The 55,958-nt window shown below is 63.3% G+C and carries 52 protein-coding genes and 1 tRNA gene (1 of these 53 running past the window's edge); 29 read left to right on the top strand and 24 right to left on the bottom strand.

Going from position 1 to position 55,958, the window contains the following annotated elements; genetic code table 11:
- The 3 genes in view from NKH22_RS20425 to NKH22_RS20415 are tightly spaced (at most 24 nt apart) and all read right to left on the bottom strand, a layout consistent with a single transcriptional unit that may run on beyond the window.
- Positions 1 to 309, bottom strand: partial view of a cob(I)yrinic acid a,c-diamide adenosyltransferase gene (locus NKH22_RS20425; RefSeq protein ID WP_027050720.1) — the 5' portion only. The gene continues 273 nt to the left of window position 1, outside the view; 309 of the gene's 582 nt are visible here — the first part of the coding sequence; its start codon is at positions 307 to 309; the stop codon falls past the left edge of the window.
- Between the two features lie 19 nt (positions 310 to 328).
- Positions 329 to 520 carry a twin transmembrane helix small protein gene (locus NKH22_RS20420; RefSeq protein WP_023671673.1) on the bottom strand — a complete coding sequence of 64 codons (192 nt, stop codon included), beginning with the start codon at positions 518 to 520 and terminating at the stop codon, positions 329 to 331.
- A 24-nt stretch (positions 521 to 544) separates the two neighbouring features.
- On the bottom strand, positions 545 to 1,411 hold the full coding sequence (locus NKH22_RS20415; protein WP_084026156.1) for an SDR family oxidoreductase: 867 nt from the start codon (positions 1,409 to 1,411) through the stop codon (positions 545 to 547).
- A 60-nt stretch (positions 1,412 to 1,471) separates the two neighbouring features.
- Here NKH22_RS20415 and NKH22_RS20410 point away from each other — a divergent pair, with 60 nt between their 5' ends.
- Complete coding sequence (locus tag NKH22_RS20410; RefSeq protein ID WP_023671675.1) at positions 1,472 to 2,323, top strand: YihY/virulence factor BrkB family protein; 852 nt, start codon at positions 1,472 to 1,474, stop codon at positions 2,321 to 2,323.
- On the opposite strand, the gene NKH22_RS20405 is transcribed toward NKH22_RS20410, so the two are convergent.
- Positions 2,320 to 3,195 (bottom strand): DMT family transporter, encoded by an 876-nt coding sequence (locus NKH22_RS20405; RefSeq protein ID WP_031202754.1) that lies wholly within the window; start codon positions 3,193 to 3,195, stop codon positions 2,320 to 2,322. The two genes, NKH22_RS20410 and NKH22_RS20405, sit on opposite strands and share 4 nt — an antisense overlap.
- 219 nt (positions 3,196 to 3,414) lie before the next feature.
- Here NKH22_RS20405 and NKH22_RS20400 point away from each other — a divergent pair, with 219 nt between their 5' ends.
- Positions 3,415 to 3,702: a hypothetical protein gene (locus NKH22_RS20400; RefSeq protein WP_023701414.1), complete on the top strand. Its 288-nt coding sequence runs from the start codon at positions 3,415 to 3,417 to the stop codon at positions 3,700 to 3,702.
- Here the strand turns inward: NKH22_RS20400 and gluQRS are convergent, their stop codons facing one another.
- Complete coding sequence (gene gluQRS / locus NKH22_RS20395; RefSeq protein ID WP_352910753.1) at positions 3,703 to 4,578, bottom strand: tRNA glutamyl-Q(34) synthetase GluQRS; 876 nt, start codon at positions 4,576 to 4,578, stop codon at positions 3,703 to 3,705.
- Between the two features lie 74 nt (positions 4,579 to 4,652).
- Between gluQRS and NKH22_RS20390 the strand changes: the two genes are divergently transcribed.
- Together NKH22_RS20390 and NKH22_RS20385 are read left to right on the top strand one after the other, a co-directional pair.
- Positions 4,653 to 5,294 carry a DNA-3-methyladenine glycosylase family protein gene (locus NKH22_RS20390; RefSeq protein ID WP_023698697.1) on the top strand — a complete coding sequence of 214 codons (642 nt, stop codon included), beginning with the start codon at positions 4,653 to 4,655 and terminating at the stop codon, positions 5,292 to 5,294.
- A gap of 128 nt (positions 5,295 to 5,422) precedes the next feature.
- Entirely contained in the window at positions 5,423 to 5,980 is a 558-nt protein-coding gene (locus NKH22_RS20385; protein ID WP_008874122.1) for an HNH endonuclease, read from the top strand.
- 265 nt (positions 5,981 to 6,245) lie between these two features.
- Here the strand turns inward: NKH22_RS20385 and NKH22_RS20380 are convergent, their stop codons facing one another.
- Complete coding sequence (locus tag NKH22_RS20380) at positions 6,246 to 6,764, bottom strand: disulfide bond formation protein B (RefSeq protein WP_023731053.1); 519 nt, start codon at positions 6,762 to 6,764, stop codon at positions 6,246 to 6,248.
- A gap of 62 nt (positions 6,765 to 6,826) precedes the next feature.
- Positions 6,827 to 7,411 carry a YqaA family protein gene (locus NKH22_RS20375; protein ID WP_023815696.1) on the bottom strand — a complete coding sequence of 195 codons (585 nt, stop codon included), beginning with the start codon at positions 7,409 to 7,411 and terminating at the stop codon, positions 6,827 to 6,829.
- 206 nt (positions 7,412 to 7,617) lie between these two features.
- Here NKH22_RS20375 and NKH22_RS20370 point away from each other — a divergent pair.
- Positions 7,618 to 7,702 (top strand) — tRNA-Leu (locus NKH22_RS20370).
- Between the two features lie 188 nt (positions 7,703 to 7,890).
- Here NKH22_RS20370 and NKH22_RS20365 read toward each other — a convergent pair.
- The 4 genes from NKH22_RS20365 to NKH22_RS20350 all read right to left on the bottom strand — a co-directional run bounded on the left by NKH22_RS20365 (position 7,891) and on the right by NKH22_RS20350 (position 12,516).
- Positions 7,891 to 8,466, bottom strand: a complete 576-nt coding sequence (locus NKH22_RS20365; protein ID WP_023673757.1) for a cation efflux transmembrane domain-containing protein — start codon at positions 8,464 to 8,466, stop codon at positions 7,891 to 7,893.
- Between the two features lie 139 nt (positions 8,467 to 8,605).
- On the bottom strand, positions 8,606 to 9,757 hold the full coding sequence (locus NKH22_RS20360) for a YncE family protein (RefSeq protein WP_023673758.1): 1,152 nt from the start codon (positions 9,755 to 9,757) through the stop codon (positions 8,606 to 8,608).
- Positions 9,758 to 9,832: 75 nt separating this feature from the next.
- Complete coding sequence (locus NKH22_RS20355) at positions 9,833 to 11,113, bottom strand: GNAT family N-acetyltransferase (RefSeq protein WP_023751708.1); 1,281 nt, start codon at positions 11,111 to 11,113, stop codon at positions 9,833 to 9,835.
- Entirely contained in the window at positions 11,113 to 12,516 is a 1,404-nt protein-coding gene (locus NKH22_RS20350) for a lipopolysaccharide biosynthesis protein (RefSeq protein WP_352910749.1), read from the bottom strand. Before NKH22_RS20350 ends, NKH22_RS20355 begins: the two co-directional genes overlap by 1 nt.
- Positions 12,517 to 12,802: 286 nt before the next feature.
- Between NKH22_RS20350 and NKH22_RS20345 the strand changes: the two genes are divergently transcribed.
- The 3 genes from NKH22_RS20345 (at position 12,803) to NKH22_RS20335 (ending at position 17,388) form a co-directional block, all read left to right on the top strand.
- Positions 12,803 to 16,027 carry a type ISP restriction/modification enzyme gene (locus NKH22_RS20345; RefSeq protein WP_352910746.1) on the top strand — a complete coding sequence of 1,075 codons (3,225 nt, stop codon included), beginning with the start codon at positions 12,803 to 12,805 and terminating at the stop codon, positions 16,025 to 16,027.
- Positions 16,024 to 16,884, top strand: a complete 861-nt coding sequence (locus NKH22_RS20340) for a restriction endonuclease (protein WP_352910743.1) — start codon at positions 16,024 to 16,026, stop codon at positions 16,882 to 16,884. The genes NKH22_RS20345 and NKH22_RS20340 overlap by 4 nt, the downstream gene beginning before the upstream one ends.
- Before the next feature lie 216 nt (positions 16,885 to 17,100).
- On the top strand, positions 17,101 to 17,388 hold the full coding sequence (locus NKH22_RS20335; RefSeq protein ID WP_352910740.1) for a hypothetical protein: 288 nt from the start codon (positions 17,101 to 17,103) through the stop codon (positions 17,386 to 17,388).
- Positions 17,389 to 17,726: 338 nt separating this feature from the next.
- Here NKH22_RS20335 and NKH22_RS20330 read toward each other — a convergent pair whose 3' ends face one another.
- From NKH22_RS20330 to NKH22_RS20320, 3 genes are all read right to left on the bottom strand, one after another.
- Complete coding sequence (locus tag NKH22_RS20330; RefSeq protein ID WP_352910737.1) at positions 17,727 to 18,230, bottom strand: hypothetical protein; 504 nt, start codon at positions 18,228 to 18,230, stop codon at positions 17,727 to 17,729.
- Between the two features lie 152 nt (positions 18,231 to 18,382).
- Positions 18,383 to 18,688 (bottom strand): hypothetical protein, encoded by a 306-nt coding sequence (locus tag NKH22_RS20325; protein ID WP_352910734.1) that lies wholly within the window; start codon positions 18,686 to 18,688, stop codon positions 18,383 to 18,385.
- Positions 18,666 to 18,938, bottom strand: a complete 273-nt coding sequence (locus NKH22_RS20320) for a DUF4242 domain-containing protein (protein ID WP_023685308.1) — start codon at positions 18,936 to 18,938, stop codon at positions 18,666 to 18,668. The genes NKH22_RS20325 and NKH22_RS20320 overlap by 23 nt, the downstream gene beginning before the upstream one ends.
- Before the next feature lie 243 nt (positions 18,939 to 19,181).
- Between NKH22_RS20320 and NKH22_RS20315 the strand changes: the two genes are divergently transcribed.
- Positions 19,182 to 21,770, top strand: a complete 2,589-nt coding sequence (locus tag NKH22_RS20315; RefSeq protein ID WP_352910732.1) for a helix-turn-helix transcriptional regulator — start codon at positions 19,182 to 19,184, stop codon at positions 21,768 to 21,770.
- Between the two features lie 219 nt (positions 21,771 to 21,989).
- Here NKH22_RS20315 and secA read toward each other — a convergent pair whose 3' ends face one another.
- On the bottom strand, positions 21,990 to 24,722 hold the full coding sequence (gene secA, locus NKH22_RS20310; RefSeq protein ID WP_023694004.1) for a preprotein translocase subunit SecA: 2,733 nt from the start codon (positions 24,720 to 24,722) through the stop codon (positions 21,990 to 21,992).
- Positions 24,723 to 24,966: 244 nt separating this feature from the next.
- Between secA and NKH22_RS20305 the strand changes: the two genes are divergently transcribed.
- Positions 24,967 to 25,887: a peptidylprolyl isomerase gene (locus NKH22_RS20305; RefSeq protein WP_023686683.1), complete on the top strand. Its 921-nt coding sequence runs from the start codon at positions 24,967 to 24,969 to the stop codon at positions 25,885 to 25,887.
- 46 nt (positions 25,888 to 25,933) lie between these two features.
- Here NKH22_RS20305 and NKH22_RS20300 read toward each other — a convergent pair whose 3' ends face one another.
- Together NKH22_RS20300 and NKH22_RS20295 are read right to left on the bottom strand one after the other, a co-directional pair.
- Positions 25,934 to 26,521 carry a TetR/AcrR family transcriptional regulator gene (locus NKH22_RS20300; RefSeq protein WP_023694003.1) on the bottom strand — a complete coding sequence of 196 codons (588 nt, stop codon included), beginning with the start codon at positions 26,519 to 26,521 and terminating at the stop codon, positions 25,934 to 25,936.
- Positions 26,522 to 26,660: 139 nt separating this feature from the next.
- Positions 26,661 to 27,890 carry a caspase family protein gene (locus tag NKH22_RS20295; protein WP_023694002.1) on the bottom strand — a complete coding sequence of 410 codons (1,230 nt, stop codon included), beginning with the start codon at positions 27,888 to 27,890 and terminating at the stop codon, positions 26,661 to 26,663.
- A gap of 169 nt (positions 27,891 to 28,059) precedes the next feature.
- Here NKH22_RS20295 and argJ point away from each other — a divergent pair, with 169 nt between their 5' ends.
- The 5 genes from argJ (at position 28,060) to NKH22_RS20270 (ending at position 31,209) form a co-directional block, all read left to right on the top strand.
- A complete protein-coding gene (gene argJ / locus NKH22_RS20290) occupies positions 28,060 to 29,301 on the top strand; it encodes a bifunctional glutamate N-acetyltransferase/amino-acid acetyltransferase ArgJ (RefSeq protein WP_023694001.1) in 1,242 nt (413 codons plus the stop codon).
- A 29-nt stretch (positions 29,302 to 29,330) separates the two neighbouring features.
- A complete protein-coding gene (locus NKH22_RS20285) occupies positions 29,331 to 30,080 on the top strand; it encodes a GNAT family N-acetyltransferase (RefSeq protein ID WP_023713717.1) in 750 nt (249 codons plus the stop codon).
- A complete protein-coding gene (gene mutT / locus NKH22_RS20280) occupies positions 30,077 to 30,493 on the top strand; it encodes an 8-oxo-dGTP diphosphatase MutT (protein ID WP_023685791.1) in 417 nt (138 codons plus the stop codon). The genes NKH22_RS20285 and mutT overlap by 4 nt, the downstream gene beginning before the upstream one ends.
- Before the next feature lie 97 nt (positions 30,494 to 30,590).
- On the top strand, positions 30,591 to 30,899 hold the full coding sequence (locus NKH22_RS20275) for a hypothetical protein (RefSeq protein ID WP_023686679.1): 309 nt from the start codon (positions 30,591 to 30,593) through the stop codon (positions 30,897 to 30,899).
- Positions 30,900 to 31,026: 127 nt separating this feature from the next.
- A complete protein-coding gene (locus NKH22_RS20270; RefSeq protein ID WP_023672984.1) occupies positions 31,027 to 31,209 on the top strand; it encodes a Flp family type IVb pilin in 183 nt (60 codons plus the stop codon).
- 12 nt (positions 31,210 to 31,221) lie between these two features.
- On the opposite strand, the gene NKH22_RS20265 is transcribed toward NKH22_RS20270, so the two are convergent.
- The gene (locus NKH22_RS20265) at positions 31,222 to 32,094 is read right to left on the bottom strand and encodes a methyltransferase domain-containing protein (protein ID WP_352910730.1); all 873 of its coding nucleotides are present in this window, start codon (positions 32,092 to 32,094) and stop codon (positions 31,222 to 31,224) included.
- 72 nt (positions 32,095 to 32,166) lie between these two features.
- Between NKH22_RS20265 and NKH22_RS20260 the strand changes: the two genes are divergently transcribed.
- The 4 genes from NKH22_RS20260 to NKH22_RS20245 all read left to right on the top strand — a co-directional run bounded on the left by NKH22_RS20260 (position 32,167) and on the right by NKH22_RS20245 (position 34,631).
- Entirely contained in the window at positions 32,167 to 32,952 is a 786-nt protein-coding gene (locus tag NKH22_RS20260) for a ComF family protein (RefSeq protein WP_196814971.1), read from the top strand.
- 22 nt (positions 32,953 to 32,974) lie between these two features.
- Positions 32,975 to 33,256 carry a glutaredoxin 3 gene (grxC, locus tag NKH22_RS20255; RefSeq protein ID WP_023672982.1) on the top strand — a complete coding sequence of 94 codons (282 nt, stop codon included), beginning with the start codon at positions 32,975 to 32,977 and terminating at the stop codon, positions 33,254 to 33,256.
- A gap of 86 nt (positions 33,257 to 33,342) precedes the next feature.
- Entirely contained in the window at positions 33,343 to 34,209 is an 867-nt protein-coding gene (locus tag NKH22_RS20250; protein WP_023748462.1) for a carbon-nitrogen hydrolase family protein, read from the top strand.
- Positions 34,206 to 34,631, top strand: a complete 426-nt coding sequence (locus NKH22_RS20245) for a DUF1178 family protein (protein WP_023672980.1) — start codon at positions 34,206 to 34,208, stop codon at positions 34,629 to 34,631. Before NKH22_RS20250 ends, NKH22_RS20245 begins: the two co-directional genes overlap by 4 nt.
- Positions 34,632 to 34,635: 4 nt before the next feature.
- Here NKH22_RS20245 and NKH22_RS20240 read toward each other — a convergent pair whose 3' ends face one another.
- Entirely contained in the window at positions 34,636 to 35,121 is a 486-nt protein-coding gene (locus NKH22_RS20240; RefSeq protein WP_023672979.1) for a MarR family winged helix-turn-helix transcriptional regulator, read from the bottom strand.
- 101 nt (positions 35,122 to 35,222) lie between these two features.
- Between NKH22_RS20240 and NKH22_RS20235 the strand changes: the two genes are divergently transcribed.
- Entirely contained in the window at positions 35,223 to 36,113 is an 891-nt protein-coding gene (locus NKH22_RS20235; protein WP_023822810.1) for a DMT family transporter, read from the top strand.
- An 85-nt stretch (positions 36,114 to 36,198) separates the two neighbouring features.
- Here the strand turns inward: NKH22_RS20235 and NKH22_RS20230 are convergent, their stop codons facing one another.
- The 4 genes from NKH22_RS20230 to NKH22_RS20215 form a co-directional block, all read right to left on the bottom strand.
- Positions 36,199 to 36,531 (bottom strand): MmcQ/YjbR family DNA-binding protein, encoded by a 333-nt coding sequence (locus tag NKH22_RS20230; protein ID WP_023822811.1) that lies wholly within the window; start codon positions 36,529 to 36,531, stop codon positions 36,199 to 36,201.
- 23 nt (positions 36,532 to 36,554) lie between these two features.
- Positions 36,555 to 37,304, bottom strand: coding sequence for a bifunctional 2-polyprenyl-6-hydroxyphenol methylase/3-demethylubiquinol 3-O-methyltransferase UbiG (ubiG, locus tag NKH22_RS20225; protein ID WP_023672976.1), 750 nt, complete (start codon positions 37,302 to 37,304; stop codon positions 36,555 to 36,557).
- 85 nt (positions 37,305 to 37,389) lie between these two features.
- On the bottom strand, positions 37,390 to 37,689 hold the full coding sequence (locus tag NKH22_RS20220; protein ID WP_023822812.1) for an antibiotic biosynthesis monooxygenase family protein: 300 nt from the start codon (positions 37,687 to 37,689) through the stop codon (positions 37,390 to 37,392).
- Complete coding sequence (locus NKH22_RS20215) at positions 37,686 to 39,527, bottom strand: CHASE3 domain-containing protein (RefSeq protein WP_502900306.1); 1,842 nt, start codon at positions 39,525 to 39,527, stop codon at positions 37,686 to 37,688. The genes NKH22_RS20220 and NKH22_RS20215 overlap by 4 nt, the downstream gene beginning before the upstream one ends.
- Positions 39,528 to 39,772: 245 nt before the next feature.
- Between NKH22_RS20215 and NKH22_RS20210 the strand changes: the two genes are divergently transcribed.
- The 9 genes from NKH22_RS20210 (at position 39,773) to NKH22_RS20170 (ending at position 53,354) form a co-directional block, all read left to right on the top strand.
- Positions 39,773 to 41,026: an aspartate kinase gene (locus NKH22_RS20210; RefSeq protein WP_023672973.1), complete on the top strand. Its 1,254-nt coding sequence runs from the start codon at positions 39,773 to 39,775 to the stop codon at positions 41,024 to 41,026.
- 83 nt (positions 41,027 to 41,109) lie between these two features.
- On the top strand, positions 41,110 to 43,380 hold the full coding sequence (gene ptsP / locus NKH22_RS20205; RefSeq protein ID WP_023672972.1) for a phosphoenolpyruvate--protein phosphotransferase: 2,271 nt from the start codon (positions 41,110 to 41,112) through the stop codon (positions 43,378 to 43,380).
- Between the two features lie 8 nt (positions 43,381 to 43,388).
- The gene (gene prfA, locus NKH22_RS20200; RefSeq protein ID WP_031198877.1) at positions 43,389 to 44,468 is read left to right on the top strand and encodes a peptide chain release factor 1; all 1,080 of its coding nucleotides are present in this window, start codon (positions 43,389 to 43,391) and stop codon (positions 44,466 to 44,468) included.
- On the top strand, positions 44,461 to 45,339 hold the full coding sequence (gene prmC, locus NKH22_RS20195; protein WP_023712841.1) for a peptide chain release factor N(5)-glutamine methyltransferase: 879 nt from the start codon (positions 44,461 to 44,463) through the stop codon (positions 45,337 to 45,339). Before prfA ends, prmC begins: the two co-directional genes overlap by 8 nt.
- Before the next feature lie 304 nt (positions 45,340 to 45,643).
- Entirely contained in the window at positions 45,644 to 46,639 is a 996-nt protein-coding gene (locus NKH22_RS20190; RefSeq protein ID WP_352910727.1) for a DUF4167 domain-containing protein, read from the top strand.
- Positions 46,640 to 46,847: 208 nt separating this feature from the next.
- Positions 46,848 to 49,454: an ATP-dependent chaperone ClpB gene (clpB, locus tag NKH22_RS20185; RefSeq protein WP_352910725.1), complete on the top strand. Its 2,607-nt coding sequence runs from the start codon at positions 46,848 to 46,850 to the stop codon at positions 49,452 to 49,454.
- A gap of 71 nt (positions 49,455 to 49,525) precedes the next feature.
- On the top strand, positions 49,526 to 49,882 hold the full coding sequence (locus tag NKH22_RS20180; RefSeq protein WP_023685771.1) for an MmcQ/YjbR family DNA-binding protein: 357 nt from the start codon (positions 49,526 to 49,528) through the stop codon (positions 49,880 to 49,882).
- A 292-nt stretch (positions 49,883 to 50,174) separates the two neighbouring features.
- Entirely contained in the window at positions 50,175 to 51,692 is a 1,518-nt protein-coding gene (locus tag NKH22_RS20175; RefSeq protein ID WP_023822820.1) for a L,D-transpeptidase family protein, read from the top strand.
- A gap of 102 nt (positions 51,693 to 51,794) precedes the next feature.
- A complete protein-coding gene (locus NKH22_RS20170) occupies positions 51,795 to 53,354 on the top strand; it encodes an MFS transporter (RefSeq protein WP_023824674.1) in 1,560 nt (519 codons plus the stop codon).
- 173 nt (positions 53,355 to 53,527) lie between these two features.
- On the opposite strand, the gene NKH22_RS20165 is transcribed toward NKH22_RS20170, so the two are convergent.
- On the bottom strand, positions 53,528 to 55,498 hold the full coding sequence (locus NKH22_RS20165; RefSeq protein WP_023701439.1) for a M23 family metallopeptidase: 1,971 nt from the start codon (positions 55,496 to 55,498) through the stop codon (positions 53,528 to 53,530).
- Between the last annotated feature and the right edge of the window lie 460 nt (positions 55,499 to 55,958).

Genomic DNA, 55,958 nt, shown 5'->3' with positions numbered 1-55,958 from the left:
CTTTTCGACGCGCTCGGTCTGCGAGGCGATGATGCGCAGCGGCTCGTAGCCGAGCGGCTTGCCGTCGTCGGGCACGGCGAGATCGGCGCCGAGGTCGAACAAATCGTTCTGGATGCGGGACAGCATGGCGTCGATGGCGGGATAACTTGCCGCTGTGTGCAGGCGGGCAATGCCGATGCAGGCATTGGCTTCATCGACGGTGCCGTAGGCATCGACGCGCAGGTCGGATTTCAGCCTGCGTTCACCGGTGCCGAGGCCAGTGGTGCCGTCATCGCCCGTGCGGGTGTAGATCTTGTTGAGCTTGACCACGTCGCCTCCCGAACGGCCGTCACTTGCGGGTGAAATACACCACCAGCAGGATCAGTGCCAACGCCAGCGCCTGCAGCAGCACGCGTGCCTGCATCAGCTTGTTCGAGCTCACACCGGAGCCGCCGCGCATCATGTTGATGAGGCCGCGGACAAGCACGATCACCACGGCGACCATGACGAGGACGAGGAGGACTTTGATGACGGTTGCCATGATCTGTTCCCAGTTCTGTTGCGGTCAGGCGCGTCTGGCCAGAACGCGGTAGAGCATCGATGCCGGCAGGATGCGCTTGAGCATCACGCCGATCCTGGCCGGCACTGTTACCACATAGTGCGGGCGTGGGCGCCGCGACAGAAGTGCATGGCGCAAGGCCGCATAGACCACCTCCGGCCCCTTTTTCAGCCGCGATGAACTGCCGCCGGCCCGAAGCCGTGCCAGCTGCGAGGCATAGGCGAGGTGGTGGACGGAATTCTTGTGGTCGATGTTCTTCAGGAACCAGAACAGCCCGTTGCTGGCGATTTTCGAGGTCACTGGCCCCGGTTCGATCAGCGAGACATGGATGCCGCTGCCCCTGAGTTCCTGCTGCATGCACAGCATCAGGCCTTCGAGCGCGTGCTTGGAGGCTGAGTAGGCGCCGCGAAAAGGCACCGGCGCTAGCCCAAGGATCGAGGAACAATGAACGAGGCGGCCATGTCCCTGGCGACGCATTACCGGTACGATGCGTCGGGTGAGGTCGTGCCAGCCGAAGAAATTGGCCTCGAACTGCTCGCGCAATGCCGCAACCGGCAGGTCTTCCACGGCGCCGGGCTGTGCATGGGCGCCGTTGTTGAACAGGGCGTCGAGGCGTCCGCCTGTCCGCTCCAGCACCGATGCCGCAAGTGCTGCGATGGAATCCGGCTCACGGTAGTCGAGATAAAAGGCCTCGATGCCGTCGGCTTCAAGTGCGGCTATGTCATCCGGCTTGCGCGCCGTTGCAAACACGCGCCAGCCATCCGCCTTCAGCGCACGGGCGCAGTGGGCGCCTATCCCGGACGAGGCGCCGGTGACGATGATGGTGCGCAACTCTTTGGCAGGCGGCATCGTGGTTTGAGCAAGGGTTGCCATTTGCCACAATCCCTTCCCATATTCGCGGCGTCGAGACAATCGAAGGGAACGCGGCTCTTGATGCGGAATATCGTCGTGCTGCGCCGCGTGCTCTATGACGCGCTTGGCCATTTCAACACCGATGACGGCTGGGCCATGGCCAGCCATCTGGCGATCACTTCGCTCATGGCGCTGTTCCCGTTCCTGATCTTCGCCACCACGCTGGCGAGCTTCCTCGGCGCGCAGGCGTTCGCCGATACTGCCGTGCACCTGGTCTTCGACACCTGGCCCGAACAGATCGCGAAGCCTATCGCGCGCGAAGTGCTCAACGTGCTGACCGTGCGGCGCACCGATCTTTTGACCTACGGCGTGCTGCTGGCGGCCTATTTCGCCTCCAACGGCATCGAGGCGCTGCGCACCTCGCTCAACCGCGCCTACCGCGTCGCCGAAACGCGCGGCATCATCTACCGCCGGGTGCAGAGCATTTTCTTCGTGCTGATCGCGACGGCCGGTTTCCTGGCGATCAGCGTGCTCCTGGTCTTTGCGCCCTTGCTGGCGCGGCTGGCGGAAGCTCATTTCGAGTGGATCAAACCCTATACGGGCACGATCACGCTATGGCGTTACGTCATCGCCTCAACCGTCATCATTGGTGGCTTGTTTGCCGTCCACTATTGGCTGCCGGCGGGCAAGCGCCGCTTTGTCTCGCTGGTGCCTGGCATCATCTTCACTCTGGCTGCGTGGCTTGTCGGCTCGACGATGTTCGCGACCTACCTCGACCATTTCTCGTCCTATGTGACGACCTATGCCGGCCTCGCCTCGATCATGATCGCCGTCGTTTTCCTCTATATGCTGTCGGCGATCTTCATCCTCGGCGGCGAACTCAATGCGGCGATCAGCCGCTTTCTCGAAGCGCGCGCGCGTGTCGGCAGCTAGGTTTTGGCTGGCCGAGCCGTGGCCAGCCCGACGCCGAGCGTCGCGATTGCCATGCCGACGATCTGCACGAGGCTGAGCCGTTCGCCGAACAGCGCCCAGGCGATGACAGCGGTGACGGCCGGCACCAGGTAGAACAGCGACGCGACCTTCGACATCTCGCCGTCGCGGATCATCACCATCAGCAAGAAGATGGCGCCGATCGACAGCACCAGGACCAGCCAGGCCATGGCGAAGATCAGTTCGCCGTTGATGATCACCGTGTGGGTCTCAAGGGCCAGCGAAGCCAGGATCATCAGCGAGCCGCCGCCGATATATTGCCACATCGTCGCCGCCACCAGGTCGCCACCCGAGGCATAGCGCTTCTGCCAGATGGTCCCGGCGCTCATGCCCAGCACCGAGACCAGCGACGCCGTCAGGGTTTCGGGCGTAACGCCGCCGCCGAGAGCGCCGAGCTTCGGCCACAGCACGATGATCACTCCCACAAGGCCGACGGCAAGGCCGGCCCAATGGCGCGGCAGGATGTCCTCGCCGAGGAACCGGCCGGCAAGCACGGCGGTGATCAGCGGTTGCAGGCCGACGATCAGCGCCGAAAGCCCGGCGGGCATGCCCCTGTGGATCGCCCAGAACACGGCGCCGAGATAGATGCCATGCATGAGGATGCCGGCGACCGTGGCGTGAAGCGCTTCTGCCCTTGTGGCTCGCTTCGAGCCAAGCACGAGCATCAGCCCGGCAAGCAGCAAGGCGGCGATGACAAAGCGGGCTGCCAGAAAGGTGAAGGGCTCCGCCCAGGGCATGGCGTAGCGCGCGCCGATGAAACCTGTCGCCCATAGGACGACAAACGAGGCGGGGATGAACCGCTTGAGACTGTGCATTTTCGGGGAAGCCGTTTCCGGTGGAGAGGTCCGATTCGGTGAAGAGACAAATACGGCAATTGCTCTAATGCGGTTCAATCCGGCAAGCAAAGCGAAACAATTGGTACATAAGCTCATCCTGATGTAGGAGGTGGCCGAATTCAAAGGGCGGCGTCAGGGCAATCGACTTCTGTCGATCGATCCGGCGACATGGCGTTTTGGCTTCGACAGGGAGCGCGCATGCTGTTGCATCTGGACACAAGCTGGCTGTTGATGACGGTGGCCAGTGTGGCCGTGTTCGGCTTCTTCTTCGGTTCAGCGCTCGACGCCATCATGCAGGAGGACGGTTTTGGGTCGACCGGCAACACATTGCTGTTCACGCTCGGCTTTTTCGTCGCGGTCATGGCCGCGAACGAACATGGCATCGTCCTGAGAGATCTGAAGCTCGCGGTTGCCTGGGGACTGGGCGGCGCCTTCGCGTTTATCGGCGCGTTGGCGCTGCTCAAGGCGGGGCTGGCCCGGCTTTAGTCAGAGCCCGACCAGCCGCCTGACATCGTCCGGCGACATGCCTGCCTGCCTCAGCGCGGCAAGGCCGGTATCAGCAAAACTCTTCGACAGTTTGCGCCCATCCGGTCCGAGTATGAGACGGTGGTGGAAATACTGCGGCTGGCCGAGGCCGAGCAATTCCTGCAGCAGGCGCTGGATGCCGGTCGCGGAATAGAGGTCGCGGCCACGCACGACATGGCTGACGCCTTGCAGAGCGTCGTCGACGACGACGGCCAGGTGATAGCTGGTCGGGATGTCGCGGCGCGCCAGAATGACGTCGCCCCAGTCCTGCGGACGCGCCTCGACGCGCTGCGTCGCCGAAAGCGTCTCGTTGGTGAATTCGCGCCAGGACAAATCCGTGCCGACGCGCGCCAGCGCCGCCTTAACGTCGAGGCGCCAGGCGAAGGGCGCATTTTCGGCGATGCGGCGGTTGCGTTCGCTGATCGGCAGCGCCTTGTCGGCGCCGGGATAAAGCGGCACGCCGTCCGGGTCGCGCGGCCAGTCGCGGCCGCGCTTTTCGCTGTCGGAGATGAAGGCCCTGATCTCGCCACGGCTCATGAAGGCAGGGTAGACGAGTTCTTCGCGGACCAGCCGGTCGAGCACGGCCTGATAGTCGGTGAAATGCTCGGCCTGGCGCCGCACCGGCTGTTCCCATTCGAGACCTAACCATTCGAGGTCGCGAAAGATGCCGGCCTCGAATTCAGGCGTGCAGCGGATCGTGTCGATGTCCTCGATGCGCAGCAGCAGGCGGCCGCCGGCCGCACGCGCCAGTTGCTGGTTGAGCAGTGCCGAATAGGCATGGCCGAGATGCAGTTCGCCATTCGGGCTCGGCGCGAAGCGGAATGTCAGGAGCGTCATCTCACAAGCGGCAATCGGGTTGTGCAGCGGTTTTGCCAATTGCTACCGTGCGGCCGGTTCAGGAACAAGAAAACATGCAACGCATCGCGACACTGGACGATATTGCGCGCGGGCTGGATGCGCTTTGCGCAATCGATCCGCGCCTGGAAAAGGTGCGCGGCATGGCCGGAGAGGTGCCGCTGCGGCTGTCGGAGCCCGGCTTTCGAAGCCTGGCCTCCATTATCGTTTCGCAACAAGTATCCCGTGCGAGCGCCGATGCGATTTTCGGCCGGCTGGTGAAACTGGTCGCTCCGCTGACGCCGCAGGCGATCCTTGCCGCCGGCGAGGACATGTTTCGCGAGGCCGGGCTGTCGCGGCCGAAGCAGCGCGGTCTGATCGCGGTTGCGCAGGCCGTGGTTGACGGGCTCGACCTGCATCACCTCTGTTCGCTCGACGCCGAAGAGGCGATCGCGGCTATGATCGCGGTGCCGGGCATCGGCCCGTGGACGGCGGAAGTCTATCTCCTGTTTGCCGCCGGCCACCCCGATATTTTCCCCGCGCGCGACGTCGCGCTGCAGAGCGCGGTTGGCCACGCGCTCGGCATAGAGCCGCGTCCGCCGGAGAAAACACTGATCGCTCTGGCCGAATCATGGAGCCCGTGGCGAGGTGTCGCATCGCGGCTTTTCTGGTCCTATTATCGCGAAACCAGGGGCAGGGACGCAGCACCCCCGGCCTGAATCGGCAAAAAAGCGTTAAAATCCTGCATTTTTGCCGCTTTTGACGAGTGACAATCCGCTTCACATCCCTGTCATGTCGGGCTTACAGTATCCGCGCCGATCGGTTCTAGAACGAGGAGGTCAACAAGGTGACGGTTGCCGTATCTCCGGATGGGCTTCCTGCGCTGGTGCTGAATGCGGATTACCGTCCGCTCAGCTATTACCCCTTGTCGCTCTGGTCCTGGCAGGACGCCATCAAGGCGGTGTTCCTCGACCGGGTCAACATCGTCGCCGAATACGAGCATGCGGTGTCTTCGCCGACCTTTTCGATGAAGCTGCCCAGCGTCGTCAGCCTGAAGGCCTATGTGAAGCCGTCGAGGCACCCGGCATTCACCCGCTTCAACGTGTTCCTGCGCGACCGCTTCCAGTGCCAGTATTGCGGCACGCCCGAGGATCTGACCTTCGACCACGTCATCCCGCGCCATCGCGGCGGGGCGACGACGTGGGAGAATGTCGTGGCCGCATGTTCACCCTGCAATCTGAGGAAGGGCGGCATGATGCCGGCGCACGCCAAGATGTGGCCGCTGCAGAAGCCCTACCAGCCGACCGTGCACGACCTGCACAACAATGGCAGGCTGTTCCCGCCCAACCATCTGCATGAAAGCTGGATGGATTATCTCTACTGGGATGTGGAGTTGGAGCCGTAGGGATTGGCCCGATCGGCCTTGCCAGGGCAATCGCCGATGTCAGGTGCTGCCCCTCATCCGGCTGCCGCAACCTTCTCCCCGAATAGTGACGGGGAGAAGGGAATTGGCTGCAAATTTGCGCCCTTCTTTCAGCGTTCGGGATTGGCGATACCATTGATGACTGCGTCTTTCTCCCCGTCACTATACGGGGAGAAATGCCCGGCAGGGCAATGAGGGGCGGTGCCAACATTTAGAGACTGGCCGCATGGCGCGACCTCGCACTTGATTAGTCGCGCGCCAGCGCGCCGCGGAAGGCGATGGCGGCGAGGATGAAGCTGGCGATGGCGTTCCAGCCGGCCAGCGACAGGCCGAGGATACGAAGGGCTGCCTTGTCGCAGGATGGCGGCACGAATTTGTCGAGCGCGTCGAGCACGCCCTTGCCGCCGGTGTCGACCGGGCCGGCGCCGGCCGTGCAATCGGCCGGGCCCTGCCACCAGGCCCATTCGACGCCCGAATGATAGACGCCGAGATAGAGGCCATAGAGCATCAGCAGGCCGCCGACGGCAAGCAGGCCGCGCGTCAGCCATGCGGGCGCGCTAAGCATCGAGGCAATCACCGCCAGCAGCATCAGCGGGGCGCCGATATAATAGGGCGTGCGCTGCTCCAGGCACAGATGGCAGGGGATGTAGCCGCCTATGTGCTGGAAGGCGAGCGCGGAGCCGACCGTGGCGGCCATGGCGACGGCGAGAAACAAAGCGGTGCGCGTCCGCTGGCGTCCGGTATCGGCTGTCATCGTGGCTGTCATGTTTCGTCCGTTGAATTCGCCGTCCGCCGGCATAGTCCTGACCCACCGCCCGCCTTGGGCGGTCAGAAGGCGTATTTGACGAGGATATAGAGCAAAATCAGGGCGGCGGCGCCGGCGCCGACGATCAATCCCAAACGCTTCTCGATGAATTCCTTGATCTCCTCGCCATAGCGGCGCAGCAGCCAGGCAAGAAGCAGGAAACGAGCGCCACGCGCCAGGATGGCGGAGACGATGAAGACGAAAAGGTTGACGTGGAGGGCGCCTGCCAGAATGGTGACCACCTTGATCGGCGGCAGGTGGGCGGCACCCGATGTGACGAGCAGCACCAGCATCAGCCCGGTGCCGGCCGACTGCCACCTCTCGAACGCGTCAAGGCCGCCAAAGTGCTCCAGCATCGGCCGTGCTATCGTGTCGTAGGCATAGTAACCGATCAGCCAGCCGGCAATGCCGCCCAGCACCGACGCGACAGTAGCGGTCAGCGCGTAGCGATAGGCGCGTTCGGGCCGCGCCAACGCCATGGGCAGGTACAAGACGTCGGCAGGTATGAAAAACACCGAGCTTTCGACGAAAGCGATGAAGGCCAGCCACCATTCGGCGGATTTGCGGGCCGCCAGCGACAAGGTCCAGTCGTAAAGTCCGCGAAGCATCGGCTCTCCTGGATGCAGGTTGCCCAGACGCAACGCGCTTTGATGCGCGTCTGTCTAGAAAGATTTTCCGCGCCGCACAATGGCAGGAGCGTCATGAAACAGAAAGGCGGGCTTTTGCCGCAAGCAGGGCACGGCGGCGCATTTGGCCAGTTGACGAACAGGCCTCCGACCGTATAGTCCGCGCCCATCCAGGCCTCCTGGCCTGAGCCCCTATGGCGGAATTGGTAGACGCGCTCGACTCAAAATCGAGTTCCGCAAGGAGTGCTGGTTCGATTCCGGCTAGGGGCACCATTTTTGATCTCACGCCAGTTCGCTTCGCTCATGGGCTCCGATGGGGCGGCCTGACCGGCCGACGGGCGGTCGCCCTTGCGAACCCTCCGGGTTCGAACAGTGCCTCGAACACAGAGCCAACCGCGGCTGCTGAGGATGACAGCGATAGCGCCAATCAGCGGCGGCCGGTAGCCCCGCTCTACGTGCTCTCAGGCCGCCGCACGGTGTTCTTCACGGGCAGCTTCCCACACTTCGCGGGCCGCGTCGGCGTTCATGACCGCGATCCCCAATCCCACCGCCAAATCGGGCCACGCGGAATGCCAGAGCAAGGCCGTGACCAACCCTGCGGCAATAATGGCGATGTTGGCCAAGGCGTCGTTGCGGGCCGACAGGAAGGCCGCCTTTGTGAGGCTGCCGCCACGATGCCGGTGCGCGGCCAGCATGTAGGCGCAGGACAGGTTGACGGCGAGAGCGCCAAGTCCCGCCAAGGTCAAGGCGATGGGCTGCGGCGGCACCGGCACGTTGAACTTCTCCCAAGCCGTCCAGAGCGTTGCCAGACCCGGCATGAGAAGGATGAGCGCCAATGCCATCCCCACCCGCGCACGGGAGCGCACAGACCACCCAAGTGCGAGCAGGATAAGGAGGTTCACGGAAGCATCTTCAAGAAAGTCGATGCTGTCGGCGAACAGGGACACTGATCCAATGGCGAGCGCCACAGCGAACTCGATCCCGAAATAGGCAAGATTGAGAAGCGCGACGATGAGGACGATGCGGCGAAGGTTCATCTTCTGGCAGTATCCGAAACCAGTGTGTGGAGCTACAGCTTCGCGGTTTCCAAGGAAAGCCCCTGCTCGTTCCGGGTCCCGGCCGATGGGCGGTTGCCCTTGCGACCTTTTGCGTGCGAGCCGCGCCTCGAACACGGACTTAGCGCATATTCCCCGTATGCCCTTGCGAATACCGCCCCGGCTGTGGCCACACCGTCAGGCCGTGCGGCTCTGAGCCAACCCGAAACTTGGTCACCGCGCCTGATGTCGTGTCGATCATGTAGGCGGCACTGTCGAAGCGGCCGGACAGCCATAGTTGTTTGCCGTCGGCGCTGACGTTGCCCATGTCGGGGCTGCCGCCGCCGGGGATCGGCCATTGCGTGACGACCGCGCGGGTAGCGAAGTCGATCACGCTCACGCTGCCTGGGCCCTTTGCCTTGCCCTGCTCCATCTTGTGCGAGCCGCGGTTCGAGACGTAAAGCCGCTTGCCGTCGCGGCTGACGACGAAGCCATGGGCGCCGATGCCGGTCGGAATGAAGCCGATCTCCTTGAAACTGTCGCCATCGACGAGGAACACGCCGTCATTCATCATGTCGGCGACGTAGAAGACCTTGCCGTCGGGCGAGAGGCGGATGTCTTGCGGCATGCCCATTTTCGAAAAGTCGAGATGGCCAAGCACCTTCTGGTTCTTCAGGTCGATCTTGGCCAGTCCGCCATTGCCGTATTCGCAGGTGAAAATCGCGTAGGCGCCGTCGGCCGAGAAATCGGCGTGGTTGATGCCGGGGCAAGTGGGTGTGGGCAGGCTCGACTTCAGCGCCATGGTGTCGGGATCGCGGAAATCGAGCCGCTCCAGGGCTTCGTCGACGACGATGGCCGCGCCCGGCATGAAATACAAATTGTAGGGATCGTCCACGGCGATCTGCGGGCCGGGCTTGCCGGTCATCGGGTCGATCGGCGTCAGGCTGCCGTTCTTGCCGGTGCCATTGTTGGCGACCCAGAGCGTCTTCAGATCCCAGGACGGCACGACGTGCTGCGGTTTGCTGCCGACCGGGAACCTGTCGACTTCCTTGAGTGTCATGGTGTCGATCACCGTGACGCTGTTGGAGGAGCGGTTCGGCACATAGACGCGCGGCAGTGCACCCAGCGTGGCCGGGCTGAGATGGCCGGCGGCGGTGTGGCTGTAGATGTTGATGGACGGCGCGGGCTCGCTGCAATCCTCGGGACAGCTATCGGCCCAGGCGCGGACAGGCAGCAGCGCAAGCAGCAAAAAGGCCGCACGGGGACCGGCGTGACGCAAAAAGGTTCTGATCATCAGGATGGCTTGTCGTGAAGGCCGGCCGAAATTGCCGCCGGAGCCATAGCTGGTGTCTTGCCGTTGATCCAGTGGCTATCGCCGTCCCAGCAAACTCTTCACGCGATTGCGCAGCAGGCGGGCCATGTTGCGGGTTTCGCGGTAGAGGTGCAGCTGCGAAGCCGCCTGGCGGGCCAGCCGATCGGCATCCGGCGTCAGCCCGATCACCAGCGAGCCCATCGGCTTGCGCTCGCTCCACAGCCGGCTCATCACCGGGTGGTCGGGCACGGCGCAGGAATCCGTCATCATGATGTTGGGGTCGTCGAGATGCTGCCTGGTCACCTCGATCATCAGCAGCGTGCCCGGCGAATAGGTCGCCAGCGTCTCGTCATAGGCGGTCTTCCAGGTGTAGGCGACGCCGGCTTCGACGAAGACGACCAGGCAGGCGATCGTGCGGCCGTCCAGCGTCAGCGAATGGATGCGGCACATGTCGTGCTCGGCCAGCCGGTGCACGGCTTCGCGGGCAAAGGCGGCGCGGTAGCGGTCGATGGCCATGGCGGTGCGCTCGCGGCCCTTCCAGCCGGCCGCCTCCAGCGTCAGGAAACTTTCGATGGCGTGGCGGATTTCGTCCGGTCCCCGCGCCACGATATGTTCCAGCCTGCCGAGATCCCCCAGGCGCCGTTTCAGGCGGCGGAATTCGCGGTAGTGGTGCGCGCGCAGCGATGCTTTCAAATAGGCCTCGCCGTCGAGGGTGCTTTCGAGCACCGGCCGGTCCGCCTTGCCGGTGGTGACCATTGTCAGGCCGCGCGTCTCGGCAACGGTGGCCAGCACGCTGGCCAACGGGCCGTCGAGGCGTATGTCGGGCAGCACGAAGACCTTCGGCAGCTTCAGATGCGGCCGCGACAGCATGCCGAAGAAATCCTCGACGACGCCGATCGGGTCGTCATGGTCGACCAGCGGCGTGCCGATCGGGCCGAACGGGCTCGACCAGGTGCGCATCACCGGAACGCCGAGCGGCACGGCCGGCCGTTCGACCGAGAACGGCACCAGCAGGCGTAGCCGGTTGCGGTATTCGTCGCCGTCGCGGATCACCGCCAGCTTGACCTCGCGATCTTCCAGCCGGGGCATGGCCGGCGCCAGAAAGCGCGGGTTGAAGAAGACGTTGGGCTCGATCGTGCGGGTGCACAGATAGTCGAGTTCCTCGACCAGTTCGAAGCCGGCCGAAGCCGGATAGATCGCCAGCTTGCGCAGCGGCCGGTTGTTGGCGAGGATCTCGAGATGCGCCGGATCGGCGTCGCGCGCCAGGCCGGCAAGGCCCGACACCATTGCGCCGGCCGGGCCGCCGCTGGTTTCCTCGATCAGCGGGATGGCGGCCATCAGGCGGCTCCCTCGGCAGCGGGCACGAAGATCAGCATGACGATGCGGAGCTTGCGCCAGACGGTGAAGGACAGGGCGCTGGCCTCGAAGACCATGGCGAGGCTGGTGGCGATCGCCGCCCCCCACAGGCCAAAGAGCGGGATCAGCACCACGTTGAGGCCGATGTTGAAGGCCAGCGTCATTGCATAGACGGCGGCGCAGATGTTCTGGTTGCCGCTCATCGTCAACAGGCTTTCGCAAGGGCCGACGGCGGCGCGCGCCACGACGCCGAACACAAGCAGGAACAGCAGCGGATAGCCGGCGGTGAATTCGGGCCCGAACAGCACCAGCATCGGTTCGCCGAGCGCCAGGACCAGCAGCGCCATCAGCAGCGACGGCCAGAACGTCCATGACACGGTCTCGCGGGCGAAGGCGGCGAGCTTTTCCGGTTCGCCATGGGTGAACTGCGCATAACGCTGGGCGACGCCGGCCTTGACGGAGAAATAGACGAAATGCACCAGCGCCAGCGTTTTGACGGTGGCGAAATAGACGGCGACGTCATTGGGCTGGAGATAGGCGCCGACCATCAGCACGTCGGCGTTGGTGAGCAGGAAGAAGAAGCTCTCGACCAGGAAGATCGGCAGCGAGACGATGAACCACTCGGCGAAATGCACCTTCATCGGCCCGGCCGGGATATTCCTGCCCATGCGTGTGGTCACGCCGATGAGCTGGCCGAGCGTGGTGGCGTAGGTGGCGGCGATCGAAGCGAAGATCGCTGTCCTGGCGTCGGGCGCATAGCCCATTGCCAGCATCAGCGCCATCAGCGCCAGGATCAGCACCGGCCGCACCAGATAGGTCGGCGACAACGCAAACAACGCCCAGGAATTGGCGCGCGACTGGCCTTGCAGCAGATCGCCCATGGCGATCATCGGCAGGCAGAACAGGCCGAGGATGAAGGGCATTACATAGTAGCTCTCGATCCAGTTCGCGCACAGCCAGACGCCCAGTGCGCCAAGCCCGGCGATCGCGGTCGAGGCAATCAGCACGAACAGGCGGCTGGCGACCACGATGCCGCGCAGTTCGGCGAGCATGTTGCGTTCGCGGTATTCGGGGATGAAGCGGATCACCGAAGTGTGGAAGCCGAGGCAGGCGAGGTTGCCGACGATGACCATCGTCACCCAGACGAGGACGAAGATTCCGTATTCGAACGAGCCCATCCAGCGCGCCATCAGCACCTGGCTGATGAAGGCGATGACGGCGCTGACGATGCGGATGGCAAAGGCGATCAGCGACATGCGCCCGGCTTCGCCGCGCTCGTCGGCGGTGAACAGCACCGCATCGATCCGGCCAAGCAGCGGCCCCATGCGCAACGCCAAGCGCTGCGGCAAGAACCGCCCGGCCGTCGTCGCCGCGGAAAAGCGCACCCCGATGTCTCTCCGTTTTCCGCCTGTTTCCAAGCTTTCGATGTATCCGAAACACCTTAAGAAAGGGTGGGCAGGTGCGGGTGCGCCGAGGGGCCAAGGACGGCCGCGTGTGCAAGGTACGTCAATCGTCAAGCCGGTGGCAGAACGAAAGGCGAGCGAACGCCGGGGAAGACTGGGGAGCCGGTCGACAGCCGAGAGGCGGTGCCTATGGGATGGCGCCACCGCCTTGCGATCAACCTTTGACAACTGAAAACGTTCGGCTCTAATGCCGCTGCGCGGAGGGGACATGAGCCAGCTTTTAGTTCAGCAGTATCTCAACGAAATTGACAGACTTAGGAAGTTCTCCGGCTCGATTACCGAGGGCGTGATCTCGGAAGCGTTCAAGGATTTGCTGAAGGCGTGGTCGCGGCAGAACAATCTGCATTTCATCAGCCAGTACGAATTTCTGTCCCCGCAGAAGAACCGCATCCGTCCTGACGGCACGATCCTCCACGATTTGCGCGTGCCGCTTGGCTATTGGGAGGCCAAGGACACGGCCGATGATCTCGATGACGAAATCCGCAAGAAACTGGCGAAGGGCTACCCGCAGGACAACATCATTTTCGAGAATTCGGAAACGGCAGTTCTGATTCAGAACCGGCAGGAAGTTTTTCGCTGCTCCATGACGGACACCGAAAAACTGCTCAAGCTGGTCTCGCTGTTCTTCAAGTACGAGCGAGAGGAAATCCGCGATTTCCGCAAGGCGGTCGAACAGTTCAAGCACGATATTCCGGCGGTGCTGACTGCACTGCGCGAACGCATCGACACGGCGTATGACAAAAATCCGGATTTCCGCTCGGCGGCGGACAAATTCCTGCAGCACGCCAAGGATACGATCAACCCGTCAGTCGGCGAGGCTGATGTGCGAGAGATGCTGATCCAGCACATATTGACAGAGGAAATCTTCGCCCATGTCTTCGACAACAGCGACTTTCATCACGAAAATAACATCGCGAAAGAGCTCTATGCGCTGGAGGCAAAATTCTTCACCGGGCAGGTCAAGCGCGAGACGCTGAAGGGTCTGGAGACCTACTACGCGACGATTCGCGCCAACGCGGCTCTGATTTCCAGCCATCAGGAAAAGCAGCAGTTCCTGAAGCTGATCTACGAGAATTTCTACAAGGTCTACGACAAGAAAAAGGCCGACCGGCTGGGCGTTGTCTACACGCCAAACGAGATCGTGAAATTCATGATCGAGGGCGCCGACTGGCTGACGCAGAAACATTTTGGCAAGCAGCTTATCGATGAGCACGTCGAGATTCTCGATCCTGCGACCGGCACGGGCACCTTTATCTGCGAGTTGCTGGAGCATTTTCGCGGCCAGCCGCGAAAGTTGGCGTACAAATACAAGAACGAGCTGCACGCCAATGAGGTGGCTATCCTGCCCTATTATGTGGCGAACCTGAACATCGAGGCGACCTATGCAGCGATCTCAGGCCAGTTTGCGGAATTTCCCAACCTCTGCTTCGTGGATACGCTGGACAATGTCGCCGGGCTTGGCATCAAAGCTGGCTATCAGCACGACATGTTCGCCGGGCTTTCGGACGAGAACGTCGCCCGTGTGAAACGCCAGAATGCGCGGAAGATCTCGGTCATCATCGGCAACCCGCCCTACAACGCCAATCAGGCGAACGAGAACGACAACAATAAGAACCGCGAATATCCCCGCATCGATCAGCTTATCAAGTCGAGTTACATCCGGCTTTCGACGGCGCAGAAGACTAAGGTATACGACATGTACGCTCGGTTTTTCCGCTGGGCGTCAGACCGGATGGCCGACGACGGCGTGCTGGCGTTCATTACTAATCGCAGCTTCATCGAAAGCCGATCATTCGACGGATTTAGGCGATCGATAAGTGATGAGTTCGATTTCGCCTACATTATCGATCTGGGCGGTGATATTCGTGCGTTATCTGGGCTGGATGGGATATTCCTTAACGAGAATCATACGATATTTGGCGTCTCTGCAGCAGTGGGGATAGCTATTACGTTTCTTGTTAAGAAACACGGAAAATCCAAGCTGCCCTGCAGTATCCGTTACATCCATCCATGTGATATCCGTGCGACACGAGATGACAAGTTTGCTTTTTTGCAACTGAATCCGCTGAGCCAAATTCAATTCGAACTCATTCGCCCAGATAGCAAGGAGAATTGGATCAATTTAACAAATAATGATTGGGAAACGATGATCCCGGTAGCAAATAAAAGCACCAAAGGTGCAAAAACTAAGTCAGGCGAGAAGGCAATATTCAAAATTTATTCTTTGGGCGCCGTAACTGCGCGGGATGAGTGGGTTTACGGATTTTCCGAATCTGACGTTGAAAAGAAAATTCACGCTTTACTCCATGTCTACAACGCAGAAGTTTCCAGGTGCAAAATGGGACTGGCTGATGCAAAGCGGCCGGAAACCCTTGCCAAAGGAATGAAATGGTCGCGATCTCTTAAGAAAAGTCTCGAGAAGAGAACTCAGATTACCTATTCGAGAGGAAGTATTGTTCCTAGTTCATACCGACCATTTGTTTGTCGATTTCTATATTATGATCACAATCTCAATGAGATGCTCTATCAACTGCCTCAGATTTTTGTCGCAGGTAATCACACCCCCGCTATCGTCGCGTCAAACGGAAAGCGTACAAAGTTCGCGGTTTTAAGTACCAGTAACATTCCCAGTTATGACAAGTTTGTTCCAGATCCTGCGACAGCAATGCCCCGCTACCGCTATGCCAAGTCCGGTGAACGGGTCGACAATATCACCGACTGGGCGCTGAAGGACTTCCAGAGGGCCTATGGCAAGGATGGGCGGGTCTTGGCAGCTCGCCCCTCGGGCATAGCACGCCAGGATGAAGAAGGCGCGCACGATGGGTCCCCCTCTGTCCTGCCGGACATCTCCCCCTCAGGTGGGGAGATTGGTAAATCGCGCAAGCCGGCGCTCACCAAGGATGACATTTTCCACTACGTCTACGGCGTGTTGCATGATCCGGTGTATCGCGAGAAATATGCGCTGAATCTGAAGCGCGAGTTGCCGCGCATTCCGTTCTATCCGGACTTTTGGAAATGGTCGGAGTGGGGCAAGCGGCTGATGGAACTGCACATCGGCTACGAGACGGTCGCGCCGTGGCCGCTGGAGCGGCTGGACACGACAGATGGGAAGTCGCGGGCAGCAGGCGTTGCGCCCAAGGTGATGCTGAAGGCCGACCGCGACAGCGGCACCATCAGGCTCGACACCGAAACACAGCTCTCCGGCATTCCGAAGCAGGTCTGGGACTACCGGCTCGGCAATCGCTCCGGGCTCGACTGGATTCTTGACCAGTACAAGGAAAAGACGCCGAAAGACCCGACCATCCGCGAAAAGTTCAACACCTATCGTTTCGCCGATTACAAGGAGAAGGTGATCGACCTGCTGATGCGGGTGACCCGCGTGAGTGTCGAGACGGTAGCAATCACTGAAGCGATGAAGCAGGCGGGAAGATGAAAGCCATCGTCCCACCCTTTGCAGAGTTCTTTGTACCAGTCTTACGAGCGTTGGACGCACTCGGAGGCTCGGCTTCAATCGAAGAAATTGACGACAAGACGGCTGTGTTGATGAACATTTCCGACACAGCGCGGGCGGTGCTGGTCGGCGATGGGCCGAGGTCGAAATTCGACTATCGCTGTGCGTGGGCGCGAAGCTGGTTGAAGAATGCCGGCCTTACGAACAACAGTGAACGCGGCGTGTGGACATTGACGGCAGAGGGCCGAGCATCGCTCTCACTTGCTCCGGAAGAGATCGTGCGACTGGTGAGGCGGGCAGACGCAGCCTTGCGCAAGGCGAAGGTCGTCGTTGCCCCTGAGCGCGCGGAGGTTGAAGCGGAAGCAGCGGAAATCGCCTTGAAGGATTGGCGCGAGCAATTGCTCGACATCCTCTTGGCGCTTGACCCGGCGGCCTTCGAGCGACTGTGCCAGCGGCTCCTCCGAGAGGCTGGCTTCATCAAGGTCGAGGTCACCGGGAGGAGCGGCGACGGTGGCATCGACGGCACCGGCGTATTGCGGGTTAACCTGCTCTCGTTCCATGTGCTGTTCCAGTGCAAGCGTTGGAAGGGCTGGGTCGGAGCAGGGGTTGTGCGTGACTTTCGCGGTGCGATGGTGGGCCGAGCCGACAAGGGCCTTGTAATCACCACGGGAACATTTACCGCGGATGCTCGGCGTGAGGCTGTGCGCGATGGGGCTCCCGCAATCGACCTGATCGATGGCGACAGCCTATGCGATCTGCTCAAGGAGCAGAAGATCGGCGTGCGGGTTAAGATGGTTGAGGAAGTGATCGTGGACGAAGCTGCTTTCGCAGGATTTTAGCTGGGCAAGCCGGCGGGACAGCGCCCCCCTCTGGCCTGCCGGCCATCTCCCCCTCAGGTGGGGAGATTGGCAAACCGCGAATGCCGGCGCCACCCCGGCGACTCCGAAAAGGTCAACTGACGACAACGCCGGGAATGCGGGATAAGCCGGTCGCGGGTGGTCGCTTCAGAAAACGGGATGAGGCATAGTCCGGGTTAGGAACGAACCATAGCGTCCGTGGACATGGCAAGAAATCAACTCGATCTTTTTGGCGCCGAAGAACAGTCCGAACTGTTAGATGAGGATGCGCCGACTGTTTATCATGGCGATCCAGACCGGGTTCGCGCGCGGTTGCATAAGCTTATCGCCGAGGCGCGAAGCGCGGAAACACTGCCTTGGGATCAGGACAGTGTCCGGCTCTACCGCAAGATCGTGCCCCAGATGGTGCTCTGGCTGCCGGAAGAAGAAGCCGCGCAGCTGAAGTTCGAGTTCGAGGCCGAAATGGTGCGGCTGAAGGCGGCGTAGAAACGGATACGCCAGCCTTGGGCCGGGGTGGCGTCGTTAAGCAAACAGCGGTGAATCACCCAGGAAAACAAAAAATCCGCCTCGGCGCCGGGTCGTCGGCGCAAATCAGCACCATGGACAAAAATGTAGCATACCTGCCGTCACCGTGTCAAGAAAATATTCCTATCGTTCCGTCAGCCATCGGCTCGAGCGCCTAGGGCTTGGCAACATCGGTGGCAAAACGAAAGGCGAGCGCACGCCGGGGAAGACTGGGGAGCCGGTCGGCGTATCGCTCGCCCCTCCCCCCGCCAAGGGGGAAGGCCAGGCACGGGGTGTCCGGTGCCGGAGGTGTCGGAAGGTTACATCCCCTTCATCGCGTCGCAGGACACGTTCGGGTTCATGTCGGCGAAGGCGCCGGTCGGGTTCTGTTTCCAGGCCCAGACATGCAATTCGTAGAACGGGCCGAGGCCGTAGCGATTGGGGGCGCTGTTGAAGTTGAACAGCTGGCCTTCGAGCGAGGCCGGGCCTTTCGAGGTGATGTATTCGACCGCTATCAGCTTCAGGCTGCCGTCGGCCGTCGGCTCGTACATCACCGCTTCGGGCTTGGCGACATCGACGGCATCGTCCTTGAGATAGGCGCCGTTGACATAGTGGATGCCCATGGCGCCGCCGGTGATGCCGCTGGCGCAAGGGATGGGGGCATAGCCTTCGGCGGTGGCGGCTGCCACATTTTCGAAGCGGCTGTTGGCTGCGCGCACCTTTTCGACCAGCGGATTGGCGTCGTGTGCCTGGGCGGCCGCACCCGCCGCGATCGAGATGGCGGCGAAAGCCGCGAAGCGTGTCGTCCAAAGCATTTTGGTCATGGTCTTCCGTCCGTTTGTTGACGCTCGAGGCGGCGGCGGCCGATGCCGAAACGCCTGCGGCGTTGGTTTAGGATTTGGTTTGTCCGTCCCGGTTCATGCGATGCGGCTTCCGTTGCCGGACTTTGGCCGCAGCCATTAAAAACCGTGCAAAATCAACGATCCCAAAAGTAATATTGCCAATATTCCTGCAGGACGTCCCGCTCCGATAGCCCGATGTCGCGCCTCAGATAGCCGCCTTCCGGGGGCAAGCGCCGCCTTTCAGACAGATACGCAGGCAGCTTCGACGCGAACCGCCATAGACGGCCGAGCACGGAGGTTGGCCGGCCGGTCTTTCCCAGGACAGGCCCGATTCCACCGAGCGGCAGGCCATCAGGCAGTTCGCCATGGCCGCGAAGGACAATTTGATGCTCATCATCGTGGCGACCGAACGCAGGATCAGAGGTAAAAGTAAGGGTCAAGAACCCGCACCTCCGTGATCTTGTCGACCGGCAGCGAGTTTTTCTGAGCGGTGCTGCGGATAGCTTCGGGCGTCGGCGCGTCGTAGATGCAGAAGCTGTGCTTCTTGTCGGGCGTGACGAAGGACTGGATCCAGGTGACGCCCTTTTCGGCATTGCGCATGACGACGCCGCCCACCGCAGTGGCGCCGATGTCGGTCATCGGAATGTTGAGGCCGTCCGGAAATGTGCGTTCAATCAGATAGCGAGGCATGGAAGGCTTCCTTTCCATTGGTTCACGCTCGATCGGAGCGCGGCTGGACGTTGACCACGCCGGCCCAGCCCGCGCATCGGAACGATTCCCCATATTGGACGGGACGATTCCCTATATTGGCGTCGTTCTTTGTGGAAAGAGGCACGGCAATGTGTGCAAAGTCACATTGCCGCGCTTTCTTCACGGGCTAGTCGTGAGCGGCCCGCCATGGTGGGAAAACTCCGATCCTGTGAGACGATGACAATGATGCTTCTGGAACGGCAGACGCAGCTGCAGCAGCTGGAGAGCCTGCTTGGCGATGCAATAGGCGGCCATGGCCGCGTCGCGGTGCTGGCGGGGGAGGCCGGCGCCGGCAAGACGGCGCTTGTCGAGGCATTCGCGGCCCGTGTGGGGCAAAGCGCGGCAATGTTGCGCAGCGCTTGCGAGGATCTGTCGATCCCAGATCCGCTGGGGCCGCTCTACGATCTGGCCCGTGAAGCGCAATGGGCGCTGCCGCGCGCCATCGATGCCCGGCATGGGCAGAGACTGCCGCTGTTTTCCGACGCGCTCGACGCCTTTGCGGCCAAGGGACCGAGCCTGCTGGTGATCGAAGACCTGCACTGGGCCGACGATGCGACGCTCGATTTCGTGCGCTTCCTCGGCCGGCGTATCGCCAACACCCACATCCTGCTGTTGCTCACGGCGCGCACCGACCGCAGCGAAGGACAGATGCGCGTGCGCCGCGCCCTTGGCGAAATCCCGGCCGGCAGCGTGGCGCGCATGGACGTGCCGCTGCTCAGCGAGGCGGCCGTGCTGTCGCTCGCCGATGCGGCCGGCCGCGATGGCGACGCCATCTACCGGGCGACCGCAGGCAATGCCTTCTTCGTCACCGAATTGTTGTGCGCCGAAAACGAAACGGCGCTGCCGGCAAGCGTGCGCGACGCCGTGTTGGCGCGGGCTGAACGGCTGTCGCCAGGCGCCCGCGCAATGCTCGACGCGGTGTCGGTGTTTCCGCGCCGCGCCGACGCCTGGGCCTTGCAAGGCCTGTGCGGCGTCGCCAGCGCCGGCCAGTTGGCCGAGTGTGTCGCCAACGGCCTGCTTGACGATCTGGGCGACGGCTACGCCTTCCGCCACGACATCGCGCGACGCGCCATCGAAATGATGCTGACGACGTCGCACAGGCGGCAGTTCAACCAGCGTGCGCTGGCGGCACTGCTCGAAAATGGCGACGTCTCCACAGGCCGCCTGGTGCATCATGCGGTCGAGGCGCACAATCTGGCGGCGGTGCGCGAACTTGCGCCAATCGCCGCGCGCGAGGCGTCGCGCGTCGGCGCCCATCGCGATGCCGCCGGCTATTACGAGATCGCCTTGCAGCAGGCCGACAGCCTGCCGGTGATCGAGCGCGCCGCGCTCTACGAAAGCCATGCCTTCGAGTGCCATCTCATCGGCAAGATCGACGACGCGCTTGCGGCGCAGGGCGAGGCGCGCCGGTTGCATCAGGCCGACGGCAACAGGCTGAAGGAGGGCGACAGCCTGAGATGGCTCTCCCGGCTGAGCGAAATGGGCGATGACCGCGAGGCGGCGGCCGCCTTCGGCGCCGAGGCGGTGGCGATGCTGGAAGCGGCGCCCGCCGGTCCGGAACTCGCCATGGCCTATTCGAACCTTTCACATCTGGCGATGCTGTCGGAGAGGGTGGAGGACACGCTGTTCTATGGCGAGAAGGCAGCGGCGCTGGCTGCGCGCATGAACCGTCCCGACATCGCCTCGCATGCCCTCAACAATGTCGGCTGCGTCGAGCAGTGGCTCAATCCGGATGCCGGACGCCTGCGCCTCGACCAAAGCCTTGAAATTGCGCTCCAAGGCAATTTCCAGGAACATGCCGCGCGCGCCTTCACCAACCGCGCCTGTTTCGAGATCACCCAGATGAGCTACGACGCGGCGCGTCCGGTGCTCGAGAGCGGGATCCACTATTGCACCGAAAACGACCTCGGCACCTGGCGCGACTATCTCAGGGGCATGCTGGCCGATGTGCAGCTGCGCCAGGGCCAATGGGATGAGGCCGCCGCGACGGCAAGCGATGTCATCGACAATGAGCGGACAACCACCGTGGGCCGGTTTCCGGCGCTGCTGGCATTGGCGAAACTGCGCCTGAGGCGCGGCGATCCCTCGGCCGAGCCGCTGTTCGCCGAAATGGCGCGCCTGGTCGGAAGCGGCGGCGACCTGCAGATGCTGAGCTCTTACGCGGCGCTGATGGCGGAGCAGGCATGGCTGGGCCTGGCCGACAGGCAAGAGGCGTTGGCGCTGATCACCCGCGCCGAAACGCCGGTGCGCTCGCGTGCCCATGTCGGGGAGCTGGCGCTGTGGCGAACATTGCTCTCTCCCGATATGCCGGCCGGCGACACCGCCGACATGGCGACACCATACCGGCTGCTTCTAACCGGCGACTGGCGTTCGGCTTCGGCACTCTGGGCCGAATTGAATGCGCCATACGAGCGCGGACTGGCGCTCATCCTCGGCGACGACGAGGGGCAGCGGCTGGCATTGGATATTTTTGACGGCCTGGGGGCAAGGCCGGCAGCCCAGCGCCTGCGCGATATCATGCGCAAGAACGGCGTTGGCGGCATCGCCCGCGGCCCGCGCCGCTCGACGCGCGCCAACCTCGCCGGCCTCACCTTGCGCCAGATGCAGGTGCTGCAGCTGATCGAACGCGGCCTCTCCAACAAGCGGATCGCCGAGCAATTGACGATTTCGCCAAAGACGGTCGATCACCATGTCTCGGCGGTGCTGGGCAAGCTGGATGCGGTGTCGCGCGGCGAGGCGACAGCGACCGCGCGCGATTCGGGGTTGTTGTGAGGTTTTGACGAGGGTTGGACCGAGAGGTCGCGATCCTTCGCACCCCCCTCTGTCCTGCCGGACATCTCCCCCTCAAGGGGGGAGATTGGCTGTCACTGTGGCTTTCGCCAATTGTCGAAATTGAAAGAAGTTACGGCGCCGAAGCTGCTGATCTCCCCCCTTGAGGGGGAGGCCGGCAGGCCAGAGGGGGGTGCTGTCCCGCCGACCTAGCCTTCGAAATCAGGCAAACGCGCCGTGGCAGTGCTTGTATTTCTTGCCGGAGCCGCAGGGGCAGGCTTCGTTGCGGCCGATCTTGCCCCAGGTCGCCTGGTTGTTCGGATCGCGGTCTTCTGGAGCGACGATGGCGTTGCTCTCCTGGCGGACCAGAAGTGCGGTCTCGCCACCCTCGAAATCGTCCTCGCCCGTGGTGCCGTCAATGTGGCTGCCGAACATTTCAGGCGCTTCGGGCGGCGGCGCTTCGGCGGCCTGGCGGACCAGTTCGACGCGCATCAATTGCGCGGTGACGGCCTGGCGCAGATTGCCGAGCAGCGCCTGGAACAGCTCGAACGCCTCGCTCTTGTATTCCTGCAGCGGGTCGCGCTGGGCGTAGCCGCGGAAGCCGACGACCGAACGCAGATGGTCGAGGTTGACGATGTGCTCGCGCCACAGATGATCGAGCGTCTGCAACACCACCGAGCGTTCGACATAGCTCATCACGTCTGGGCCGAAGCGCTCGGCGCGCTCCTTGGCGGCGTCGTCGGCGGCCTTGGTCAGGCGCTCGCGGATGTCGTCCTCGGCAATGCCTTCTTCCTTGACCCAGTCCTCGACCGGCAGGTCGAGATTGAGGAATTCGGCGACCTCGGCCTTGAGGCCGGCGACGTTCCACTGCTCGGCATAGGCGTTTTCGGGGATGTTCTTGGTGACGATCTCCTCGATGACGCCTTCGCGCATCTCGGCGATCGTCTCGGACAGGCCTTCGCCGTCCATCAATTCGATGCGCTGCTCGAACACCACCTTGCGCTGGTCGTTCGAGACGTCGTCGTATTTCAACAGGTTCTTGCGGATGTCGAAGTTGCGCGCTTCGACCTTCTTCTGCGCCTTTTCCAGCGCCTTGTTGATCCACGGATGGATGATGGCCTCGTCTTCCTTGAGGCCAAGCTTCTGCAGCATGCCGTCCATGCGCTCGGAGCCGAAGATGCGCATCAGATCGTCCTGCAGCGACAGGAAGAATTTCGAACGGCCGGGGTCGCCTTGGCGGCCGGAGCGGCCGCGGAGCTGGTTGTCGATGCGGCGCGATTCATGGCGCTCGGTGGCGAGCACGTAGAGGCCGCCGGCGGCTAGCGCCTTTTCCTTCAGGCGCTCGACATCGGCAATGATTTCCTTTTCGCGCGCCTCTCGCTCGGGACCAGCAGGCATGTCGCCCAGTTCGTCCTCGATGCGCATCTCGGCGTTGCCGCCGAGCTTGATGTCGGTGCCGCGTCCCGCCATGTTGGTGGCGATGGTGATGGCGCCGGGTTTGCCAGCCTGGGCGACGATGGCGGCCTCGCGCTCGTGGTGGCGGGCGTTCAACACCTCGAAATCCTTGAACCCTTCCTTGCGCAGGCGCTCGGCCAGTTGCTCGGATTTTTCAATGGAGGTGGTGCCGACCAGCGTCGGCTGGCCCTTGGCGCGCGCTTCCTTGATCTCCTTGACGATCGCCTTGTACTTCTCCTCGACCGTCCGGTAGACCTCGTCGTCCTCGTCCTTGCGGATGACCGGCAGATTGGTCGGGATCTCGGTGACTTCGAGGCCGTAAATGTTGCCGAACTCCTCGGCCTCGGTCAGCGCCGTGCCGGTCATGCCGGAAAGCTTCTTGTAGAGGCGGAAGTAGTTCTGGAAGGTGACGGAGGCCAGCGTCTGGTTTTCCGGCTGGATCGCCACATGCTCCTTGGCTTCGAGCGCCTGGTGCAGGCCTTCCGAATAGCGGCGGCCCGGCATCATGCGGCCGGTGAATTCGTCGATGATGACGATCTCGTCGTTGCGGACGATGTAGTCCTTGTCCTTCTGGAACAGCCGGTGCGCCTTCAGCGCGTTGTTGACGTGGTGGACGATGGCGACGTTCTCGACGTCATAGAGCGACTCGCCCTTGAGCAGGCCGGCCGCGCGCAGCAGGTTTTCCAGCTTCTCGGTGCCTTCCTCGGTGAAGATCGAGGTCTTCTGCTTCTCGTCGATCTCGTAGTCGGCTGGGCCGAGCTGCAGCATGAAGGCATCGATGGTGTTGTACATTTCCGAACGGTCCTCAAGCGGACCGGAAATAATCAGCGGCGTGCGCGCCTCGTCGACCAGGATGGAATCGACTTCGTCGACGATCGCGTAATTGTGGCCGCGCTGCACCATCTGCGCGCGCTCATACTTCATGTTGTCGCGCAGATAGTCGAAGCCGAGCTCGTTGTTGGTGGCATAGGTAACGTCGGACGCGTAGGCGACGCGGCGTTCCTCGTCGGACAGGCCATGGACGATGACGCCAACCGAGAGGCCGAGGAATTTGTAGACGCGGCCCATCCATTCGGAGTCGCGGGTGGCAAGGTAGTCGTTGACGGTGACGACATGGACGCCCTTGCCGGCAAGCGCGTTGAGATAAACGGGCAGGGTGGCGACCAGGGTCTTGCCCTCGCCGGTACGCATTTCGGCGATGCCGCCATTGTGCAGCACCATGCCGCCGATCAGCTGCACGTCGAACGGGCGCATGCCGAGCACGCGGCGGGATGCCTCGCGGACGGTGGCGAAGGCCGGCACCAGCAGGTCATCGAGCGTAGCGCCGTTGGCGATATCCTGGCGGAATTTTTCCGTGCGGGCCTGAAGCTCGGCGTCGGACAGCGCCTGCATCTCGTTTTCCATGGCGTTGATCGCCTCGACACGCGGCCGGGTCGATTTTACGCGACGATCGTTGGAGGAACCGAAAACCTTACGGGCGAGACCGCCGAGACTGACCATCCGATGGTCCTTTCGATAGAATTCTCAATTTTGAGATGAGCGCCGGCCGGCCCCATCAATTCCGCGTGAAACGCGGACAAACACAAAAAGCGCCCGGAAAACGGTTCTGGACGCAAAGTCGTTGGACAGATAAGAGGGGGCTCAACTGATGTCAACGCCGCGTTAGCCCTATGGGCAGCGCCAAATTCCGCCACAATCCGGCTGATCTGCAAGCCCTACCAATCCCCCCTTGGAGTTAATCTTGATGTCCTTACTGTTTCGCCGTGCGTCGCTCGCCAGCCTTGGCCTGGCTTTCGGCCTGTCGGCCCTGTCGCTGTCTCCGCTGATGGCCCAGGAAGCCGCTCCCGCCCCGGCCGATGCCGCAGCAGCGCCGGCGGCAGCCCCCGTCGATCCGAACGCCGTCATCGCTACCGTCAATGGCCAGAAGCTGACCGAGGCGGACCTTGGGCTTGCCGAGGGCGAGCTGTCGCAGCAGTTCTCGCAGTTGCCACCCGAGCAGCGCCGCGCCGCCGCCCTTTCGGCGGCCATCGAAATCCGCGTCATGGCCGCCCAGGCGGTCGCTACTGGGCTCGACAAGGATCCCGAATTCCAGCGCCGCATGGCGTTCCTGCAGCAGCGCGCGCTGCATGGCGAGATGGTCGAGAAGGGCGTCGTCGACAAGGTTACCGATGCCGAGGTGCGCGCCCGCTACGATCAGGAAATCGCCAGCACGCCGCCGGTCAATGAGATTCATGCCCGTCACATCCTCGTGAAGACGAAGGAGGAGGCCGAGGCGATCATCAAGCAGCTCGATGGCGGCGCCGACTTCCAGAAGCTCGCCAACGAGCACACCAGCGATCCCTCGGGCAAAACCAATGGCGGCGATCTCGGCTGGTTCGGCCCGGGGCAGATGGTGCCGGAATTCGACAAGGCGGCAGTTGCGCTCGAAATCGGCAAATACACCAAGGAGCCGGTGCAGACGCAATTCGGCTGGCACGTCATCAAGCTCGAGGACAAGCGCACCAAACAGCCGCCGGCCTTCGACGACGTCAAGGACCAGGCCAAGCAGGCGGTGATCCGCGACAAGTATTTCGCACTGGTCAAGCAGTTGCGCGGCGCCGCCAAGGTCGAAATCCCCGACGCCAATCTGAAGAAGGCCGTCGACACGATGGAAGCCGGCAAGTAAGGCCGGCACCGAAAAAACATGCAAAGGGCGCCGTTCGGCGCCCTTTTCAATTGCGGGAGATGCCTGACATCACATAGCGGACAGTGGCACGGATTGTCGCCTCATCTTCGTCCAGCCGGTTGGTCAAAAGGTGTTTCCAGGCATAGGAAGCGATGAGGTCGGCGACCAGCGCTGCGTCGATATCGGCCGCAACCTCGCCGCGCGCCTTGGCGCGCTCGATGATCCGAGCGGTGTGGGACACGCGCCCATCGGCATAGCCAGTCAGGGCCGCGGCCGCCGCTTCGTCCGACTGGGCCTCGGCGATCAGCGAGCGGAATACGCTGCCCGAGGATGTGTCGCGCCAATGCGCGAAGAGGTTCCTCAGGAAACCGACGAGGTCGTCTTCGAGACTGCCGGTATCGGGGACGTCGACACGCTTTTGCCGCTTGTAGACCTCTAACAGCAAGGCCGCCTTGCTCGGCCACCAGCGATAGATCGTGGGTTTGCCGGCGCGCGCCCGCCGCGCCACGGCCTCTATGGAGAAGCCGGCATAGCCGGCCTCGACCAGCACCGCCTCCGCGGCCTCGAGAATGGCCTCGGCGCTGTCTGGGTTGCGCCGCGCCCCGATCGATCTGCGCGCCGGATCCTCGCCCATGTCTGTCCTCGCCAACAATCTCGCCGGCAATCCTGGCCAACAATCTCGCCGGCAATATAGGTGAGCTGGCAGGCAAACGAAACGGCCCGTTTCCAGCGCTTGTAGAAGCAGGCCTCACATTCGCCCTGCGCGGGGATTTTCAGTTCATCGCTTGCGAGGTTTCCGAGGCGATACGCCACTGGCCGTCGCTCTTCACCAGCCCAAGCGTGACTCGTGCCTTGCCGGTCATGCGCGCCGCCGATTTGTCTTTCGACATATAGTCGTAGCTCATCGCGAACACGGCTTCGGCGCGGTTCTCGCCCTGCGGCGTCACCTCGAGGCTGCCGGGCTCGAGACTGAACGACCAGGATGCAAATTGCGCGAACCAGTCCGTCTTGAGCTTGACGACAGCGTCGCTGTCATAGCGCGTGCCGAAGATGGTAGCGGAAGGCGCATAGAGCCGCTTGACGGTCTCGCCGATCGCCGCGGCATCGGGCGCAAGATAGTCGTCGCGCAGGAATTTCTCGATTGCGGTCTTGTCGTCGCCTACAGACCGTTCGAGTGCCGCAACCTTTGTTTCGGGCGCCGGGGGGACGGCGGGCTTCGGCTGTGCAACCGTTTCGCCGCCGGGCACAAACTCAAACCGTTCGAGCAGCGAACCCTGTTCCCATGGGCGCTGTCCCTCGCGGGTTTCGGAGACCACGTCGCGGCGCACCGCGATCATCATGTCGTTGATGCTCTGGCCGGGCTCGGCCATGTGCCGCAGCAGGGCGGCGGCGAACGGCGAATTGCGTCCGGTGCCGTCCATGGCGACAGCGCCTGGCGCCGTCGAGAAGGCGATGAAGGAGCCGCGCGTCGAATCGAACTGCGCCAGACCGGCAAGCGCCGTTGCCGAGCGCGTGGTGGCGGTGCGGCTCAGGCTGCGGGCAAAGGGATTGTTGCGGCAGGCATCGAGAAAGACCAGGCTGACCTTGGTCTGCTGCTCCATGATGTCGAGGACTTCGTCGATCGGCACGGCTTCGAGCTGCAGCTTGACCGGCATGTCGAGCTGGGCGTCGACCGGCACGATGTAGTTGCGCCCTTCCACCTGCAGGCCGTGGCCGGCGTAATAGAAAAGCCCGACGCCCGCACCTTCCAGCGCATCGGAAAATTCGCCGATCTTGCGCTCGAGTTCGCGCTTGCCGAGATCGTTGCCCTCGATGACGTCGAAGCCGATCGAGCGCAGCTTGCCGGCAATATCGAGGGCATCGTTGACCGGATTGGTGAGCGTGCCGGCTTCGGCATAGGTGCCATTGCCGATGACCAGCGCCACGCGCCGTTCCGGCTGCGCATCGGCGCTCAGGAGCAAAAGCCCCATACACGCCACCGCCAAGATCACCAGCCTGCCCATGGCCGATATCATAACGCCAGAGGCCCCGGTGACGCCAACGGATTTGAAATGCAAGCTTAATCCCTGGTGGCTTGCCGACAGCGGCGGCCAAGAAAACGCCCTTGCGCCGGGCCGTGCTATCGGGCAAACCGGCCTTCGCCTAGCGTTTTTCCGTCGCCCGAGGTCCCCAATGTCCGCAACGATTTCGCCGCTCGCGCCGAAGAAATATCCCAAAATGCCTGCCATTGAGGGCGTGCGCATCGCCACCGCAGAGGCCGGGATCAAGTACAAGAACCGTACCGACCTCTTGGCCATGGTCTTCGATGCCGGCACAGCGGTTGCCGGCGTGTTCACGAAGTCGAAATGCCCCTCGGCGCCGGTCGACTTCTGCCGCGAGAACCTTGGCGCCGGCAAGGCGCGGGTGCTGGTCGTCAATTCCGGCAACGCCAACGCCTTCACCGGCAAGAAGGGCCGCGCCTCCACCGAACTGACCGGCGAGGCCGCGGCCAAGGCCGCAGGCTGCACGCCAGGCGAAGTGTTCCTCGCTTCTACCGGGGTAATCGGCGAGCCGCTCGACACCACCAAATTCAGCCATTTGCTCGCCGGACTGGTCAAGGACGGCAAGCCGGATCTGTGGACCGAGGCCGCAAAGGCCATCATGACCACCGACACCTATCCGAAAGTGGCGACAGCGACGGTCAAGCTCGGCGACACCGACGTCATCATCAATGGCATCTCCAAGGGCGCCGGCATGATCGCGCCCGATATGGCGACTATGCTGTCCTTCATCGCCACCGATGCGCCGATCGCCGCCCCCGTGCTGCAGGACTTGTTGTCGCGCGGCACGGCCAAGACCTTCAACGCCGTCACCGTCGACAGCGACACCTCGACCAGCGACACGCTGCTGTTGTTCGCCACCGGAGCCGCTGCCGAGCGCGGCGCGCCCGCCATCAGCGATCCCAAGGATGCGCGTCTCGGCGCGTTCCGCCGGGCGCTGGGCAAGGTGCTCAAATCGCTGGCGCTGCAAGTGGTGCGCGACGGCGAGGGCGCCCGCAAGCAGGTCGAAGTCACCGTTACCGGCGCCAAATCGGCGCGCTCGGCCAAGCGCATCGCGCTGTCCATCGCCAATTCGCCGCTGGTCAAGACGGCGGTTGCCGGCGAGGACGCCAATTGGGGCCGCGTCGTCATGGCCGTCGGCAAGGCCGGCGAGCCGGCCGATCGCGACCGGCTGTCGATCTGGTTCGGCGACAACCGTCTGGCGCATGAGGGCGAACGCGACCCGGGCTACTCCGAGGAAGCGACCTCGGCCTATATGAAGCGCGACGACATTCGCATCCGCGCCGATATCGGTATCGGCCGCGGCAAGGCGACGGTGTGGACCTGCGACCTCACCAAGGAATATGTCGCCATCAATGGCGATTACCGGAGCTGATGGAGTTGGCTTCCAGGCATCCGGCAAGCATGCTCGCCATCGTGCGCCGCTACGAGGCTGCGGGGTTTCGCGCCTGGCCGGCGGCGGCCGTGCATTATGACGGCACCTGGGTGGTGCGGCTGACAGCCGGCCATCCGGCCAAGCGGCTGAACTCGGTCAACCCGCTCGATCCCGGCGACACCCAGCACATTGCCGAGCGCATCGGCCGCGCCAGCCGGCGCTTCGACGCCTATGGCAGGCCGCTGACCTTCCGCATCTCGCCGCTGTCGGGGCCGGACCTAGCCAAGCATCTCGACAATGAGGGCTGGAGCACATTCGACGAATCCCTGGTGATGCGGCTGCCGCTGGCGGACGCGCAACTGGCGCCGGCCATGGACCAGATTCCGCTGAAGGATATCAGCCGCTTTCTCGGCGCGTCGCTCAAGGTTAGCGGCTCGGATGCATCGCTGCGGCCCGGTCTTTCGGAAATCATCGGCGCCATCCAACCCGAAGTCGGGCTGTTTGCGCTGGAGGAAGGGGCCGACCCTCTGGCGGTGCTGATCTGCGTCCATGACGGCGATCTTGCCGGCCTGTTCGAGATCGCCACCGCCAAGTCGGCGCGCAATCAGGGCCATGGCCGCAACCTGATCCTGTCGGCGCTTAAGTGGGCGAGGCTGCGTGGCGCTCGCGAAGCCTGGCTGCAGGTCGAGGCCGGCAATGCGCCGGCGCTGGCGCTCTATCGCTCGCTGGGCTTCGACGAAGTCTATCGCTACCACTATCGCCGGCCGCCGGGCGCATGAGCGAGATCACCGGCAAACGCCTGCTGCTGGTCGCCGCGTGCGCGCTGGTCGATACCGATGGGCGGGTGCTTCTGGCGCAGCGGCCCGAGGGCAAACAGCTTGCCGGCCTGTGGGAATTTCCCGGCGGCAAGGTAGAGCCAGGCGAGACGCCGGAACAATGCCTGATCCGCGAACTGCAGGAAGAAATCGGCATCGAGACTGACATTCCTTGCCTGGCGCCGCTCACCTTCGCCAGCCATTCCTATGATGATTTCCATCTCCTGATGCCCCTGTTCGTCTGCCGCCGCTTCCGCGGCATCGCGCAGCCCAGGGAAGGGCAGGCGTTGAAATGGGTGCGGCCAAAGCAGATGCGCGACTATCCCATGCCGCCGGCCGACGCGCCGCTAATCCAGTTCCTCATCGACCTGTTGTGATACAAAGCCATTTCGCGGTCTGATCTAGCCAGCGTTAATGGAAGATTTATCTCGTCGTGAAAAATTGCGGCAAAGCGGGTTCGCGGGGAGCGATTGCATGAGCCTCGACAGGGAATGGGACTCGATCCGGCCAGATCGCAGCTTTCGCGCCGCCGGCGTCGGCTTATTGCGCGTCACGCTGTTGTTCGGCTCGGCCGCAGTGGCGTTGGCGCTGATCGCGGTCCCCGTGCTGGACAACCAGACGCGATCATCCAGCCGCGATGCTCTTGCAGGCGGTCTCGACCCGATGAGCACGGGTTCGATCGGCTCGCGGGCCACCTATACGCTGCGCAGAAGCGTGCTGCAGCCCTCACCGAACTCAGTCTGCATCATCCGCGCCGACGGCCAACGCAGCGGCGACTGCTGACCAACAAGGTCGACACCAGCTTGAGAACTTCCTCAACGCAGGCCCATTTCACAGCCTGTTAAGCTTGTGCCGTTAACCTTTCTTAACAGGTCGGCGATATGGTCGGGGATGAGAGGGATCGACGATCATGAAGCCATTGCTGCGCCGATTTTTGCAGGACGAAACAGGCGCCACGGCCATTGAATATGGCCTGATCGTTGCGGTGCTGTCGCTTGCCATCGTCGGGGGTGTCGGCAAGGCCAGCAATGCGATCCAGTTTCTGTTCAGCGACAACAACAGCAGGCTCGCAAACGCCTTCGCCGAGCACTGATCCGGAGCGCCGTCACCGCCCGCCGGGGTTTTCCAGTATCGTCTTCAGCGAGACCTTCGCCGAACCCGGTTTCAAGGGCTTTTGCTGCGAGGCATCGGGCGCCCAGCCCGACATCCAGACGATGGAAAAGCTTGCCCTGATGCGGCCATCAGCGTCCGAAAAGCGTTCGGCATAGATTTCGGCGGCACGGGTAAAAAGCTTTCGCGCTCCCGGTCGCCGGCTGCGATCAGTCAGCGCGCTGGTTTCGCCCATCGCCCTGAGATCGGCAATGAGGTCGAAGAGGGTATCGTAGCGGACGGTCACCGATTCGACGTCGGCCACCGGCAGCGCCAGTCCGGCGCGCTGCAGCAGTGCGCCGGCGTCGCGAACATCGGTGAAGGGGATGACACGCGGGCTGGCGCCGCCATAGAGTTCGGTCTCGGCGGCGAGCAGGCTTTCGCGCAATTCGGAAAGCGTGCCGGCGCCGGCAAAGGCGCCGAGGAAAAGCCCGTCGGGCCGCAGAGCGCGGCGGATCTGCACCAGCATGCCGGGAATGTCGTTCATCGCCTGCAACGACAGAAGTGAAACGACGAGGTCGAGGCTTTCCGGCTGGAACGGCACTGTTTCCAGCGGTGCTATCAGCCCTGGCCGGCCGTCCAGAAACGCTGGATCTGCCTCGACGCGCACGATCTCCGCTGCCTTGCCGCTTGCAGCGACCACGTCCGTTGCGTCCGGCGTCTGGCAAAACAGCACCGCGGCCTTGCCGAATTTCCGCTCGACCGCGCCGAGCCGGTCGGCAAGGTCTTCCGCCGCCCGCCGCATCAGAAAATCCGCGCCGGCTACGGGGTGGGCCAGCGCCCTGCGCTTGCGCACCAGCCAAAGTTCAGTATCGATGATCGGCTGCAACGGTAGACATCCCTGTTTGTCCGTCTAGTGATATCCTGGCGCGGACGACAAAACCACGTGGCCGATCCGGTGATGGAGATCAAGAGCCTCGCTCAAACCATGTTGAAACTGGCCATGTTGGACTGGCCGGCGCGGATGCTGTTCCCGCCGGTCTGTGCCGGCTGTCGCAGGCACGTCTCGCAACCCGGCGTTTTGTGCGGTGCCTGCTGGCCGAAACTCAGGCTGCTGGAGCGGCCATGGTGCGCGGTGATGGGCACGCCATTCACGCACGATATGGGCGAGGGATTCCTGTCGGCCGAGGCGATCGCCGATCCGCCGCCGTTCGAGCGGGCGCGGGCGGCCGTGGCCTATTCAGGTGTCGCCCGCCAGATGGTGCAAGGTCTGAAATACCAGGATCGCACCGATCTGGCGCCGTGGATGGCGCGCTGGATGCTGCGCGCCGGCGCTGAGCTAATTGCAGACGCCGATGTCGTCGTACCGGTGCCGCTGCACTGGCGGCGCTTCTTTCGCCGGCAGTTCAACCAGTCGGCGGAGTTGGCAAGGGCGGTTGCGCAGCTTAGCGGGCTGCCTTTCTCGCCCTCGGCGGTCCGGCGCGTCAAGCTCACGCGCCAGCAGGTCGGGCTGGAGCGGCAGGAGCGCGAGGCCAATGTCCGCGCCGCCTTCCGTGTGCCTGCGGAAGCCGAAATCGAGATCACTGGGCGCCGCGTGCTTCTGGTCGACGATGTCTACACCACCGGCGCCACCGTGCGCTCGGTCGCCAGGGCGCTGAAGAAGGGCGGCGCCGGAGCGGTCGATGTGCTGACCTTCGCGCGTGTCCTGCCGGGGGACTTTCGGGCCGACGAGTCCGCGACTATATAAGGTCGAGGAAAGGCACGGACCGATGCTCGATGTGACGATTTACACCCGTATGATGTGCGGCTATTGCGCGGCGGCCAAGCGGCTGCTCGACCGCAAGGGCGTCGCTTACACCGAGCATGACGCTTCGTTTTCGCCGGAATTGCGCCAGGAAATGATTTCGCGGGCGCATGGCCGCTCGACCTTTCCGCAGATTTTCATCGGCGACACGCATGTCGGCGGCTCCGACGACCTCCACGAGTTGGAGGCACGGGGGCAGCTGGATAGGCTGCTTGCCAACGGCTCGACGACAAAGAGCGGTTCGTAGCGCCGCTCTATGTCTTTGTTTTTACGCAATTCCGGACGGAAAACCGTTACACACTTTTCCTGGAATTGCTCAAAGAGGACGTGACGATGGGTATTTTCAAGGCGGCGGCGATCCAGATGCGTTCGGGCGAGAGCCCCGAGCGCAACGCGGTCGATCTCGAACGGCTGGTGCGCGAAGCGGCAGGCCTCGGTGCAACCTACATCCAGACCCCGGAAATGACCGGTGCGCTGATCCGCGACAAGGAAGCCAGGGCTGCTTCCTTCACCTTGGAAGACAAGGACATCGTCGTGGCGGCCGCGCGCAAGCTCGCCAGCGAACTCGGCGTCTTCCTGCACATCGGCTCGACCGCCATCCTGCGCACCGACGGCAAGCTCGCGAACCGGGCGCTGCTGTTTGGGCCGGACGGCGCCACCCTTGCCACCTACGACAAGATCCACATGTTCGATGTCGACCTCGACAATGGCGAGAGCTGGCGCGAATCCGCCGCCTATGAGCCGGGCACCGAGGCCGTCGTCACCGAGATCGACGGCGCTAGGCTCGGCTTTGCCGTCTGCTACGATCTACGCTTTCCACAGCTGTTCCGCGCCGAGGCGATGGCCGGCGCCGACCTCTTGTCGGTGCCTGCCGCCTTCACCCGCCAGACCGGCGAGGCGCACTGGCATGTGCTGCTGCGAGCCCGTGCCATCGAGAACGGCGCCTATGTGGTTGCTGCAGCACAAGGTGGCCTGCATGAGGATGGCCGCGAAACCTATGGCCATTCGCTGATCGTCGACCCATGGGGTCGAATTCTCGCCGAGGCCGACCATGACGATCCGGAGGTGATCATCGCCGAGATCGACACGGCGCAGTCGTCGGCCGCGCGTAAGAAAATCCCCAATCTCAAGAACGCGCGTGATTTTGCCGTCAATGCCGGCGCAGTGGAAGCGCCGCGGCTCAGGGGCGCGGCTTCGTGATCCGCTTTGCCCTGATCTGCGAGCACGAGCACGAATTCGAGGGCTGGTTTCGCAGCAATGACGATTTCGACACGCAGAAGAAGCGCGGCTTCGTCGATTGCCCGAGCTGCGGCTCGCACAAGGTGCAAAAGGCGCTGATGGCGCCAGCCGTCTCCACCGCGCGGAAGCAGGAAACAATTGCGCTGGCCATGGGCGAAACCCAGAAGCAGGCTTTGGCGCAACTGAAGGCGATGGCCGAGAAGGTGCGCGAGAATGCCGACTATGTCGGCGACAAGTTTGCCGAAGAAGCGCGCAAGATCCATTTCGGCGAGAGCGATGCGCGGGGCATCTATGGCGAGGCGACGTTGGACGAAGCCAAGAGCTTGGCCGAGGATGGCATCGATTTCATGCCGATCCCGAGTTTTCCCGAGGAGCGCAATTGAGCGATCAGCTGGCGCTATCGATCAATTTGCCAAGCAACTGAGCCAGTGCCCCCCGCTCCGTGCCGGTGAGCCCGGCGAGGATTTCATGCTCGTTGGCGACGTGGGCGGTCAGGGCTTCGTCGATCAAGGCCAGACCTTTTTCGGTCAGTTGCACGACAATGCCACGCCGGTCGTTGGGGTGCGGGCCGCGCAGGATCAGTCCGGCCTTCTCAAGCCGGTCGAGCCGGTTGGTCATGGCGCCGGAGGTCACCATCGTCGCCTCGTAGAGAGCGGTCGGTGTCAGCGCGTAAGGCTGGCCGGAGCGGCGCAGCGTCGCCAGCACATCGAATTCGCCGGCCTGCAGTCCGAAACGGGCAAACAGCGGGGCGAGGCGCTCGCGGGCGATTAGCGAAGAGGCTTCGTTCAGCCGCCCAAGCACCAGCATCGGCGACACCTCCAGGTCCGGCCGTTCCCGCTTCCATTGCTCCACCGCCTTTGCCGCGCGATCCATCTGTCTCACCGCTAAGTATCTTGACGTAAAGAATCTTTGTGGTATGCTACCTCAAGATACAGTTTCGACCCAGTGCCGCAAGTGAGTGACGGGACCATCCGATGAAATTTCTCTGGGAATCGGCGCTTGGCCTGCTGGTCGTCACCGGCGGCCTGCTCGGCCTGACCCTGCCGTTCGGCAAGCTGGCGACGGCTGCCGGCGTTCCGGCCATGGTCTGGGCCTTCGTCATCTCGTTCGGCGCCGGGGGCGTGCTGCTGTGCGCGTTGCTCGCGAACGGCGAGCGCATGCGGCTCACGTCGCACAGACTGCGCTATTTCTTCATCACCGCCGCCGTGTCCTACGCCGTGCCCAATCTGCTGATGTTTTCGGCTATCCCGCATCTCGGCGCCGGCTATACAGGCATCATGTTCACGCTGTCGCCGGTCATCACACTGGTGTTTTCGATCCTGCTCGGCGTTCGACGGCCAAATATGCTCGGCAGTATCGGTATCGCCGTCGGCTTCATCGGCGCCGTCATGGTGGCGGTGACGCGCGGCGAGGCCGGCCAGCCGGCCGATTTCTTCTGGGTGCTGGTCGGACTTTTGATCCCGGTCAGCCTTGCCGCCGGCAATATCTATCGCACCGTCGACTGGCCCGAAGGCACCGGTCCGATCGAACTGGCCGTCGGCAGCCACCTGGCCTCGGCGACGCTGCTGCTGATCGGCATTCTCGCGCTGTTCGGCGTCGGCGCTTTCGCCCCGCTCAGGGCCGTGCCGCTGGTTGTCGCGGCGCAAGTCGCTTCGGCCTCGGCGATGTTTGCCTTCTTCTTCCGGCTGCAGGCCGTGGGCGGTCCGGTCTATCTCAGCCAGATCGGCTATGTGGCGGCGGCCGTCGGCCTGTTTGCCGGAACCATCTTCCTCGGCGAGCACTACCAGTTGCTGACCTGGGCCGGCGCGGTGATCATCACCATCGGCGTGATCATCACCACCAAGGCGCAGAGCCAGAAGGCATAAGTTCTTTGTTTACGCAATTCCCTAGGCAAAGCGCTATGCGCTTTCCCGCGAAACCGCTTCACACTTTTCCTCGAACTGCTCAAGCTTAAATTTGGCTCGCGTCGAGGCGCTTCCGTAGCGCCGGCGGGGCGACGTTTCGCCAGGCCGTCCGAACTGCGCTGTGGAATGTCTGTTCGTCGCAGGCTTCGAGCATGATCGACGTCCATCCCTTTTGGCCCCAGCCGCCTGTCACGGGCCTGAAAACCGATGGCTCAGCCGCGGCCATCATCTCTTGCTGGTCGCGGTCGAGCTTGACGACAGCACGGTCGGCTTCGGGCAGAGAGACGAAGATACGGTTGCGGACGCGGAAGTCAGCCTTGCCGAAATGCGATTGCTCGACCGTTTCGGGAAGATCGAGCGCCAGCTCTCGGGCCCTCATAGTGTCCACGGCCGCCCCTTCGTTCAGACCGATCGTTTTTCCGCCAGCACCATATAGTTGACGTCCATGTCCTTGGAGCGTGCCCAGCGGTCGGCGAGAGGATTGTAGGTCACGCCGGTACGGTCGATGATGGTCATGGCGGCGCTGCCGAGCGCCTTTTCAAGCTCTTCAGGCCGCACCAGCTTGCCGAACTGGTGGGTGCCGCGCGGCAGCCAGCGCAGCACATATTCGGCGCCGATGATGGCCAGGCCCAGTGCCTTCAGCGTGCGGTTGATGGTGGCCACGAACATGATGCCGCCGGGCTTGACCATCTCGCCGCACTTGCCGATGAACAGGTCGACATCGGCAACATGCTCGACGACTTCCATGTTGAGGACGACGTCGAATTTCTCGCCGGAATCGGCCAAATCCTCAGCGGTCGTAGCGCGATAATCCACCGTCACGCCGCCTTCGGCCGCGTGCAGCTTCGCCACCTCGATGTTGGTTGCCGAGGCGTCGGCGCCGACCACTTCGGCTCCAAGCCTTGCCATCGGCTCGCACAACAATCCACCACCGCAGCCGATATCGAGGAAACGCAGGCCTTCGAACGGCCGCGCCGCCCGCGGATCGCGGCCGAAGCGCGCCGCCACCTGGTCCCGGATATAGGCCAGCCGGACCGGGTTGAATTTGTGCAGCGGACGGAATTTGCCGTTCGGGTTCCACCATTCGGCGGCAAGCGCGGAAAAGCGTTCCACTTCTCCGGCATCGATTGTCGATCGTCGGGCCTCTGGCATGGGGCGGGTCTCCTCGGACGCTAGGAAGTCGGGTGCCGGGGCAAGAAAGTCAAGGCCGGTTTTATGCGACTGCTGGCAAGTCGACCTAGGGCCTCGAGATCACAATCGCCGCATGTCCCATCTCAACACTCGCGGGATCGATGGCCCGCATCGCTTCGCAATCGCCGATCTCGGCCATGATGCGGCCCGCGGCGGCGAGAGCCTGCTCGCGACTTCGCCAGCGCACGACATCGACCCAGCTGCCATCGTCCCGCCGCGCCAGGCAGCGGTTTACGAAACCAGGTTGCCGCGCCAGCCAGTCGGCGACCAGGTTGTTGGCGGCGGCAAAGCCCGCTTCCGCTCCAGGCTTGAGGCGAAAGGTGACGATTTCCAGGGTCTCGGTCATTTTGCGTCCAGCACGTCGCGCAATTTCGCCGCCAGCTGCTCGATGGTGAAGGGCTTGGCCAGGAAATGCACGTCATGGTCGAGCACGCCATTGTGGACGACGGCGTTCCTGGTGAAGCCGGTGGTGAAGATCACCTTCAGCTTCGGCATGCGCGCCAGCGCCTCCTCCGCGAGCTTGCGGCCATTCATCACCGGCATGACGATATCGGTGAACATGAGCGCCACACCAGGGTTGTCGCCCAGCTTTTCCAGCGCTTCCTGGCCGCTTGCGGCATGAATGACGGTGTAGCCGAGTTCGCGCATGGCATCGGCGGTGGAAGCCCGCACGCGTGGATCGTCCTCCACGACAAGGATGGTTTCGGTGACCGGCACGGCAGGATTTCCGGCTCGTTCCGAAGATATGGCGGCCTCTTCCGGGCCGAAGAAGCGCGGCAGGTAGATCCTGATCGTGGTGCCTTGGCCGGGTTCCGAGTAAATCTTGACGTGTCCGCCGGACTGTTTGACGAAGCCGAACACTTGGCTCAGCCCGAGGCCGGTGCCCTTGTCGACCGGCTTGGTGGTGAAAAATGGCTCGAAAGCCCGCTCCATGACGTCCGCCGGCATGCCGGCGCCGGTGTCGCTGACCGCGATCATCACATACTGGCCGTCTTTGACCTCGGCATGGGTGGCGGCGTAGCTCTCGTCGAGGTGGCTGTTGGCGGTCTCGATGGTCATCTTGCCGTCCTCGCCCATGGCGTCGCGCGCATTGACCGCCAGATTGAGAATGGCATTTTCGAGCTGGCTCGGATCGGCATGGGTCTTCCACAGGCCGCCAGCCAGCACGGTTTCGATGCGGATGGTTTCGCCGAGCGCCCGCCGAAGCAGGTCCGACATGCCGGCGACCAGACGATTGGCGTCTACAACCTGAGGCGCGAGCGGCTGCTGGCGCGAGAAGGCAAGCAGCCGTGACGTCAAGTTTGCGGCCCGGGTCGCCGCATCGGTCGCCGCTTCGATGAATTTCATGATGTCGTGCTCGCCCCGCGTCAGCTTGCGCTGGGCGAGGTTCATGGCGCTGATGATCACCGCCAGCATGTTGTTGAAATCGTGGGCGATACCGCCGGTCAGCTGGCCCACAGCCTCCATCTTCTGCATCTGGCGGATCTGCGATTCGGCCTTTTCACGCGTCTGGATTTCGTTGCCGAGCTCGATGTTCTTGCGCATCAGCTCTTCCTGGGCGATCGCCACTGCGCGGAACCGGCGGCGCGAAAGGCGAACCGTGTAGGCGCCAAGCAGGAAGATCGCCAGCAGCGCCGCTATCGAGCCGATTCGCAGCCAGTTTTCGACCAGGTCGGTATGAGCGTCGCGCGCGGCGATGGCTGCGCCGCCAATGCGCCGGATCGTGTCCATGCTGGCCCGGATCTGGTCCATGGCGGCCTTGCCCTGGCCGCTGCGGACCAGTTCCAGAGCTTTTGCCGCATCGCCGCGATCGTAGAGTGCAATCGTCTCAGCCAATTCGGCCTGGTTTTGTGAAAGCGCGTCCTTGACGTGGTTGATCTGCTGCACGAGTTCGTCGTCGGGCGCGGTCATGCCGTCGATGTGGGCAAGCTGGCCCGGAATGGCGTCGACCGCCTGCCGATAAGGCTGGAGGTAGGATTTCTCGCCGGTCAGGAGATAGCCGCGCTGGCTGGTCTCGGCCTCCTGAGCCATCGTAAGCAAACCGGAAAGCAATTCCTGATACTCGACCGCCTGGCGCGCGGCCTCACGATTGGCTCTCTGGGTCTCGACCAGCACGGCGCGTGTGCCGACGATCAACGCCAGCACGGCGAAGCCGATGAACAGCGGCAGCGATTGCCACCGCATGGCGCGTCGAAGGCGAACAATCATTCGATATGCCGGACCAAAAGGAGTTTCCCGCGGGCAGCATTTGGTAAGCGGCGGCGGGGCCGAACGCAATATGCCGCGATCCTGAAGCCGGCATCCGCCGCCAGCCTTGCGAAACCGTGATCATTTGGCTAAGGAGGCGCGCATTCAGCGGCCGGCTTCTGTCGAGCGCTTACTTCCCCTTTCGGTCCTGGGCCGGCTTCAGTCAAAGGCATTTCGCTTCCATGGCGCGCATCGTGATGAAATTCGGCGGAACCTCCGTCGCCGACATCGCCCGCATCCGCAATGTGGCGCGTCACGTCAAACGCGAGGTCGATGCCGGCCATGAGGTCGCTGTCGTGGTTTCGGCGATGGCGGGCAAGACCAATGAACTGGTTGGCTGGACGCGCGAAGCCTCGCCCATGCACGACGCGCGCGAGTATGACGCCGTGGTCGCCTCGGGCGAGCAGGTGACTGCCGGCCTGCTGGCGATCACACTGCAGAATATGGGCGTCCATGCCCGCTCCTGGCAGGGCTGGCAGATCCCGATCAAGACCGACAACGCGCATGGCGCGGCGCGCATCCTCGAAATTGACGGCGCGTTCCTGATCAAGCGCTTCGGCGAGGGCCAGGTGGCTGTCGTCGCCGGCTTCCAGGGCATCGGCCCGGACAACCGCATCGCCACGCTCGGCCGCGGCGGCTCCGACACAAGCGCGGTGGCCATTGCCGCGGCGGTCAAGGCCGACCGCTGCGACATCTACACCGATGTCGACGGCGTCTACACCACCGATCCGCGCATCGAGCCGAAGGCGCGGCGGCTCAACAAGATTTCGTTCGAGGAAATGCTCGAAATGGCCTCGCTCGGCGCCAAGGTCTTGCAGGTGCGCTCGGTCGAGCTTGCCATGGTGCACAGGGTGCGTACGTTCGTGCGGTCGTCCTTCGACGATCCCGATGCGCCCGGAATGGGGGATTTGCTCAATCCTCCGGGAACGCTCATTTGCGACGAGGAAGAGATCGTGGAACAGCAGGTCGTCACCGGAATTGCCTACGCCAAGGACGAAGCGCAGATTTCTCTGCGCCGCGTCGGCGACCGCCCGGGCGTTGCCGCCGGCATTTTCGGCCCGCTGGCCGAGGCCAACATCAATGTCGACATGATCGTCCAGAACATCTCCGAGGACGGCAAGTTCACCGACATGACCTTCACCGTGCCGTCCGGCGACGTGGACAAGGCGTTGGCCGTGCTGGAGCGTCTGAAGGCTTCGATCGGCTATGACGTGGTGCAGTCGGAAGCCGGCATGTCGAAGGTTTCGGTCATCGGCATCGGCATGCGCAGCCATGCCGGTGTGGCCGCCACCGCTTTCAAGGCGCTGGCCGACAAGGCGATCAACATCCGCGCCATCACTACCTCCGAGATCAAGATTTCGATACTGATTGACGGTCCCTACACGGAACTCGCGGTTCGTACTTTGCATTCCGTGTACGGTCTGGATAAGCAGTAGCGAGAGCGATTTGAGTTGTTGCGTGTGCGCCGGTCGCAGTGGAAACTGCGGCGGGCAAAATGCCCATTGGAGAAGAAGCCGCGATGCGTGATACGGCCAGCGGCCCGCGCGTTCTGCTGAAACGGCTCCGCGAGCTCATGCAGGAGCCGCTGGAGCCGCAGGAGCGGCTCGACCGGATCGTGCGCGACATCGCCTCCAACATGGTCGCCGAGGTCTGCTCGCTCTATGTGCTGCGCGCCGATTCGGTGCTCGAACTCTATGCCACGGAAGGTCTGAACCCGAACGCCGTCCATTTGGCGCAACTGCGGCTGGGGCAGGGCCTCGTCGGCACCATTGCCGCGAGCGCGCGGCCGCTCAACCTCTCCAATGCACAGGAACATCCGGCCTTCGCCTACCTGCCGGAGACGGGCGAAGAGATCTACAATTCCTTCCTCGGCGTGCCGGTACTAAGGGCAGGGCGCACGCTGGGCGTGCTGGTGGTGCAGAACAAGACCATGCGCCACTACCGCGACGACGAGGTCGAGGCGCTGGAAACGACCGCCATGGTGATCGCCGAGATGATCGCCACCGGTGATCTCGCTCGCCTGACCCGGCCCGGCCTCGAACTCGATCTGCGCCGTCCCGTCAGCTTTACCGGCCTGTCCTTCAACGAGGGCGTCGGCCTCGGCCATGTCGTGCTGCATGAGCCACGCATCGTCGTCACCAATCTGTTCAACGAGGACAGTGAGGAAGAGGTGCGCCGGCTGGAGACGTCGCTCGGTTCGCTCAGGCTTTCTATCGACGACATGCTGGAGCGGCGCGATGTCGCCTTCGAGGGCGAACATCGCGAGGTGCTCGAAGCGTATCGCATGTTTGCCAACGACCGCGGCTGGGTGCGCCGGCTGGAAGAGGCGATCCGCAACGGCCTGACGGCGGAAGCGGCGGTGGAAAAGGTCCAAAGCGACATGCGCGCCCGCATGCTGCACATGACCGATCCTTATTTGCGCGAGAGGATGAGCGACTTCGACGATCTCGCCAACCGGCTGCTGCGTCAGCTGATGGGGCGCGGGCCTGACGACGTCGCGGCGTCACTGCCGAAGGATGCCATCCTGGTCGCGCGCTCGATGGGCGCGGCCGAACTGCTTGATTATCCCAGGGACAAGCTGCGCGGCGTGGTGCTGGAAGACGGCGCTGCCACCAGCCATGTCGTCATCGTCGCGCGCGCCATGGGCATTCCGGTCGCCGGCCAGATGAAGGGCGCCGTTTCCATGGCGGAAAACGGCGATGCCATCATCGTCGACGGCGAGGAAGGGACCATCCATCTGCGGCCGCAGCCGGACCTCGAAGCCGCCTATGCCGAAAAAGTGCGCTTCCGGGCGCGCCGGCAGGAAGTCTACCGGGAATTGCGCAAGAAGCCGTCGGTGACCAAGGACGGCGTCCAGGTCGACCTGCTGATGAATGCGGGCCTGGCCGTCGATCTGCCGCAACTGGCCGAGGCGGGCGCCGCCGGCATCGGCCTGTTCCGCACCGAATTGCAGTTCATGGTCGCCTCGACCTTCCCGCGTGCCGAGGCGCAGGAGCGGCTCTACCGCGACGTGCTGGACGCGGCGCGCGGCAAGCCGGTCACCTTCCGCACCATCGACATCGGCGGCGACAAGGTGCTGCCCTACTTCAAGGGCGCTGTCCAGGAAGAAAACCCTGCGCTCGGCTGGCGCGCGATCAGGCTGACGCTCGACCGGCCGGGTCTGCTCAGGACCCAGATCCGCGCTCTGCTGAAGGCCTGCGGCGGGCGCGAACTGAAGCTGATGCTGCCGATGGTTACCGAACTCGGCGAAATCGCCCAGGCGCGCGAGATCATCGACCGCGAAGTGCGGCATCTCTCCCGCTTTGCCCACCATCTGCCGACCAGCCTCAAGGTGGGCGCCATGCTGGAAGTGCCGTCGCTGCTGTTCCAGCTCGACGAGTTGATGAAGGCGGTCGATTTCGTCTCGGTCGGCTCCAACGACCTGTTCCAGTTCGTCATGGCGGTCGATCGGGGGAACACGCAGCTCTCCGACCGCTTCGACACGCTGTCGACGCCGTTCCTGCGGGTTCTGAAGCAGATCGCCGACGCCGGGGTTCGCAACCACACGCCGGTGACGCTGTGCGGCGAGCTTGCCGGAAAACCCATTTCCGCCATGGCGCTGATCGGCCTCGGCTACCGCTCGATCTCGATGTCTCCAGCCTCGATCGGCCCGGTCAAGGCGATGTTGACCGAACTGCCACTGGAGGAATTGGAGGCTTTCTTTGCCGACAATCTGATGGCGCCAGCTCAAGGGCTGCCGATGCGGGCGCTGCTGCAGGCCTTCGCCGACGACCGCTCCATCCCGCTATAGCATTAGCCATGGTCAATCTTCCCCGCGAGCGTATGGATCAGGTCGTCAAGCGTTTCGAGATGCTCGAAGCGCAGATGTCGGCCGGCCCGGCGGCCGATGCCTATGTGAAGATGGCCTCGGAATATGCCGAGCTGCAGGACATGGTGGCCAAGGTCAGGGAACTGCGCTCAGTCGAGCGCGAGCAAGCCGACCTCGAGGCGATGCTTGCCGACAAGGGCACCGATGCCGAGATGCGGGCCCTGGCGGAGGCAGATCTGCCCGGCGTCGAAGGGCGTATCGAAGAGCTGCAGAAGGACATCCAGATCCTGCTGTTGCCCAAGGATGCGGCCGACGACAAGAACGCCATCCTTGAAATCCGCGCCGGCACCGGCGGCGACGAGGCGGCATTGTTTGCCGGCGACCTTTTTCGCATGTATGAGCGCTATGCCGCCGAACGCGGCTGGCGCTTCGAGACGGTGTCGGCCAGCGACGGCGATGCCGGCGGCTTCAAGGAAATCATCGCCACCATTTCCGGTAGGGGAGTCTTTGCCCATCTGAAATTTGAATCCGGCGTGCACCGCGTGCAGCGCGTGCCGGCGACCGAGGCCAGCGGGCGCATCCACACTTCGGCGGCGACGGTGGCCGTACTGCCGGAGGCCGAAGAGGTCGACATCGACATTCGCGCCGAAGACATCCGGATCGACACGATGCGCGCCTCGGGTTCGGGCGGCCAGCACGTCAACACCACCGATTCTGCGGTGCGCATCACCCATTTGCCGACCGGTATCATGGTGGTGCAGGCGGAGAAGTCGCAGCATCAGAACCGGGCGAAAGCCATGCAGATCCTGCGTGCGCGGCTTTACGACCTCGAGCGCAGCAAGGCAGACGAGGAGCGCTCGGAGTCACGCAAATCGCAGGTTGGTTCGGGCGACCGTTCGGAGCGCATCCGCACCTACAATTTCCCGCAGGGCCGCCTTACCGACCATCGTATCAACCTGACGCTCTACAAGCTCGACCGGGTGATGATGGGCGAGCTCGACGAGGTCATCAATGCGCTGATCGCCGACCATCAGTCGAAGCTGCTCGCCGATATCGGCCTCGATGGCTGACATGTTGCCCGGCGCGCTCGGGCCGTTGTTGCGGGCGGCGCGGGAGCGGCTTGCCGCGGCCGGCCTTTCCGACCCGGCGCTGGATGCCAGGCTGATCGTCGAACATTTTTCCGGCACGGACCGTACGCAGGCGATCGCCGACCCGCAACGGACGGTCGATGCGGGTGCGGTTGCCGCAATCGGCGCTGCTCTGCAGCGCCGCATGGCCGGCGAACCGGTGCACCGCATCCTCGGGTTTCGCGAGTTTTACGGCCTGCGGCTGTCGCTGTCGCCGGAAACGCTGGAGCCGCGGCCGGACACCGAAACGCTGGTCGAGGCGATCCTGCCTTTTGCCGGCGCGACGGCCAAAAGGCTGGGGGAATGCCGTATCCTCGATCTCGGCACCGGTACCGGCGCGATTGCGCTGGCGCTGCTCAGCGCGGTTCCGGCCGCGACCGCCACCGGGGTCGATATTTCACAAGACGCGCTGGCAACCGCGATACGCAATGCCGAGCAACTCGGACTCGCCGGCCGGTTCGTGGGGCTGCAGTCCGACTGGTTCGAAAAAGTTTCGGGCCGATACCATGTAATTGCCGCAAACCCTCCCTATATATCGTCTGGAGACATTGGAAATCTGCAGGACGAGGTCCGCGATTTCGATCCGCACAGAGCCCTTGATGGCGGTGTGGACGGTCTTGGCCCCTACAGGATCATCGCCGCCGAGGCGGCAAAGTTTCTGGAAGCAGAAGGCAAGATAGCGGTCGAGATCGGCCACACGCAGCGCAATGAGGTCAAAGACATATTCGCGGCAGCCGGCTACAGGCTGGCCGGGGCATTTGTCGATCTTGGCGGAAACGACAGGGTTCTTATGTTTGAACAGGGAAAGCCTTGACGCAGTGCAAAAAAGCGCTTGGCAATGCCGGGGAATGCGGCTAGGGTCCGCCCTAACCGGATGAGACGAAGCAGGCAGTGCTCTTAGCGATTCGGTTTTCCTTGGAAATAGCTGCCTTCTTGCGCAAACGACGCCCAAGCTTCGTGCGGGAATCGTCCGGCAAGTGATGTAACCGGAACAGGATGACACGTGGCGCCAACGCAATTGATGCGGGCGAACGCCGGTGAAGAAACGAAACGGCTGGCTGCATGAGCGCCTCCGTTCGCGAAACGTTTTTCGAAAATTTCAAAATGAAGAGAGTCTTATGAGGCCACAACAGCAGAACAGGCGCATGCGCGGTCGCAACAACAATGGCGGCGGCGGTGGCAACAACAATAACAACAACAACAACCGCAAGGGCCCAAATCCCCTGACGCGCAACTACGAGAGCAACGGCCCGGACGTGAAAATCCGTGGATCGGCTCAGCAGATCGCCGAAAAATACGCCACTCTGGCCCGTGATGCGCAAAGCGCCGGCGACCGGGTTATGGCGGAAAATTACCTCCAGCACGCCGAGCACTACAACCGCATCATTGCCGCCGCACAGGCGCAGATGCCGATCCAGAATGCCCCGCAGAACCGCGACGAATTCGACGACGATGAAGATCGCGACGATTTTGACAATGCCGGCAGCGGCAATGGCGGCGAGACTCAAGCGCCGATGGCGAACCACGGCAACGGTCCGCAGCCGACGATTGAGGGCACGCCGGCCGAACTCGCATACGGCCAGGAAAACGGCCGCGAGAACAACAGTGGCCGTGATAATAATGGCCGTGACAATAATGGCCGCAACAACAACGGCCGCGACAACAATGGCCGCAACCGTGACCGCCGCCCCAATGGCGGCTATGGCCAGAACGACCAGCGTGGCGACTTTGCCCAGCGTGGCGAGCAGAACGGCCAGCGCGGCGACCAGCAGCGCTTCACCGAAACCCCGGCACAGGCGGAAACCGTTTCCGCCGTTGAGCCCGAAGCCGAGAGCGGTTTCTCCGAGCCGGCGCCGCTGTACGAAAACCTGTCGCCGGCGGCTCTTGCCGCCCGGGCCGAACTCAATGAGGCAGCCACCGAGAGCGGCGCTGCCCGTCGCCCGCGGCGTCCGCGCCGCCCGCGCAACAATGCCGATCAGGTCGGTGACGAACAGTCTGGTGGTGGCCAGGTGGTGGATGGCCCCGGCGAGACCGCTGCCGCTGTTGACGTGATGGATGCGGCGCCGGCCGAAAGCCCTGCCGGCGACCCGTTCGCCGTCGACGCCAACAACTGACCCACAAGACATAAGTCGATGAAACGGCGGAGAGAAATCTCCGCCGTTTTCGTTTGCTCGGCCATGCAATATCATCAGCCGGACGTCTTGAGCGGCAATGGCTTGCGCCCCATATCTGGCGTGAACTGGACCCGGCTCGGATGAGCGGGCCCGTCACCGCAATCTGATCCGGTGCCGCAAAGCGGGCCGGTGATGGAAGGAGACAGAAATGAACCTCGAGAAATACTCCGAGCGCGTCCGCGGATTCATCCAGTCCGCCCAGACCATGGCGCTCTCGCGCAATCACCAGCAATTCACTCCCGAACATATGCTGAAGGTCCTCGTCGATGACGATGAGGGGCTGGCCGCCTCGCTGATCGAGCGCGCCGGCGGCAACGTGCGCGACGTCAAGCTTGGCGTCGAGACCGCCCTTGAGGCCATGCCGAAGGTGGAAGGCGGCAACGGCCAGCTTTATCTGGCGCAGCCGCTGGCCAAGGTGTTTTCGACCGCCGAGGAATTGGCCAAGAAAGCCGGCGACAGTTTTGTCACGGTCGAGCGGCTGCTGCAGGCGCTGGCGATGGAGAAGTCGGCCAAGACGGCCGATATCCTGTCCAAGGCCGGCGTCACAGCGCAGGCGCTGAACCAGGTGATCAACGACGTCCGCAAGGGCCGTACCGCCGATTCGGCGAGCGCCGAGCAGGGCTATGACGCGCTGAAGAAATACGCGCGCGACCTCACCGCCGATGCCCGCGCCGGCAAGCTCGACCCTGTGATTGGCCGTGACGACGAGATCCGCCGCACCATCCAGGTGCTGTCGCGGCGTACCAAGAACAACCCGGTGCTGATCGGCGAGCCGGGCGTCGGCAAAACGGCGATCGCCGAAGGTCTGGCGCTGCGCATCGTCAATGGCGACGTGCCCGAATCGCTGAAGGACAAGCAGTTGATGGCGCTCGACATGGGCGCGCTGATTGCCGGCGCCAAATATCGCGGCGAGTTCGAGGAGCGGCTGAAGGCCGTGCTCAACGAAGTCACCTCGGCGGCCGGCGGCATCATCCTGTTCATCGACGAGATGCACACGCTGGTCGGCGCCGGCAAGGCCGATGGCGCCATGGACGCTTCGAACCTGTTGAAGCCGGCGCTGGCGCGCGGCGAACTGCACTGCGTCGGCGCGACCACGCTCGATGAATACAGGAAGCATGTCGAGAAGGACGCGGCCCTTGCCCGCCGGTTCCAGCCGGTCTTCGTCAACGAGCCGTCGGTGGAAGACACCGTGTCGATCCTGCGTGGCCTGAAGGAGAAGTACGAGCAGCACCACAAGGTGCGCATCTCGGATTCGGCGCTGGTCGCGGCGGCGACCTTGTCCAACCGCTACATCGCCGACCGTTTCCTGCCGGACAAGGCGATCGACCTTGTCGACGAAGCCGCGTCGCGGCTGAGGATGCAGGTCGATTCCAAGCCCGAGGCGCTGGACGAAATCGATCGCCGCATCATGCAGCTCAAGATCGAGCGCGAGGCACTGAAGGTCGAGAAGGACGAGGCGTCAAAGGACCGGCTCGCGCGTCTCGAAAAGGAACTCGTCGGCCTCGAGGAGGAATCGACCGAGATCACCGCCAAATGGCAGTCGGAGAAGCAGAAGCTTGGCCTCGCCGCTGACCTCAAGAAGCAGCTCGACGCGGCCCGCAACGACCTCGCCATTGCCCAGCGCAAGGGTGAATTCCAGCGCGCCGGCGAGCTTGCCTATGGCAAGATCCCGGAACTGGAAAAGAAGCTGAAGGAAGCCGAAGCCCAGGACGGCAAGGCCGGCATGGTCGAAGAGGTGGTCACGCCCGACCACGTCGCCCATATCGTGTCGCGTTGGACCGGCATTCCGGTCGACAAGATGCTGCAGGGCGAGCGCGACAAGCTGCTGCGCATGGAAGACGAGATCGGCAAGCGAGTCGTCGGCCAGGGCGAAGCGGTACAGGCGGTGTCCAAGGCCGTGCGTCGTGCCCGGGCCGGGCTGCAGGATCCGAACCGGCCGATCGGCTCGTTCATGTTCCTCGGACCGACCGGCGTCGGCAAGACCGAACTGACCAAGGCGCTGGCCAATTTCCTGTTCGAGGACGAGAGCGCCATGGTGCGCATCGACATGTCGGAATACATGGAGAAGCACTCGGTCGCCCGGCTGATCGGAGCGCCTCCCGGTTATGTCGGCTATGAGGAAGGCGGTGCGCTGACCGAAGCGGTGCGGCGCCGGCCCTATCAGGTTGTGCTGTTCGACGAGATCGAGAAGGCGCATCCGGATGTCTTCAACGTGCTGTTGCAGGTGCTCGACGACGGGCGGCTGACCGACGGGCAGGGCCGCACGGTCGACTTCCGCAACACGCTGATCGTCATGACGTCGAACCTCGGCGCCGAATATCTGGTCAATCTCGGCGAAGAGCAGGACGTCGATGCCGTGCGCGACGAGGTTATGAGCGTGGTGAGAGCCTCGTTCAGGCCGGAGTTCCTCAACCGCGTCGACGAGGTGATCCTGTTCCACCGGCTGCGCCGGCAGGATATGGGCCGCATCGTCGAGATCCAGCTCAAGCGGCTGGAAAGCCTGCTCGCCGACCGCAAGATCACACTGTCGCTCGACCAGGATTCGATCGACTGGCTGGCGGCGAAGGGCTACGACCCGGCCTATGGCGCGCGGCCGCTGAAGCGGGTGATGCAGAAGGACCTGCAAGATCCGCTGGCGGAAAAAATCCTGCTTGGCGAGATACTCGACGGCTCGACCGTCAAGGTCACCGCCGGCTCCGACCGGTTGAATTTCCGGTCCAGGCCCACTGTGGTGCCGACCGACGCGGCAGCCTGATCCAACGCCGCGCGTCCGACCGGACGCGCGGCATTTTCTTATGAAACAACAATCCTTTGACGGGGGTGCAGATGACGCTGGACGACTACAACAGCTTCTGCGCCTCGCTGCCGCAGACGACGCATGTCGTGCAGTGGGGCGGGGCCGATGTCTGGAAAGTCGGTGGCAAGGTCTTCACCATCGCCGGCCATGACCGGGAGGGTGGCGTCTTCGTCACCTTCAAATGCTCTGAAATGGCTTATGACGTGCTGAAGGATCAGCCCGGCTGCCGGCCGGCGCCCTATCTCGCCTCGCGCGGCATGAAATGGATCCAGCGTCAGACAAGCCAGAGCATGGATGATGATGCGCTGAAGGACTATCTCGGCGAAAGCCACCGCCTCGTCGTCCTCAAGCTGACGAAGCAGACGCGCAAGGAATTGGGCCTGTAGCAACCAGTAATCCGCCATCTTCATGCCCGGTTCATGTTGGAAAGCTTATGTTGTGGTTTGCTGGCGAAGGGGTTTGCCTGCAGGCTTTTGACGATCAGGGCGTTCCTTGCGCATCCAAACGGTGGCGAGAACGTTCTGGTGGGAACACTGCCGGGCGGCGGCAATTACGCATGACCCCGAAAATCGAAATTCGATTTTCGGAAAGGATCATGCGCAGACATGAAGTGTTACAGCGTCCTTTGCGCGTCCAAACGGACGCGCGGCGCTGTAAGTACCGGAGAGTTTGACCACCATGTTCCGCACGATCCTTGCCTTTTCGGTGCTCGCCGCCGGGCTGCTCACGTCCAGCGCCATGGCATCGCCGACTGTGGACAACGCACTGCCGGCCGTCCGCGCCGCCGATAGCGGCGGCATTGTGCTTGCCCAGGACGGCAATCTCGACATCTATTACGACGCCAGGGGCAACCGCGTCATCGTCGATGCCGAGACCGGCAAGGTCATCGCCATCCAGCCGCCGCAGACCAGGCTCGACCGCCGCGCGCTGCGCCGGGAAATGCGGGCACGTGAGCTTGGACGCGCACCGGTCGAAGACGACGACCGCTACTATCTCGACGATCCCGAAGACATGGCGCGTTTCCGCCGCAGGCAACTGGACGATCAGGGACGAATCCCCGGCCCGCCGGTTGATGAATACGATCCTGAAAGCGACAGATTCCTGGGGGCCGCTCCGCAGGATGATGCCAATGACAGCGACACCTATCCGGAAGCGCCGAAATCCGCTGAACCGCGGCCCGTCAAGCGCAAGCCGCTGAACGAAGCCTCTATCGATCCCGCCGAACCGGCGGCGCCCGCCGACCAGGGCGCGCTGCCGCCGAAAGCCGGTGGCAAGACCGTGGTCGATCCCTCGCTTTCACTCGGCGCACGCCAGGATGTAGCCGCCTTGCAGGTGCTGCTCGACCGCGCCGGCGCTTCACCCGGCGTCGTCGACGGGCGCTTCGGCTCCAATGTCGACAAGGCGCTTGCCGCCTACAACCAGATCACCGGCAGCAATCTGCGCTCGACCGACGCGGTCGGCATCCAGGCTGCGCTGGCGCAAACCGGTGGCGATGCTTTCGCCAATTATACGATCACGCCCGAGGACGCGGCCGGGCCTTATGTCGCCTCGATACCGGAAGATTACAGCCAGAAGGCGCAGCTCGACCGCATGGCTTACACCTCCGTCACCGAAGCCTTGGCCGAACGGTTCCACATGGACGAGAACTACCTGAAGGGGCTCAATCCCGAGGCCGACTTCAGCCGTCCCGGCACCATCATCAAGGTCGCCAATTTCGGCAGGCTGGTGGCGACGCCGGTTGCCCGCATCGTCGCCGACAAGGACAAGAAGCAGGTGTTCGCCTACGATGCCGGTGGCAAGCTGGTCGCGGCCTATCCGGCCACCATCGGTTCAGCCGACACGCCCTCGCCGACCGGCACCCATACGGTGTCGCGCGTCGCGCTCGATCCGAACTACACCTACAACCCCAGCATCAATTTCAAGCAGGGCCAGAACGACAAGATCCTGACCATCCCCCCGGGTCCGAACGGCCCGGTCGGCTCGGTGTGGATCGCGCTGGACAAGCCGACCTATGGCATTCACGGCACGCCCGATCCCTCCAAGATAGGCAAGACCGAAAGCCATGGCTGCGTGCGCCTGACAAATTGGGATGCGCGCGAGCTGGCCAAGCTGGTGTCGCCGGGCGTCACCGTCGAGTTCGTCGGCGGTCCCTCGGCCGATGATGTTGCGGAGCAAGCGAGCGCTCCAGCGCAGTGATGTCGGCCTGCCCACAAGGCAGACCGATATCCAAAGCTGGATTCATGAGCGCAGGGCGCTGGCCGGTTGTTGCCGGCCCGCAACAAGTCTAAGCAGACGCTCATGAAGTCTCCGAGCGAAGCCGCAGCCGTTCCCCTGACCAGGTCGCTTTCTAACGGTACATTTTGCCCGCAGTCGCAGCGCAAGTTCGTGCTGGTAGCGGCGATCCTGGCGTCAGCGCTCGGCTTCATCGACGGGTCGATCCTGGCCATTGCCATGCCGGCAATGCGCGTCGACCTCGGCGCCAGCCTGGCCGAGGTCCAGTGGATTTCCAACGCCTATGCGCTGACGCTGTCGGCGCTGATTCTGGCCGGCGGCGCCGCCGGCGACCGGTTTGGCCTCAGGCGCGCCTTCGTTGCCGGCATTGCGCTGTTCATCGTCGCTTCGCTGGCCTGCGCGGTGGCGCCGAATGCGCTGGTGCTCATCGCCTTTCGCGCCATTCAGGGCATTGGTGCGGCGATCATGGTGCCGGGCAGCCTCGCCATCATCGCCAAGGCCTATCCGAAGAAGGAGCGCGGCCGGGCGATCGGCATCTGGGCCGCCGCCTCGGCGCTGACGACTGCGCTCGGTCCGGTGCTCGGCGGCTTCGTTCTGTCGGCCTTTGGCGGCGGTATCTGGCGGGCGATCTTCGCCGTCAACCTGCCGCTCGGGCTGATCTCGATCTATCTCCTGCTGGCCAAGATTCCCGCCGACGCCCCGACGGAGAAGCGAAGCCTCGATCTCGGCGGCGCCGCTCTCGCCACGCTTGCCTTCGGGGCGCTTGCCTACGGACTGACCTCGATGAGCGCCGAAGGCAGCGGGCTGATGTCGCGGCCGAGCATCGCCGCAGGCGCCGTGCTGCTTATCATCTTCATCGTCTTCGAGCTTCGGCAGCGCGAGCCGATGATCGATCTCAAGCTGTTTCGGATCGGCGCCTTTGCCGGCGCCAACCTCGCCACCTTCTTCCTGTATTTCGCCCTGTCGGCCAATCTGTTCTACCTGCCGATGCTGTTGATCGCCGGATGGGGGCTGAGCACCAAAGAGGTCGGTTTCATCTTCCTGCCGCTGTCGGCGTCGATCGCGCTGCTGTCGGGTCTCGTCGGCCAGTGGTCGGATCGCATCGGTCCGCGTTTTCCGATCGCCAGCGGCTGCCTGGTAGTTGCCATCGCCTTTGCCGGGCTGGCTTTGCTCACTCATGCCGGCATGCACAATTTCTGGACCGGTATCTTTCCGCTGATGGCCGTGATGGGGCTCGGCATGGCGCTGGTGGTGTCGCCGCTGTCGACGGCGGTCATGACCGCGGTCGAGGACAAGGATACCGGCGCCGCTTCCGGCATCAACAATGCGGTTTCGCGCATTGGCGGGCTGATTGCTGTGGCGGCGATGGGCTCGCTCGCGGCCTGGGTCTATTCGACGATGCTCGATACCAGCGTCAGGCCGGGCATTCCGGGGTTCGGAGAACCGGCATTGGCCGGCCTGGCGCCAGACCTTGATGCAACACGGCTCGCCGCCAGCGATGCGGCGTTCGCGGCCGTGTCGACAGTGACGGCCGTGCTTTGCCTCCTTGCCGCTGTTATCGCCTGGGCCACCGTTTCGGGGCAAAAGCTGCCTTGGTCACGAGCCGAAGAGGAGCAGTCGACCTGATTCGGAGCCGACCCGATTCGGAATGCTCTGATGGGGCGATTATGATTCGCCGGCGTCGAGTGTGACGGCTTAAAGCGCGTCGCGCTGAAACGGATTCATACGACGCGCTTTAAGTGTTTGTTTTGAGGCATGTCGTTGTCCCAGAACCGCGGCACACTTCTGGGCGACATGCATTAGCCTTCGATCTTGGCGCTCGCGACCTTCAGCGGATTGCTGTCTTCCTGCTTGAGCAGTTCATCGATGCGCTCGCGCTCGCGCTTGAAAGCGACCAGGTCGTCGCCCTTCAGCACCTTGCCGACCGGCAGGCGCACGCGCATCGGGTCGACCTTGGTGCCGTTGACGATCAGCTCGTAGTGAAGATGCGGACCGGTGGAGAGGCCGGTCTGACCGAGGAAGCCGATGGTCTGGCCCTGGCGGACATGAACGCCCGGTTCGATGCCTTTGGCAAAGGCGCTCTGGTGATTGTAGGAGGTCTCGTAGCCATTGGCATGGCGGATGATGATCTGCTTGCCGTAGCCGCCGGCCCAGCCGGCCTTTTCGATGGTGCCGTTGCCGGCGGCGATGATCGGCGTTCCGATCGGCGCCGCCCAGTCGACGCCGGTATGCATGCGGACATAACCGAGGATCGGATGCCGGCGGGCGCCGAAGCCGGAGCGGAATTTCCCGGCCGGCAGGGGATTGCGCAGCAGGAACTGCTCGGCGCTCGATCCGTCCTCGTCGAAATAGTCGGTCGAGCCGTCCTGCATCTGGAAGCGGTAGAAATTGCGTGTCTGGCCGCCGAAGGTCGACGAGACATAGAGCAGTTCCGATTCGTCGGAGGCCTGGTCGTCGCCGTCCGGCTGCGAGAACAGCACGTCGATGCGGTCCGATGGATTGAGCCTGGACTGGAAGTCGACGCCGGAGGCCAGGAGCTTGACCAATTGCTGGGTCAGCTTCTTCGACATGCCATAGGAATAGGCGGCGCGGTAGATGCCGTCATAGACGTTCGGCAGATTGCCGCGCACCACCACCGGCGCCGACGAATCATCGAACGCGGTCAGCAATTCGGGGTTCGGCTCCGGTTCCTGCGCCGGCACATACTGGCCGCGGTCGTCGAGCGCGATGGTGACGATGTGCGTTGTCTTGTCATAGACGCTGGTGCGAACGACCTTGGCGGCGTCGCCATGTACCTCGAGCCCGACGCGCAGCACGGTTCCGGTCTTCAGCGCCGGTGCGTTGAGCAGCTTGCCGATCGCCTCCGCCATGCCGGTGGCGTCATCGCCCGTATAGCCCGAATCAGCGAAAGCCTCGGCAATGTCGCGGTCCCTGGTGAAGGGAATGATTTCCTCGGCGAAAGCCGGGGTCTGGTCGTCGAGCGCGACGCGCGGCGCCACCGAGACGTTTTCCGGCACGATCTTGACGTCGTAGGAGCCGGCCATCGATTCGGCGAAGGCATCGCCGAATCGCTGCGGGTCGACATAATGCAGGGAGGCGACCTGCACGGCGCCGTCGCTGAGGTCGGTGCCGGCTTCGCGCACCACTTTTTCAACCTCGTCGGCGGACAGGTCGCTTTTTTCGTCGAAGGAGGCCGTCTCAACCGGGAAATCGACCGTCTTGAGGCTCATCTCGCTTTCGACCTTGGCGCCGTAGATCTGGCCGCCAACTGCGGAGGCCGTCGCCGGCTGCGCCGGCGTCGAGTCGCCATCGTCGCCGAACACCTGCATCGGGTCGAAAGGCGGATAGGCGCGGTTGGTGGTGTGGCCGGCTGCCAGCGCCATCTTGATCTGCACGAACGGCATGGTGTGGATAACGTCGCGGTCGCCGACCTTGGTCACCATCGACACTTCCATGCGCCGGCGGTCCTTGGCCTTGGCGATCTGGCGCGGCGCCACCAGCCTGGTGGTCTTGGCGACCTCGCCGGAATCGCCGCCGCTTTCGAGCTGGGCCAGTTCGGCGATTTCGGGCGGGGTTGCCAGCTGCTGGCGGCCGTCAAGGGCGGCAAACAACGCCACGCCCATCAGCACACTCGAGGTCACGCCGGTAAGAAAGGTGCCCGACAGCCAGCGCGCCGAAACCTCGCGCCGGTCGGGCGGGCCGCTGCGGCCATCCGCGATCAGCGGCGGCTCATTGCCGAGTTCGGCTATGACATCTTCCGTGTCTGGCATCCAGAAAGGCTGCTTCTTCCCCGGGCGGAACGGCTTTTCGCTTCTGTTGGGCCATGACATTTGCCTGTCACGGCGAGTGAAGTCAACGAAGCGGCGAAATCCCCACGCACACGCTCTGTTTTACAGCCCCTTACAGAGAGGCGACTTTATCCTCTTATAGGAGCCTCCTAAATCCTCTTGTAGGAGGGTCCGAACCGGTGATGCGCAGACCCCGCTTTGGCTCTTATAGGAAGGCACCTTGCGGGCCGCGCCGAGCCCTTCTTTGTTGGCCTTGGTGTCGAACGGCAATGCGGCGGCAATAGGGCTCCTTTTTGGCAACGCCAATGTTCCCTTGGGGCAGTCCGCCGGCGCCAAAACTTCTGTCGCAAAAAGTTCAAAAACATCGTCGATGACTGTTGACAGTTCTGGTTGGTGGCGACTATATACGCCTCACGAACGAGGGCGGTGCGCCGCTGGCGGC

Source organism: Mesorhizobium sp. M1252 (assembly GCF_040318265.1).
Classification (GTDB): domain Bacteria; phylum Pseudomonadota; class Alphaproteobacteria; order Rhizobiales; family Rhizobiaceae; genus Mesorhizobium.
Note: the sequence above shows the minus strand (reverse complement) of the source record. Positions and strands in the feature narration are given on the sequence as shown.

Excerpts from the sequence above, each read along its gene's own strand:
- NKH22_RS20300 (WP_023694003.1), bottom strand. The coding sequence starts at position 26,521 with ATGGGCGAGGATCCGGCGCGCAGATCGATCGGGGCGCGGCGCAACCCA.
- NKH22_RS20190 (WP_352910727.1), top strand. The coding sequence starts at position 45,644 with ATGAGGCCACAACAGCAGAACAGGCGCATGCGCGGTCGCAACAACAAT.
- NKH22_RS20400 (WP_023701414.1), top strand. The coding sequence starts at position 3,415 with ATGCTGTTGCATCTGGACACAAGCTGGCTGTTGATGACGGTGGCCAGT.
- ubiG (WP_023672976.1), bottom strand. The coding sequence starts at position 37,304 with ATGCCAGAGGCCCGACGATCGACAATCGATGCCGGAGAAGTGGAACGC.
- NKH22_RS20345 (WP_352910746.1), top strand. The coding sequence starts at position 12,803 with ATGAGCCAGCTTTTAGTTCAGCAGTATCTCAACGAAATTGACAGACTT.
- NKH22_RS20330 (WP_352910737.1), bottom strand. The coding sequence starts at position 18,230 with ATGACCAAAATGCTTTGGACGACACGCTTCGCGGCTTTCGCCGCCATC.
- NKH22_RS20315 (WP_352910732.1), top strand. The coding sequence starts at position 19,182 with ATGATGCTTCTGGAACGGCAGACGCAGCTGCAGCAGCTGGAGAGCCTG.
- prmC (WP_023712841.1), top strand. The coding sequence starts at position 44,461 with ATGGCTGACATGTTGCCCGGCGCGCTCGGGCCGTTGTTGCGGGCGGCG.
- NKH22_RS20270 (WP_023672984.1), top strand. The coding sequence starts at position 31,027 with ATGAAGCCATTGCTGCGCCGATTTTTGCAGGACGAAACAGGCGCCACG.
- NKH22_RS20175 (WP_023822820.1), top strand. The coding sequence starts at position 50,175 with ATGTTCCGCACGATCCTTGCCTTTTCGGTGCTCGCCGCCGGGCTGCTC.
- NKH22_RS20220 (WP_023822812.1), bottom strand. The coding sequence starts at position 37,689 with ATGACCGAGACCCTGGAAATCGTCACCTTTCGCCTCAAGCCTGGAGCG.
- NKH22_RS20250 (WP_023748462.1), top strand. The coding sequence starts at position 33,343 with ATGGGTATTTTCAAGGCGGCGGCGATCCAGATGCGTTCGGGCGAGAGC.
- NKH22_RS20260 (WP_196814971.1), top strand. The coding sequence starts at position 32,167 with ATGGAGATCAAGAGCCTCGCTCAAACCATGTTGAAACTGGCCATGTTG.
- NKH22_RS20355 (WP_023751708.1), bottom strand. The coding sequence starts at position 11,113 with ATGGCCGCCATCCCGCTGATCGAGGAAACCAGCGGCGGCCCGGCCGGC.
- NKH22_RS20230 (WP_023822811.1), bottom strand. The coding sequence starts at position 36,531 with ATGAGGGCCCGAGAGCTGGCGCTCGATCTTCCCGAAACGGTCGAGCAA.
- NKH22_RS20165 (WP_023701439.1), bottom strand. The coding sequence starts at position 55,498 with ATGCCAGACACGGAAGATGTCATAGCCGAACTCGGCAATGAGCCGCCG.
- NKH22_RS20360 (WP_023673758.1), bottom strand. The coding sequence starts at position 9,757 with ATGATCAGAACCTTTTTGCGTCACGCCGGTCCCCGTGCGGCCTTTTTG.
- NKH22_RS20295 (WP_023694002.1), bottom strand. The coding sequence starts at position 27,890 with ATGGGCAGGCTGGTGATCTTGGCGGTGGCGTGTATGGGGCTTTTGCTC.
- mutT (WP_023685791.1), top strand. The coding sequence starts at position 30,077 with ATGAGCGAGATCACCGGCAAACGCCTGCTGCTGGTCGCCGCGTGCGCG.
- NKH22_RS20180 (WP_023685771.1), top strand. The coding sequence starts at position 49,526 with ATGACGCTGGACGACTACAACAGCTTCTGCGCCTCGCTGCCGCAGACG.
- NKH22_RS20380 (WP_023731053.1), bottom strand. The coding sequence starts at position 6,764 with ATGACAGCCACGATGACAGCCGATACCGGACGCCAGCGGACGCGCACC.
- NKH22_RS20340 (WP_352910743.1), top strand. The coding sequence starts at position 16,024 with ATGAAAGCCATCGTCCCACCCTTTGCAGAGTTCTTTGTACCAGTCTTA.
- NKH22_RS20405 (WP_031202754.1), bottom strand. The coding sequence starts at position 3,195 with ATGCACAGTCTCAAGCGGTTCATCCCCGCCTCGTTTGTCGTCCTATGG.
- argJ (WP_023694001.1), top strand. The coding sequence starts at position 28,060 with ATGTCCGCAACGATTTCGCCGCTCGCGCCGAAGAAATATCCCAAAATG.
- gluQRS (WP_352910753.1), bottom strand. The coding sequence starts at position 4,578 with ATGACGCTCCTGACATTCCGCTTCGCGCCGAGCCCGAATGGCGAACTG.
- NKH22_RS20305 (WP_023686683.1), top strand. The coding sequence starts at position 24,967 with ATGTCCTTACTGTTTCGCCGTGCGTCGCTCGCCAGCCTTGGCCTGGCT.
- NKH22_RS20285 (WP_023713717.1), top strand. The coding sequence starts at position 29,331 with ATGCTCGCCATCGTGCGCCGCTACGAGGCTGCGGGGTTTCGCGCCTGG.
- ptsP (WP_023672972.1), top strand. The coding sequence starts at position 41,110 with ATGCGTGATACGGCCAGCGGCCCGCGCGTTCTGCTGAAACGGCTCCGC.
- NKH22_RS20210 (WP_023672973.1), top strand. The coding sequence starts at position 39,773 with ATGGCGCGCATCGTGATGAAATTCGGCGGAACCTCCGTCGCCGACATC.
- clpB (WP_352910725.1), top strand. The coding sequence starts at position 46,848 with ATGAACCTCGAGAAATACTCCGAGCGCGTCCGCGGATTCATCCAGTCC.
- secA (WP_023694004.1), bottom strand. The coding sequence starts at position 24,722 with ATGGTCAGTCTCGGCGGTCTCGCCCGTAAGGTTTTCGGTTCCTCCAAC.
- NKH22_RS20320 (WP_023685308.1), bottom strand. The coding sequence starts at position 18,938 with ATGCCTCGCTATCTGATTGAACGCACATTTCCGGACGGCCTCAACATT.
- NKH22_RS20365 (WP_023673757.1), bottom strand. The coding sequence starts at position 8,466 with ATGAACCTTCGCCGCATCGTCCTCATCGTCGCGCTTCTCAATCTTGCC.
- NKH22_RS20415 (WP_084026156.1), bottom strand. The coding sequence starts at position 1,411 with ATGGCAACCCTTGCTCAAACCACGATGCCGCCTGCCAAAGAGTTGCGC.
- NKH22_RS20275 (WP_023686679.1), top strand. The coding sequence starts at position 30,591 with ATGAGCCTCGACAGGGAATGGGACTCGATCCGGCCAGATCGCAGCTTT.
- prfA (WP_031198877.1), top strand. The coding sequence starts at position 43,389 with ATGGTCAATCTTCCCCGCGAGCGTATGGATCAGGTCGTCAAGCGTTTC.
- NKH22_RS20240 (WP_023672979.1), bottom strand. The coding sequence starts at position 35,121 with ATGGATCGCGCGGCAAAGGCGGTGGAGCAATGGAAGCGGGAACGGCCG.
- grxC (WP_023672982.1), top strand. The coding sequence starts at position 32,975 with ATGCTCGATGTGACGATTTACACCCGTATGATGTGCGGCTATTGCGCG.
- NKH22_RS20235 (WP_023822810.1), top strand. The coding sequence starts at position 35,223 with ATGAAATTTCTCTGGGAATCGGCGCTTGGCCTGCTGGTCGTCACCGGC.
- NKH22_RS20420 (WP_023671673.1), bottom strand. The coding sequence starts at position 520 with ATGGCAACCGTCATCAAAGTCCTCCTCGTCCTCGTCATGGTCGCCGTG.
- NKH22_RS20375 (WP_023815696.1), bottom strand. The coding sequence starts at position 7,411 with ATGCTTCGCGGACTTTACGACTGGACCTTGTCGCTGGCGGCCCGCAAA.
- NKH22_RS20410 (WP_023671675.1), top strand. The coding sequence starts at position 1,472 with ATGCGGAATATCGTCGTGCTGCGCCGCGTGCTCTATGACGCGCTTGGC.
- NKH22_RS20215 (WP_502900306.1), bottom strand. The coding sequence starts at position 39,527 with ATGCGGTGGCAATCGCTGCCGCTGTTCATCGGCTTCGCCGTGCTGGCG.
- NKH22_RS20170 (WP_023824674.1), top strand. The coding sequence starts at position 51,795 with ATGAAGTCTCCGAGCGAAGCCGCAGCCGTTCCCCTGACCAGGTCGCTT.
- NKH22_RS20390 (WP_023698697.1), top strand. The coding sequence starts at position 4,653 with ATGCAACGCATCGCGACACTGGACGATATTGCGCGCGGGCTGGATGCG.